This window comes from Desulfocicer niacini (assembly GCF_054657595.1).
The window spans coordinates 1-57,671 of sequence record NZ_BAAHYK010000024.1; the positions used below are offsets into that span (position 1 = coordinate 1).

50 protein-coding genes and 1 riboswitch (1 of these 51 running past the window's edge) are annotated in these 57,671 nt (G+C 47.4%); of the genes, 18 read left to right on the forward strand and 32 right to left on the reverse strand.

What is annotated here, in order from left to right; translation table 11 throughout:
• Positions 1–593: 593 nt before the first annotated feature.
• The 3 genes from ACYQ2M_RS13915 to ACYQ2M_RS13925 all read left to right on the forward strand — a co-directional run bounded on the left by ACYQ2M_RS13915 (position 594) and on the right by ACYQ2M_RS13925 (position 1,807).
• Complete coding sequence (locus ACYQ2M_RS13915) at positions 594–1,133, forward strand: FAD binding domain-containing protein (RefSeq protein WP_459916962.1); 540 nt, start codon at positions 594–596, stop codon at positions 1,131–1,133.
• Between the two features lie 252 nt (positions 1,134–1,385).
• Entirely contained in the window at positions 1,386–1,532 is a 147-nt protein-coding gene (locus ACYQ2M_RS13920) for a molybdopterin cofactor-binding domain-containing protein (protein ID WP_459916963.1), read from the forward strand.
• Positions 1,472–1,807 carry a molybdopterin cofactor-binding domain-containing protein gene (locus ACYQ2M_RS13925; RefSeq protein WP_459916964.1) on the forward strand — a complete coding sequence of 112 codons (336 nt, stop codon included), beginning with the start codon at positions 1,472–1,474 and terminating at the stop codon, positions 1,805–1,807. Before ACYQ2M_RS13920 ends, ACYQ2M_RS13925 begins: the two co-directional genes overlap by 61 nt.
• Before the next feature lie 304 nt (positions 1,808–2,111).
• Here ACYQ2M_RS13925 and ACYQ2M_RS13930 read toward each other — a convergent pair whose 3' ends face one another.
• The 17 genes from ACYQ2M_RS13930 to ACYQ2M_RS14010 form a co-directional block, all read right to left on the reverse strand.
• The gene (locus ACYQ2M_RS13930) at positions 2,112–2,657 is read right to left on the reverse strand and encodes a CBS domain-containing protein (protein WP_459916965.1); all 546 of its coding nucleotides are present in this window, start codon (positions 2,655–2,657) and stop codon (positions 2,112–2,114) included.
• 654 nt (positions 2,658–3,311) lie between these two features.
• Entirely contained in the window at positions 3,312–4,547 is a 1,236-nt protein-coding gene (locus ACYQ2M_RS13935) for a hypothetical protein (protein ID WP_459916966.1), read from the reverse strand.
• 690 nt (positions 4,548–5,237) lie between these two features.
• Positions 5,238–5,444 carry a hypothetical protein gene (locus ACYQ2M_RS13940; protein WP_459916967.1) on the reverse strand — a complete coding sequence of 69 codons (207 nt, stop codon included), beginning with the start codon at positions 5,442–5,444 and terminating at the stop codon, positions 5,238–5,240.
• A gap of 145 nt (positions 5,445–5,589) precedes the next feature.
• Positions 5,590–5,749, forward strand: a riboswitch (FMN riboswitch).
• Between the two features lie 298 nt (positions 5,750–6,047).
• Positions 6,048–6,515, reverse strand: a complete 468-nt coding sequence (locus tag ACYQ2M_RS13945; protein ID WP_459916968.1) for a GNAT family acetyltransferase — start codon at positions 6,513–6,515, stop codon at positions 6,048–6,050.
• Between the two features lie 113 nt (positions 6,516–6,628).
• Complete coding sequence (locus tag ACYQ2M_RS13950) at positions 6,629–7,801, reverse strand: MFS transporter (protein ID WP_459916969.1); 1,173 nt, start codon at positions 7,799–7,801, stop codon at positions 6,629–6,631.
• 440 nt (positions 7,802–8,241) lie between these two features.
• A complete protein-coding gene (locus ACYQ2M_RS13955; RefSeq protein WP_459916970.1) occupies positions 8,242–8,679 on the reverse strand; it encodes a HigA family addiction module antitoxin in 438 nt (145 codons plus the stop codon).
• Positions 8,582–8,875, reverse strand: a complete 294-nt coding sequence (locus ACYQ2M_RS13960) for a type II toxin-antitoxin system RelE/ParE family toxin (protein ID WP_459916971.1) — start codon at positions 8,873–8,875, stop codon at positions 8,582–8,584. The genes ACYQ2M_RS13955 and ACYQ2M_RS13960 overlap by 98 nt, the downstream gene beginning before the upstream one ends.
• A 255-nt stretch (positions 8,876–9,130) precedes the next feature.
• Entirely contained in the window at positions 9,131–9,904 is a 774-nt protein-coding gene (locus ACYQ2M_RS13965; protein ID WP_459916972.1) for a hypothetical protein, read from the reverse strand.
• An 84-nt stretch (positions 9,905–9,988) separates the two neighbouring features.
• Positions 9,989–10,465 (reverse strand): hypothetical protein, encoded by a 477-nt coding sequence (locus tag ACYQ2M_RS13970; RefSeq protein ID WP_459916973.1) that lies wholly within the window; start codon positions 10,463–10,465, stop codon positions 9,989–9,991.
• A gap of 402 nt (positions 10,466–10,867) precedes the next feature.
• Positions 10,868–12,076: an IS91 family transposase gene (locus ACYQ2M_RS13975; RefSeq protein ID WP_459917038.1), complete on the reverse strand. Its 1,209-nt coding sequence runs from the start codon at positions 12,074–12,076 to the stop codon at positions 10,868–10,870.
• Positions 12,077–12,846: 770 nt separating this feature from the next.
• Positions 12,847–13,575 carry an aspartate/glutamate racemase family protein gene (locus tag ACYQ2M_RS13980; RefSeq protein ID WP_459916974.1) on the reverse strand — a complete coding sequence of 243 codons (729 nt, stop codon included), beginning with the start codon at positions 13,573–13,575 and terminating at the stop codon, positions 12,847–12,849.
• Between the two features lie 193 nt (positions 13,576–13,768).
• Positions 13,769–15,235 carry an FAD-dependent oxidoreductase gene (locus tag ACYQ2M_RS13985; RefSeq protein ID WP_459916975.1) on the reverse strand — a complete coding sequence of 489 codons (1,467 nt, stop codon included), beginning with the start codon at positions 15,233–15,235 and terminating at the stop codon, positions 13,769–13,771.
• A complete protein-coding gene (locus ACYQ2M_RS13990) occupies positions 15,235–15,618 on the reverse strand; it encodes a (2Fe-2S)-binding protein (protein ID WP_459916976.1) in 384 nt (127 codons plus the stop codon). Before ACYQ2M_RS13990 ends, ACYQ2M_RS13985 begins: the two co-directional genes overlap by 1 nt.
• Before the next feature lie 4 nt (positions 15,619–15,622).
• The gene (locus ACYQ2M_RS13995) at positions 15,623–16,783 is read right to left on the reverse strand and encodes an NAD(P)/FAD-dependent oxidoreductase (protein WP_459916977.1); all 1,161 of its coding nucleotides are present in this window, start codon (positions 16,781–16,783) and stop codon (positions 15,623–15,625) included.
• 45 nt (positions 16,784–16,828) lie between these two features.
• The gene (locus ACYQ2M_RS14000) at positions 16,829–18,739 is read right to left on the reverse strand and encodes a TRAP transporter permease (RefSeq protein ID WP_459916978.1); all 1,911 of its coding nucleotides are present in this window, start codon (positions 18,737–18,739) and stop codon (positions 16,829–16,831) included.
• Positions 18,740–18,843: 104 nt separating this feature from the next.
• The gene (locus tag ACYQ2M_RS14005; RefSeq protein ID WP_459916979.1) at positions 18,844–19,869 is read right to left on the reverse strand and encodes a TAXI family TRAP transporter solute-binding subunit; all 1,026 of its coding nucleotides are present in this window, start codon (positions 19,867–19,869) and stop codon (positions 18,844–18,846) included.
• 176 nt (positions 19,870–20,045) lie between these two features.
• Positions 20,046–21,743, reverse strand: a complete 1,698-nt coding sequence (locus ACYQ2M_RS14010) for a thiamine pyrophosphate-binding protein (protein ID WP_459916980.1) — start codon at positions 21,741–21,743, stop codon at positions 20,046–20,048.
• 658 nt (positions 21,744–22,401) lie between these two features.
• Here ACYQ2M_RS14010 and ACYQ2M_RS14015 point away from each other — a divergent pair.
• Positions 22,402–23,097: a GntR family transcriptional regulator gene (locus tag ACYQ2M_RS14015; RefSeq protein WP_459916981.1), complete on the forward strand. Its 696-nt coding sequence runs from the start codon at positions 22,402–22,404 to the stop codon at positions 23,095–23,097.
• A gap of 213 nt (positions 23,098–23,310) precedes the next feature.
• On the opposite strand, the gene ACYQ2M_RS14020 is transcribed toward ACYQ2M_RS14015, so the two are convergent.
• Positions 23,311–25,146, reverse strand: a complete 1,836-nt coding sequence (locus ACYQ2M_RS14020) for an aldehyde ferredoxin oxidoreductase family protein (protein WP_459916982.1) — start codon at positions 25,144–25,146, stop codon at positions 23,311–23,313.
• A gap of 496 nt (positions 25,147–25,642) precedes the next feature.
• On the opposite strand from ACYQ2M_RS14020, the gene scpC reads away from it, so the two are divergent.
• From scpC to ACYQ2M_RS14075, 11 genes are all read left to right on the forward strand, one after another.
• Positions 25,643–27,133: a succinyl-CoA:acetate CoA-transferase ScpC gene (scpC, locus tag ACYQ2M_RS14025; protein WP_459916983.1), complete on the forward strand. Its 1,491-nt coding sequence runs from the start codon at positions 25,643–25,645 to the stop codon at positions 27,131–27,133.
• A 651-nt stretch (positions 27,134–27,784) separates the two neighbouring features.
• Complete coding sequence (locus tag ACYQ2M_RS14030; RefSeq protein ID WP_459916984.1) at positions 27,785–28,114, forward strand: hypothetical protein; 330 nt, start codon at positions 27,785–27,787, stop codon at positions 28,112–28,114.
• Positions 28,115–29,018: 904 nt separating this feature from the next.
• A complete protein-coding gene (gene peaA, locus ACYQ2M_RS14035) occupies positions 29,019–30,656 on the forward strand; it encodes a quinohemoprotein amine dehydrogenase subunit alpha (RefSeq protein WP_459916985.1) in 1,638 nt (545 codons plus the stop codon).
• An 8-nt stretch (positions 30,657–30,664) separates the two neighbouring features.
• Positions 30,665–32,119 (forward strand): SPASM domain-containing protein, encoded by a 1,455-nt coding sequence (locus ACYQ2M_RS14040; protein ID WP_459916986.1) that lies wholly within the window; start codon positions 30,665–30,667, stop codon positions 32,117–32,119.
• A gap of 110 nt (positions 32,120–32,229) precedes the next feature.
• Positions 32,230–32,553: a quinohemoprotein amine dehydrogenase subunit gamma gene (gene qhpC, locus ACYQ2M_RS14045; RefSeq protein WP_459916987.1), complete on the forward strand. Its 324-nt coding sequence runs from the start codon at positions 32,230–32,232 to the stop codon at positions 32,551–32,553.
• A gap of 36 nt (positions 32,554–32,589) precedes the next feature.
• Complete coding sequence (locus ACYQ2M_RS14050) at positions 32,590–33,630, forward strand: hypothetical protein (RefSeq protein WP_459916988.1); 1,041 nt, start codon at positions 32,590–32,592, stop codon at positions 33,628–33,630.
• A 249-nt stretch (positions 33,631–33,879) separates the two neighbouring features.
• Positions 33,880–34,434 carry a hypothetical protein gene (locus ACYQ2M_RS14055; RefSeq protein WP_459916989.1) on the forward strand — a complete coding sequence of 185 codons (555 nt, stop codon included), beginning with the start codon at positions 33,880–33,882 and terminating at the stop codon, positions 34,432–34,434.
• Positions 34,431–35,333 carry a hypothetical protein gene (locus ACYQ2M_RS14060; protein ID WP_459916990.1) on the forward strand — a complete coding sequence of 301 codons (903 nt, stop codon included), beginning with the start codon at positions 34,431–34,433 and terminating at the stop codon, positions 35,331–35,333. The genes ACYQ2M_RS14055 and ACYQ2M_RS14060 overlap by 4 nt, the downstream gene beginning before the upstream one ends.
• The gene (locus ACYQ2M_RS14065; RefSeq protein ID WP_459916991.1) at positions 35,330–36,328 is read left to right on the forward strand and encodes a U32 family peptidase; all 999 of its coding nucleotides are present in this window, start codon (positions 35,330–35,332) and stop codon (positions 36,326–36,328) included. Before ACYQ2M_RS14060 ends, ACYQ2M_RS14065 begins: the two co-directional genes overlap by 4 nt.
• The gene (locus tag ACYQ2M_RS14070; RefSeq protein ID WP_459916992.1) at positions 36,294–38,030 is read left to right on the forward strand and encodes an ABC transporter ATP-binding protein; all 1,737 of its coding nucleotides are present in this window, start codon (positions 36,294–36,296) and stop codon (positions 38,028–38,030) included. The genes ACYQ2M_RS14065 and ACYQ2M_RS14070 overlap by 35 nt, the downstream gene beginning before the upstream one ends.
• Entirely contained in the window at positions 38,020–38,709 is a 690-nt protein-coding gene (locus tag ACYQ2M_RS14075; RefSeq protein WP_459916993.1) for a S8 family peptidase, read from the forward strand. Before ACYQ2M_RS14070 ends, ACYQ2M_RS14075 begins: the two co-directional genes overlap by 11 nt.
• On the opposite strand, the gene ACYQ2M_RS14080 is transcribed toward ACYQ2M_RS14075, so the two are convergent.
• The gene (locus ACYQ2M_RS14080) at positions 38,690–39,148 is read right to left on the reverse strand and encodes a pyridoxamine 5'-phosphate oxidase family protein (protein ID WP_459916994.1); all 459 of its coding nucleotides are present in this window, start codon (positions 39,146–39,148) and stop codon (positions 38,690–38,692) included. The two genes, ACYQ2M_RS14075 and ACYQ2M_RS14080, sit on opposite strands and share 20 nt — an antisense overlap.
• A gap of 448 nt (positions 39,149–39,596) precedes the next feature.
• Between ACYQ2M_RS14080 and ACYQ2M_RS14085 the strand changes: the two genes are divergently transcribed.
• Entirely contained in the window at positions 39,597–40,547 is a 951-nt protein-coding gene (locus ACYQ2M_RS14085; protein WP_459916995.1) for a YbgA family protein, read from the forward strand.
• Positions 40,548–40,583: 36 nt separating this feature from the next.
• Here the strand turns inward: ACYQ2M_RS14085 and ACYQ2M_RS14090 are convergent, their stop codons facing one another.
• A complete protein-coding gene (locus ACYQ2M_RS14090; protein ID WP_459916996.1) occupies positions 40,584–41,216 on the reverse strand; it encodes a cobalamin B12-binding domain-containing protein in 633 nt (210 codons plus the stop codon).
• A gap of 519 nt (positions 41,217–41,735) precedes the next feature.
• On the opposite strand from ACYQ2M_RS14090, the gene ACYQ2M_RS14095 reads away from it, so the two are divergent.
• Positions 41,736–42,749, forward strand: coding sequence for a GlxA family transcriptional regulator (locus ACYQ2M_RS14095; protein WP_459916997.1), 1,014 nt, complete (start codon positions 41,736–41,738; stop codon positions 42,747–42,749).
• Between the two features lie 96 nt (positions 42,750–42,845).
• Here ACYQ2M_RS14095 and ACYQ2M_RS14100 read toward each other — a convergent pair whose 3' ends face one another.
• The 12 genes from ACYQ2M_RS14100 to panB all read right to left on the reverse strand — a co-directional run bounded on the left by ACYQ2M_RS14100 (position 42,846) and on the right by panB (position 56,521).
• Complete coding sequence (locus ACYQ2M_RS14100; protein ID WP_459916998.1) at positions 42,846–43,505, reverse strand: dimethylsulfonioproprionate lyase family protein; 660 nt, start codon at positions 43,503–43,505, stop codon at positions 42,846–42,848.
• A gap of 73 nt (positions 43,506–43,578) precedes the next feature.
• A complete protein-coding gene (locus ACYQ2M_RS14105; protein WP_459916999.1) occupies positions 43,579–44,289 on the reverse strand; it encodes an ABC transporter ATP-binding protein in 711 nt (236 codons plus the stop codon).
• Positions 44,290–44,298: 9 nt separating this feature from the next.
• Positions 44,299–45,027 carry an ABC transporter ATP-binding protein gene (locus ACYQ2M_RS14110; RefSeq protein WP_459917000.1) on the reverse strand — a complete coding sequence of 243 codons (729 nt, stop codon included), beginning with the start codon at positions 45,025–45,027 and terminating at the stop codon, positions 44,299–44,301.
• Positions 45,028–45,198: 171 nt separating this feature from the next.
• Entirely contained in the window at positions 45,199–46,491 is a 1,293-nt protein-coding gene (locus ACYQ2M_RS14115) for an ABC transporter substrate-binding protein (protein WP_459917001.1), read from the reverse strand.
• A gap of 202 nt (positions 46,492–46,693) precedes the next feature.
• The gene (locus ACYQ2M_RS14120; RefSeq protein ID WP_459917002.1) at positions 46,694–47,728 is read right to left on the reverse strand and encodes a branched-chain amino acid ABC transporter permease; all 1,035 of its coding nucleotides are present in this window, start codon (positions 47,726–47,728) and stop codon (positions 46,694–46,696) included.
• A gap of 24 nt (positions 47,729–47,752) precedes the next feature.
• Positions 47,753–48,655, reverse strand: a complete 903-nt coding sequence (locus tag ACYQ2M_RS14125) for a branched-chain amino acid ABC transporter permease (protein WP_459917003.1) — start codon at positions 48,653–48,655, stop codon at positions 47,753–47,755.
• 122 nt (positions 48,656–48,777) lie between these two features.
• Positions 48,778–49,563, reverse strand: a complete 786-nt coding sequence (locus tag ACYQ2M_RS14130; RefSeq protein WP_459917004.1) for an aspartate/glutamate racemase family protein — start codon at positions 49,561–49,563, stop codon at positions 48,778–48,780.
• A 188-nt stretch (positions 49,564–49,751) separates the two neighbouring features.
• Positions 49,752–51,026: a trimethylamine methyltransferase family protein gene (locus ACYQ2M_RS14135; protein ID WP_459917005.1), complete on the reverse strand. Its 1,275-nt coding sequence runs from the start codon at positions 51,024–51,026 to the stop codon at positions 49,752–49,754.
• 11 nt (positions 51,027–51,037) lie between these two features.
• The gene (locus ACYQ2M_RS14140) at positions 51,038–52,474 is read right to left on the reverse strand and encodes a trimethylamine methyltransferase family protein (protein WP_459917006.1); all 1,437 of its coding nucleotides are present in this window, start codon (positions 52,472–52,474) and stop codon (positions 51,038–51,040) included.
• Between the two features lie 61 nt (positions 52,475–52,535).
• Positions 52,536–53,759 (reverse strand): NAD/NADP octopine/nopaline dehydrogenase family protein, encoded by a 1,224-nt coding sequence (locus ACYQ2M_RS14145; protein WP_459917007.1) that lies wholly within the window; start codon positions 53,757–53,759, stop codon positions 52,536–52,538.
• Between the two features lie 446 nt (positions 53,760–54,205).
• Positions 54,206–55,630: a trimethylamine methyltransferase family protein gene (locus tag ACYQ2M_RS14150; protein ID WP_459917008.1), complete on the reverse strand. Its 1,425-nt coding sequence runs from the start codon at positions 55,628–55,630 to the stop codon at positions 54,206–54,208.
• Between the two features lie 27 nt (positions 55,631–55,657).
• The gene (gene panB, locus ACYQ2M_RS14155) at positions 55,658–56,521 is read right to left on the reverse strand and encodes a 3-methyl-2-oxobutanoate hydroxymethyltransferase (RefSeq protein ID WP_459917009.1); all 864 of its coding nucleotides are present in this window, start codon (positions 56,519–56,521) and stop codon (positions 55,658–55,660) included.
• Between the two features lie 784 nt (positions 56,522–57,305).
• On the opposite strand from panB, the gene ACYQ2M_RS14160 reads away from it, so the two are divergent.
• Positions 57,306–57,671, forward strand: the 5' portion of a protein-coding gene (locus ACYQ2M_RS14160; RefSeq protein ID WP_459917010.1) for a class I SAM-dependent methyltransferase. 840 nt of this gene lie beyond the right edge of the window; the window shows 366 of its 1,206 coding nt (coding positions 1–366); it begins with the start codon at positions 57,306–57,308; the stop codon falls past the right edge of the window.

Here is a 57,671-nt window from a genome sequence, read left to right on the forward strand (position 1 = left end):
AATCAGAACATATATAGATATGCCCCCCAAGGTAAGGAGTCCGACACTCCATGATATCACTCGCCACCTTGTAATGCTCCGGATTGAATTTTTGTTTTTATTCAATAGCTGAACTGATGTTCAAAACAAGTGATCAATGACCCGTATATTATTAAAAAGGATTAAAAAATCATGTCCAAACCCAAAATTCACACCCAGGTTGTTCAAAAGGGGAATCCACCGTTTTGCCTGACGTCTTATCAACAATGCCGGGGGTGTTTTGGATGGCGTAATATGCTCAATGCGGCTGGGCCTCCCGTTTAAATGTCCGCTAACAGGGTTAACACTGAAAGTTGAAAGTCAGTAACATAGACCAGGACCACTGATAAGTCATTGACACCCAGTCGAGCTGGACAAGAACCTAAACGAAATAATTTCTTAGCCCAAAAACGCAAAAATTATTTTTGATGGTCTCATAAAAAGTCCAGAATCCATTTTTCACCCACAATCAATTGCGGTCAAATAGAGCTTGAGCCCATATATTGTGATGAAAAATTCATTGCCCGACTTTTTACAGGTTCATCATTTTTAAGTTACTAAATGGAGACCCAACTATGCCCCTCCAGTATGAGATAGAAAATTATTACAAACCCAAAGATTTGCAGCAGGCGGTTGATATGCTGTCAAAATTTGGAAACAGTGCCAAAATCATTGCAGGTGGAACAGATATTCTACCTGGACGACAAAATGGCGTGGAACTCAAACCCATTGCCCACTTAATTGACATCTCAAACCTGGGATTAAATTATATCCGTAAGGGTGAAGATGGCATTTGCATCGGCGCAGCCACGGATATTAATTCACTTGCAAGTTTATCTCTGTTTTGTTCCAATCCATATACTGCGCTTAAAGAAGCGGCCAGTGCTCACTCCACATATACAATCAGAAATCGGGCCACAATTGGCGAGAATCTGTGCAACGCATCCCCCTGTGCAGATCTTGCATTGCCTTTGCTGGCACTCTCTGCATTGCTTGTTGTGGCAGGGGCCAATGGAAAACGCACCATTCAATTAAATTCGTTTTTTAAAGGGCCCAATTGTACAGCACTTTTGGAGGATGAACTTTTAGAGAAAGACGGACTCGGTTTTGAATGAACAAATTTTAAGCAACGGGCTGGAAGAGTGCCTTGAAAAAGGTGCCCGGTCCTGTGGGTGGGAGAAAAAAAGAGTGATGCCCCCCGGGAACGGTATCATTAAAAAGGGGATCGGCCTTTCTATTATGATGCATGGCACTGGTGCTGCCCGCGCCCTGCCGGATCCGGCTTCAGCCACCATCATGATGAATTCCGATGGCACCGCAACCTGTATACGGCAGCAGCAGACGAGTGCCAGGGCAATCGGACGGTTTTGGCCCAGGTTGCAGCAGAAGTGCTGGGCATTGACATTAAAGACATCTCAGTGTCAGAAACAGACACCGATATGACTCCGTTTGATTGCGGAACCCATGGGAGCAGATTGTCGGAGGAGGTGTCATGGGCGTTGGATTCGCTTTGACTAAGGGATTACAATGTGAAGAGGGGTATGTTATAAACCCCAATTTCACCGATTATCGACTCTTGAGGTCTTGTGATGTTCCTGAGATTGAACCCATTATCGTGGAGTCCAATGAACCCACCGGTCCTTTTGGGGCCAAAGGAATCGGCGAAGGTTGTATGGTCAACATCGCCTCTGCGATCTCCAATGCGATCTGCCATGTAACCGGGGTTCGCCTGACCGACTTATGCATCACTCCTGAGAAAATCCTTCAAGGTCTTAAATTAGGGGATTGATGATCCAGTGATGTTATTCAGATATGTTTCTAAATTAGAACATATAAAGCAATACCTTCGCCAAATTGTATTCCCAATGATCCTTATTCAAAATATGATTTTAAAAGCTTGATAAAATCAGTAGGTTATATTTTGAGACCCAAGTAATTTTGCAGCATTTTTAAAATTGGCGAAGGTATTGTTTATCCCCAAGCATTTCTGTAACGCTGCTAATCAGCCGCGCGATTTTTTGCGTCGGAGAGGATGTGACTCATTCTCAGTTAAATTGTTTTAAGATCATTGCCGTGCACGGTAGTTGCAGTCATCATTCGGCTAAACGGCATGTCAACATATGATTTTTAACTACTTCAAAGAGATCCTCAAATCGAAGAATACCGGTTACCTGATCGTCATCTCTAACAACCAGCGGCTGATGGCTTCCCATGACATATCTATGCAGTGCAATTTCCAGAGAATCCTTTTCATGGACATATTCGTTCTTAGCGGGAGTGTGCATGATCTCACGAACCGAAACCCCACTGCCTCTTTCACAAAGATCACTAACCGGAGCAAGCCATAATTCATATGAGTTTACAGCATCAAACATTCGTTCTTTTGTCAGAGTACCGGCTGAGGAGAGACTGTCGAGTTGTTTGTATTTTGGCTCAAGAGCTCTGAAAACATCTATCATTGTGATTTTTCCCTTAAAAACACCTGATTCATCCATGACAATTAGATCCCGATGAACGAAACCGTTGGAATTTTTTTCCTCATCAATCAAACGAAAAACATCATATAATGTCTGGTCTTCATTTATAGTAATATATTCATTAATTGGGGTCATCACTTTTTTGATATTTATATTTTTCATGGTGCCTCCGTAATTATAAATATTCTTGTTAGGGACTTCATAAAAATAAAACTACCCACTTTTGAATGCAGCACTCCGGATAGCCAGCGGGGAAATCATTAGTGTTGGATAGATTCTTCCCAATGAATTCACTATATATTCAAAACCTGTTATTTTGAATTTAAAAAAGCTAGGGTTTTTTTAAAAAATAAACACAACCTAATTTTTGTCAAAAGGTAATTTTTTAAAATAGAGTCTTCGTTCCGGCATATTTTTGAAGAATCCAAAATCATACCATCTGCCACTGTTATTTGTTTCATAGATACGGATATTCACACTGAAGAGACTTATAATGAAGGTAATCTGTAGAATTAGTCCGTGCCATAGGCCAACAAGAAAACCCGCATACGAAGCTACATGCTGGTTGTATTTCGAGTTTGGCCCTGCAACTGATAATGGGTTTGCCATGTTACAACACCTATTTGAGTTTATGAAATTTTTACATATCCAACGTGGAGTTGAGGGGCCAGGCTCTTAAACCCCAAAACTTCCGATAAAAATTTGAATTTTCCTGAACCAGGGAGTTCCGAAAGGCCGCGCAGTAAACCTGGTCCCTCTCCAACGTTTTGTTCTTTTCTATTTTATTTTCTGATAAGGTCAAAACATCATTACAATTCAAAGGGTTTCCATCCAAACTTCCCAAATTTCTTTTACATAATTAAATCCGAAGGTCAAATCACTCTCGTATTGGGCTTCTTGACTTCCCATAGACCATGAAAGATAACCATGTTCAGCTTTGTAAAATAAATCGGTAGTGCCAATTGTTTTTAAGTCATGAATGGATGTTGAGATACTATAACCGAAATAACGTAGTAAGTATTCTGAGACTGTATTGTGAGACCAGCCTAAAGCACTGTATGAAAGCGACGATCTTAACCCCTCGCCGTCAGAAGAGTTAAACTCATGACACATTCCCTCTTCGCCCAAATTTGGTAAAGCCTCACAACCGTCGATTATCTCTGCAGTTGCAGTATCATCCGAGACACCGCAGCAGACATATTCATCAAATGTATACTGGGTAAGTCCAGTCGATTCATAAATGCTGTTTAATTCAGACAACGACAATCCTAAATAAGTATAGTCAGTTATGGCATTTTCGATTTCATCTAAGGTTATATCATCTCCTCCTGAGTAGGTGAACAATTCAGCGATTGTTGGTAGACCAGCTGCTGACGCTTGGTCGATAAAAGTATCGGCATCAAAAGTATTAAGAATATTTATGGCCTCAGAAGTTCCAAAAAAAAGAGTCGATGCGATTAATGTTCCCAGGCTTGCTTCTCGAAAATTTGGATTCCACGTTTTTTTAAAATTTCCAAGTCCATCTAAGCCTGTTTCAAAGGTATATGCATCACTCGTAGTCGTTGCACAGGCTACCAGTTCTGCTTTAGCAATCAATTCGATTTTCTCCTGCTGGGTGGCCGTTAATTTTCCCCATAATATCGAGTTCGCTTTGAGCAATGTAAAAGAGGCCATTATAGCAACATGACCTCTTTCATTTAACGAACCTGTTGTTTCTGGCTCGTTGCCAGGAGTAAGAAGTTCCGTGATATGCTCAAAAAGACGAGCTTCAGCTTCGTCGTTGCCATCAAGTGCGTTAATTGTTAGATACAACATAGCATGACTGCGACGTGTAGCACTCCAACTGGTCCCAAGAATTTCAGCATCTGGATCAAAATAGCAAAGTTCTTCTGTAAGAGCAGAATTTAATAAAGAATTATTATTTTGACCATTACTATTGTCATTATCATCGCTGCCGCCATTACATCCGATGTCAAAAAAAATTGAAGCTACAATTAACACTCCCCAAAAGGCACCTTTAAGTTTTGGTTTCACCAGCATGTTACATTTCATTTTTCGTCGTTTCCTTCAAAAAAAGAACAGAGTTAATAAGTGGAAACTTTCCATGCTATTGACTGTAATAGATGCCTATATTTTCCACCTATTTTGATATTAAGTTAAAAAACTGGAAAATATTTCCACTTATGCTTTTCCCAGGTTGCTTTTTCCACTTATTGCAATATTGACATGTGTTTAGAGGAAAATAAAAAAAGGCATTTCGTTGATTTTGCTTTGGCTGAAGGAAATGAAAAACAAACCATCTATTCATTCCCCACTCCAACCCCTGGAAAAGAATTAAATTATTCTGAATCAGAGATAGGGTTGTCTCTTTGTTACTCAATCCACACTACTCTAATTTTTATTTTTTTCAAGCAAAAAAATACAATTGTTTGGCATCCTTCAAAAGTACTTTACATTTTTTTGATCATTCCATATTTGCAAATTTAATTTTGCACCATGCCCCCGCCGAGATGCTGCCGTAATATAAACATGCTGGTTAGTCACTATCCAGCCAGCGGATAAAATTCGCTGAATCACTTTTTGGACTTCAGAGGTAATTCCCATGGGTGAAATAAAGTGGGTTTGAATCACAAATTGGCTGATTCCTATTTGCCTTGCTTTTTTCCTCTTCGGTTAACCCCGGTTCAAAAAAATATTTGGGAGCACTTATTTCCCCTTCATCCATTTTAGTGATGATGATTTTTAATATGCGCCGTTTATTTTTTCTCTGAGCTGAATAATTTGGGGTTCTAACCCGGACGGGTATAGCTCCATCCACTCTTCAATCTCTTCTCTGGAGGGGATTTCCCGTTTTTCTCTGCCGTTGAACTGCCGGAAAAGATGAATCATATCGTCAAAGAAATCAGGCCGAGCTCCTCCGGTGCCTTTGTTTATGGCCAGCCAGAGCAATTTAAAGGGGTCATTTTCTGGTTAAAAAACCCCCATAAGGCAAGCCTGAGTGAGCCTGAGCGCCTCCCCTGTCCTCAAATCATGAAAAATCAGCCCGAAAACACATTTCACCATTGGCATGATTTCTTGTTGAGCTATAGTGCTCCTGAATTCTCAGGGCGGGGTGAAATTCCCCACCGGCGGTGATTTTGCTAGAATCAAATAACCCCGCGAGCGCCTGCAACATACGCAGGGTCAGCAGATCTGGTGAGACTCCAGGGCCGACGGCACCATGGCAAAGTTGCCCCAGATTATTGACTTTGCCGATGAGCATGAGTTCCCTGTGTTGAGCATTGAAGATATTGTTGCCTACCGCTCCAAGTCCCTGGACAAGAGCGCCTGAAGTTCAACTGTATAAGAAATATGTTATAATACCCTTGGCTCTTTGATCCAAGGGTTTCAAATTCATTTAGCATTCACCTTTGATATCTTGTTTTGAAAAATAAATTAGAATTTATACGATGTGCAACCGGCAGAAAAGATTCGTAGCGCAAAGCGGTGCAGCTTTATCAGTTCGAGTGTGCTCACACAATCTAACCTTATTCGTTAGCAGCTAATTTCAGGTCAGTAGAGCTTCTTACCCATGCTCACTCTTTGTTCTACTGAGAATCCATTGGCTGAATAGAACTTCTGCACGGCTTCATTTCCTTCCATGATTTGGAGGTTGACTTTTAGGCATCCTAGATTGATTAGCTTACTTTGAGCAAATGAAAGTAAATTAGAGCCAATACCTTGTTTTTGATGTTTTGGATCTACAGCGATAGAATATATCCAGCCTCTGTGTCCATCATATCCTGCCATTACAGTACCGATGACTCTTTGCTCTATTTCCCCCACAAAGAACAAACCGTCCTTGTTTTTAATTTTCTGGTCTATTGAGACTTCAGGTGAGTTATGTGCTGCTTCATAGCCAAATACAGTCTGCCAGAGATCTACAACTTGACTTCTGTGCTTTGAATTAATGAATTCAATAATTTTTAATTGAGAATTTGACATATCACAAAGGGGTACCGGTGACACATTCTGACTCATCTATTTTTCTCTCCTTTTTTCAATATTTTTGGATAAACGCCAGGCATGAGTGGTTGGGAAATACCCCAACATTCCCCAATTCATCTCAACGCCTGACGTTCGGTGGAATTTTATTACTTTACCACCCTTACGGGGGCTTCTTTCTTGAGTGTTTTAGATGGACTTTTCATTACAATGGAACAGGCTATGATTTCGATCATAAAAAGTCCCGCAAATAATATAAATCCCATTTGGCCGATTTTTTCTAATATAAGTGGTCCAAAAAAATAGCCCGCACCCCATGAAAAATAAAAGGCACCTGAAATAGTTCCTTTTAATGAATTGGGAAAAGATTCGTTTAAGAATGCCAGTGCGGCCACACAAAAAGCACCCAGACCAAAGGCTGCCACGGTTAACAATCCAATAAGTGCAGGGAGTTTGAATGCCGAAAACGATGCAATACCTATAGCTGCCATAGTCAGCCCACAGAGCATTGCTGGTTTTCGTCCTTTTTGGTCTGAAAAAGGACCTGCAATTAGCTGGGACAAACTAAGTGCAATGTAAAAAAGGGCAAAAAACATTCCGATTACTGTTTGATTATATTTTTTTACACTGATCAAAAAAGCAGGAATTGTGCTTATGAAGATACCATATCCAGCACCATATAAAAATACACCTGCAAAAACAGTTTGGTTGGTAAGATTACCTATTAGGGAAATGATCCTTTCGGGATTAATTTTTGAGGTTATTGATTTTTGTTTTTGATTCTCAACAAATAAAGCTATTAACACTCCACCCAAAAAACTCATTCCAGCGAACAGTAAAAAAGCTTCGTTACCTTGCCATGTCCTATAAGTCAAAATTCCCAATAAGCTTCCTGCAGTAAGGCCGCAATGAAGAGAAGCGTTGTATATACCCATAAATTTTCCTTTTTGAGTAGGATACTGAATCGACAGAAAGGCGGGAACAAGTGCCCAAATTGGAACCTCTCCAATACCTTGTAGCATTCGACCCAAAAAAATAAGGTTTGGCAATTTTGAAAAATAATAGAGCAGTCCTGTTACAGAACAAAGAAAATATCCTCCAACAAGAAATGGTTTGAATCCAAATTTGTCAGAGAAGTTGCCTATAGGAATTTGAAACAGTACGAAAGTTAAGGCAAAAGCAGACGCCAGATACCCAACATGCGATACCGAATCAGACAGATTCATAATTCGCTGAGGAAGTAGTGCTACAATCATTCCAACCCCAAGCATCAGCAGAAAAGTTGAGATATTTATAATAATAACAGATTTATATCGTGTCATAGGATCTCTCCATTTTATCAAAGAACAACTTGTCTTTGCACATGAGCGAGTGGAAAAGTGTCTATGCCTGACAATGAAAACACTTATCCCTTTACCCTCAACATTTGTTTTTAGTTAATGGGTTTACTCAATGCTCATGTACCCTATATGATCATCAATAATTATTTGATCACTTGAGGGTAGGAGGGGATAATAATCCTATGGTGTTTAAATGCATAATTTACGAAAAAACCTTTGTTTGTGATCCGTTAAAAACTAAAGCATGATGCTATTTAGAGCATCAAACGTCAAACCTGCATAGTAACGTAATTTTCACCGGCAGCAGGGGCAATGATGATTTGTCAAAATGTTTAAAGGGGTAAAACGCACCCAAAATGCAAAAATGAGGAAAACGCCATTGCCCCTGCTGTCGGGTGCAAAATATTGTTCGGCGCAGGCTTCTAAAGATGAGCTATGTATTCAGCAGATGTGTAGGGCTTTATCATTTGTAATTTTTTTTCTTCTGAACGCTTCGCACGATACAGATCCCAACGAAGTTGTAAATTCATCCAAAAATCTTCTGACATATTGAAAAATTTGGCTAAACGTAAAGCAGTGCTGGGTGTAATGCCCCGCCGTCCATTTACAATTTCATTAATCCGCTGGTAAGGTACATGAATCGCTTTGGACAAGTCACGCTGAGTTATTGACATTGGAATCAGAAATTCTTCCATCAACATTTCTCCAGGATGCGTCGGTTCCCTAAATTTTGGAATTCTAACCATGATATCTCCTATATTATCAATGATAATCGACAATTTCAACATTGTCTGCATTACCCGTATTCCATTCAAAACATATTCGATACTGATCGTTGATCCGAATACTATGCTGTCCATCACGATCTCCGGACAGCGCCTCCAAGCGATTTCCTGGGGGAACTTTTAAATCGTCAAGATCTCTTGCAGAGTCAACCTGCTCCAGTTTTCGGGCTGCAATTTTCCATATATCTCGTGGACATAACTTTCGGGCAGTTTTGCTGTTTTTCCCATCAAAAATATCTTCAGTACCCTGATTTTTAAATGATCGTATCATGCATTCACGGTAACACGGTACTCATGCTATGTCAATTAATAGTTTTTTATCCGCCGAACTCTTAGCTCACCAGCTCGTCTGTGTGCAGCGGCTTGTTGACAGGCTCGTGGGGGTGGGTGGACAATTCACCCTAGCTGACGCTTCAGCGGCAGCATAAAATCAGATAATTGTCCAGTCCGCTCCCGCGGATGTCCATGTCAACGCCAGCTTCAGCCGCGCGAGGTACGAGCGTCGGCTGGAAGCATTGGTTATCTATTATTTATACTTATTAAATTCAACATTTGCCCAATTCCAATTTACAGGCAATGGCGTATGATCCGGCAAATTTGAGTTGATAACATTCTTTAATTCAATATCTAATGTCTCAAGATTCTTTTTTAATTTATCAATGTCAATTGTCGTTAATGTGAATGAAAAAGTGCCATGTGTTAAATTTATTTTTTTTGGGGAACCAATCTTAAAAGTTGCTTTATATTTACCAGGTCGCCACCAAAAGGCCTTTTTTCTTGTTTCTGAAAGATCATGAAACTGTTTACTTTTTAGTATTTCATTTACATAATCATCGTTTGTTTTTTTTAGAAAATCAAAATGATTTGTTACTTCATCAAGATGGGAACGTATTCGATCAAAAAACCTTGGCTCTTGAAATCGAACAAATTTCTCAAGCAATGATTCAGTCCCAATCTTTAAAGCTATTGCTGGCTGATCTTTAGAAATGACCTGCCTATTTCCCATAGAATCAGTAACTTCACTAAAAGTTTCATTCATGCCAGACCATCTTAATATTCTGGAATCACCATCTTCATGAGTCAGCTCAACAACAAACGAATCAATAATAGCGCTTTTTCTATCCGCTGATAGTGCAAGCCTGATGTTGAATATTGGACCATAAGATGTAAAACCGATTTCCAAAAATTTATCAGGACTAATTGTTATTTGTGGAGTTACATATGCTTTATAAATCCAAGAGATTATTTGAGGGAGCCAAGCGGCAGCTCCAATATATGCTGCTATATCTGTAGGTTTCATTGACTCTCCTTATTCAGAAAAGATAACGCGAAGTTCAGGGGCGCGCGGCTTTTGCGCGTCCCTTGGAACGACTGGTTATGAAATTTATTTTGTGGCTGCCTGATCAATTGAAACAAATGCTTCTGTTATGTTTTCTAACTCTCTTTCATACCGAGCCTCTTGCATTTCAATCATCTCGGTGATTAACTTCGCTGATACACTATGCTTTTCCTGTATAGCATCAGAATTCCCTCCATAAACACTCATTTCCAATGCCTTATCTCTCGCAATATACAACGGTTGCAAGGATTTGGACAAACGGTCTCTTGCAATGGATATTTCTGTTTGAACAATAGAGGCTGTAGTCTTTTTTGCTTCACTACTTTGGAGTTCTTTATCGGCCCATAGATAACCAAAAACTCCACCAAGAACTACCAATAGAAGGTAAATTGATATGATTAGAACACTGAACCTTGGAGGATTAGAAGATTTTAAATACGTGTTGACTGATTGGCCACCCATCAAGATTAATAAAGCTAACAGCCCTAAATATCCATATTGTATCAACTCAAATTGATTCATTTTGTTTATTTCTCTTTATTTAAAAAAAAAACACTTAAGTTGAGCGGCACGCTCTCAAACACTTAAGTTGAGCGGCACGCTCTCAGCAGCAATCATGTACCCTTCAGAGTTCAAGAGCGTGTCCGCTCCAACTTACTGTTACATTAGCCGGGTTTTTGCCTCAACCGTCCCGCCCTTGGTGAAAAGTAAAAGACGGCTCCATATCATTCTCAAGTTGATCCTACGATTTATACCGATTATTGTCAGAATGTTCAACCCGTGTCCTCTCCGGTTGTATATTTCAGGTAAAATTTACCCGTAATATGCCTATCCAAGGCAGTTGTTACTCAATTTTTCCGCAATACTCCATCCATATATCCCGATGTCATGATGAACCCTATCAATTTAATTGATCCCTGTTTATCAGGTAGAATCTGCAAAGGCCACAGGTGTCGGGTTTAAATTGCCGGCCAATTTTTCAGCGATGATATTTCCGTATCCGTCGATGATAAGGATGGTTATCATGGTGCCCTTGTTGCATTTGGGACATGTCCTGCCTCTTATATCCTGAACTTCTTCAGGCTGCACCATCTCGTTTGACTCCTCTGCAAGAGCCTTGCGGACGGTTTCAATGGTTGCTTTGGCTTTGCCGTTGGCCAGGATTCCGTAATACCTGATGCGGTGGAACTGTTTCGGCAGCACATGGTACAGGAACCGCTCTATAAATGTTGCAACCGGAAGGGATGTTGTTTCCCACCGGGACTTCTTTTTGGTGTTTTTGAACCAGAATTCGATGTTGCCGTCTTTTTCTGCAATGATGCGGTTATTGCTGATGGCGGCTCGGTGGGTATACCGGCCGATATATTTGACCACTTCCTCGGGTCCTGCAAAGGGTGGTTTGGAAAAGACCACCCTCTCTTTGGGGACTTCGTGGTACAGCCACTGCCTGAAGGTGTGGGGATCTGCAAGCGGCTTTAGTTCTTCCGGGAACGTCAGCATTCCTTTGTCATGGGCCTTAAGGATGCCTTCCAGGAACTTGGCCCTGAATACGTTGGACAATGCCCTGACTGGAAAAAGAAAAGTTGCGGCATTGTCAAGGGATCTCCATTTGCCGGTCGGGTCGATTCCCCCTGCTGTGACGATATAGTGTACATGGGGATGGGGCCATAGTTTACCTCCCCAGGTGTGCAGGATGCCGTAAAACCCAATGGTGGCACCCAGGCGTTTGGGATTGTGTCCAAAATCCAGGAGCGTCCGGGAGGAATATTCAAACAGCAAATCATACATCACCTGTCTGTTATAGCTGCACAGGGTGTTGAACATATGCGGCAGGGTAAAGACACCGTGGTGATAAGGTACCGGCAAGAGCTCACTGATCCGTGCGTCCACCCATTTCTTCCGGGCAATATTATTGCAGCCGGGACAGTGGCGGTTCCTGCAGGAGTTGTATCCTTTCTCCAGGTGGCCGCAGGTGTCGCAGATCTCCCAGTGGGTACCGAACTCGCCGCACCGGCAGTGTTCAATGTCGTACATGACCTTGTGCTGCCTGGGGTGCAGCCCATGTTCGGATCTGAATTGCTCGCCGTGTTTCCTGAAAATGTCACCGACGGTGGGGCTTGCTCCCCCCCTCATCTCCGTCAATTATCTTTTCACCTTTCTGGATAACCTTGTTTTAACAGCGTTTCAAGCTATTTTTTGTCGTCTGCGATGGCCCGTCCGCCGCCAGGCTTAATGTAACAAGTAATTGAGCGGACCCGGCTATCTTTACTTTTTAAAGGGTCGACGGAGTTTATAAAGAATTTATTGGTCACTTCCTAACCGTATACCCAACAATTTTTAATGTTACCCTGAAACCAGATAAATACGACGACTGGCTGTTTTGTGGTGAATAATCCCGACAAATAAATTTTTTAGAACAGAAAGACTTGGATCCATCAAATACCTTCTGGTCTTATAAACGGGATATAAGTAAAAAACAAAACTATTATTCCTTATACCCATGGATAATTTATGTCAATAATGTTTCCTGGTGTCCAGCATTGCAGGTTTATGATGGGAGCTGGCATTGGGGTTTTTGACTGGTAAATAAATAATGCACCAACAATCATTGATTCAATTAAAAGAGAAATAAGAGGAGGTCGGATTTATGGGGAGGCTGGGGATTGTACTCCAATGGGAGTCTTTTTCACACCGGAATTGATTGCCGGGTGTTGATGCAAAAGCAGGGGATGCACTTCTATGCTGCTGGAGGATCCCCATTGCTTATGGCTTCAGATTACATCATCTACTCACCTTGTTGCTGGTTGGGCAACGCATTCATTCCATGGGGTATCAAAAAAAGAGGTCAAAAAAGTGGGGCCTCAAGTTCAAGACCCACTATATCGGCGGGAATCTGTTACCGGTTACCCCACCGTGTTGCTTATCATGGAATACGTCAGAGATGCCCAGGCCGTATTGAGAAGGGTGGTAACATCAAACACTGGTCGGCCTGTAACCTCTCTCACAATGTCTGCATAGGGCGGCATATTGGTGCACTCCAGCACAATGGGTCCAACCTCGGGGTGGGTGGTGATCAATTCCCGGGCAGCGGCCTTCATCTCTTTTCTGCACTGTGATTCATCCAGGGTGGTTTTGCCTTGGATGAACACCTCGGAGAATTCCCGGGCCTGGTCCATGCCCTGGATGGCCAGGGGGATATCTTCAATGCCGATGGCGCTCAAGTGTTTGTTGGTCAGGGCGGATTTTCGGGCCGTGATGATACCCACTTTTTCCCCTGGCTTAAGAAGGGGTCGGGCCAGGTGCACCTGGAGCAGGCTGGATGAAAACACGGGAACATCCAGGGTCTTTGTCAAGGCTTGATGAAACAGGGCCAGGAATCCGCAGGAGGTGCCAAGGGCAATGGCCCCCGCGTTGATCAGGCTGCGGCCCGTGTCGATGAAGGGCTGTATCAGATCCTCGTCGGCCTGAATTACCAGACGTTCCACAGAGGCGTTCTTCACCACTTGAAACCGGACTGGGAAATCAAAGGTGTCAGGATTGCCGATATCTCCCTTGATACGGGGAAAGGTGGTGTCCAGCATGATAATCCCCATGAATGGGGCAGGGGATACTATTTTGTGGGAAGCAGTCATAGGAATCTCTTGTGTAGGATTAGTTTGTATGGAAGTACCGACACCAGAGCCCCCGTCGGCTGCCCTGACCGGAACATTGGGAACCAAAGGGCAAAAATTCCCCCCGACGTTCCCGTTCCGGTCAGGGCAGCCGTCGGGGGCGGCATTATACCATTTCATTTTTTGTTGTGCCGGTGATGGATATCTGTGCCTATCACGAATTTAAAAAAGCACTCACCCCCACATTTTTAACTGGTGCTCTGGTGTGGGAAGCGCCAATGCTTTCCGGTTTTTTCCGGGTCAACGCCGTAATAATATCAAGGATAACAGGCCCACAGATGCGGCCCTGGCATCGTCCCATGCCGCACCGGGTGGCTTTTTTCAGGCCGCCGGTGGTGTTAAAACCCTGTCCCAGGCTTTTTTTGATCTGTCCCATGGTGATCTCTTCGCACCGGCAGATAATAGTCTCATCGGGGATGGCAGCGTAGGCCGAAGAGGGCACCCGGCAAAGATCATTGAGAAAACTCCCATAATCCATCTGGCGACGACGCTGGGTAATCAATCGACGATATTCCCTTTGCAGGCCATCTTTTCCATGAGTCACCCTCGCTTGGTCCATTTTGCCCAGTTTATCCAGGATGGACAGGGCCACCAGTTTACCCTCCACATGGGATTTTTTGGCACCGGCAATGCCTGTGATTTCTCCTGCGGCATACACCGACGGCACAGAGGTTTCAAGATGATCATCCACCTGGATCACCCAGCCCCCCTTGTCTTTGTCGTAGGAGGCATTACACCCAGCCTGCACCGGCAGTTCAATGTTGGGAACAAACCCATATCCCATGGCAAGGGAACGGGTGGGCCAGGTTGTTTCTGTGCCCCGGATCACATCACCTTTAAAGTTTGTTTTTGCAACGACCACGGACTCCAGCCTCTCTCCTCCACAGGCTTCCACAATGCGGACCCCTTGCTCCATGGGGGTGCGGGTCAGGGCCATTTTACCCATGTGAAAACCACCTTCCAGAAGTTTGGGCCAATGATTTTTAATGTGGGGCAGAAAGGCAAGTTTCTTTTTCAGGGTGTTTTCATCCAAAAGTCCGCTCACCTGACCCCCATTGGCCAGAAGTTCCGTGGCCAGAACCATCTGAAGCGGGCTGGTCCCAGCAATAAGGGTTTCCCGGGCGGGCAGCACCCCATGGCTTTTCATAAGAATCTGGGCCCCCCCCAATGATATAACACCGGGCAGATCCCATCCCTTAAAGGGGAGATATCGTTCCCGGGCTCCGGTGGCTAAAATCAGATGATCTGCCTGGACATTCACCATGGTTTCCCCTTTGTCAGGGGAAAATGTCTGGATCAAAAGCCGGTTCTCACTAAAAATACCCAGCACCTGGGCCTGGATCAAACGTTCCATGCCCTGTCCCGAGGGGATATTTGTTTCCCGGCTTAGGCGTTTTACCCGCTGGGCCAGGCTAAATCCCTTTTTCTTCATACCATCGGGCTCCATGCGGGGAAACCATGAAGCTTTCTTGGGTACTTTCCGGATCAACTGACCCCCGGCATGGACGTTTTCATCAATGATCAGAATGTCCAGTCCCTGGCCTGCAAGGGTGTCGGCGGCGGACATCCCTGCCAAGCCGCATCCCACAATAATTACGTGATATTTACATTGCACCGTCATTATTGAATTCCCCCCTGGATTTCTGACCCTTGTTTGCCGGGAGAATGGACCATGCTCGGGTGGGTGTTATGGGAGTCATTCTGGTGGGTTAAAATGTCCATATCCGCCTTTACCTGTGTCATGCAGGCCCGCTGGTCCGGAATGCCATTAATCTCAACCCGGCATTGGTAGCAGATACCCATACCGCATAAAATGCCTCGGTTTTGATGGCTCTTTCGGGTGGTTCCCAATATTTGAATGCCCGATGCCACCAGGGCCGCATGGACGGTTTCTCCCTCATAGGCGGTGACGGGCTTTCCGTCCACCGTCAGGGTTATTTTTTTGCCCCGCTTTACAGATCCGATCCTGAGATCTGCGTCTGCTTTTATGTTCGTGTTACCCATGGGGTCAGGCTCCTTTTGTTTGAAATCGGTCTGGAGAAAAGGCATCAAGGTTAATGGATAAAGGCTGCCCTAAAAGCATGTCGGCCATGAGTTCCCCTGTGATGGGGGACAGGGCGATGCCGTCGCCCTCGTGTCCGGCGGCCATGATAAACCCCTCCAGATCTTTCACCGGTCCCAGAAGGGGCAGGCCATCCGGGGTGAAAGGCCGAAGCCCGGCAAAGGTGCGGATTACCTGAAAAGTTTTCAACACTGGAAGAAGGGCCGCGGTCTGATGGATGATTTTGCGGATGCCCTCCAGGGTGTTTTCCTTGTTAAACCCCACAAACTCCCGGGTGGAACCCAACAGCAGGTTGCCGTTGTCTGTCTGCTCCATGGAGATGCCTTCACCGCCTTTGTCCACCAGGGATGGATCGTATTTGGCGGCAATGTAGGCCGCTGAAATCATGCAATGGCGTAGCACGGGGCGGGCCCCATGGGTCACAACGATCTGGCCGCGACGGGGACGGATGGGAAAAGAGATTCCCACCATGTCCGATATGGAAGCTGCCATGGACCCGGCGGCATTGACCACCATGTCTCCTTTAAAAAATCCCCGGGTGGTATGAACCCCGGTGACACGGTTGTTTTCTGTACCAATGCCCGTAACCTTTGTCTGGGTGACAATGTTTGCATGGTGGCGTTGGGCGGCCCTTGCAAATCCCAGGGCCAGATTGATGGGATTGACCTGGCCGTCCAGGGGGGAGTAAGAAGCCCCCAGAATATCGGGGGACAGAAAGGGTTCTTTTTCATGGGTCTGGGTCCGGTCAAGGAGGCTTACATCCAGGCCGTTTTTTTGCTGCTCTTGGGTGAAGGTCTCCATGGCTCGGTATTGGGCTTCATTTTCAATGATCACCATACCGCCGGTCTGCTTGAACTCAATGTCCACGGGCAGTTCCCGCTGCAGGGTTTGAAAGCGTTTCAGGCTTTCCATGGCAAGGGAAAGGTGAATCCCCGGTTTCTTGGACTGCATGAACACCAGCCCGTCACAGGCACCGGAGCTGCCGGAAGCCAGGTCTTGAGCTTCGATGAGGGTCACCCGGGCATCTTTTTTTGCCAGGTGATGGGCAATGGCGGTGCCGATGACCCCACCGCCAATGATGATGATATGCGGGTTTGTTTGTTGCAAACTATATGGTTCCTTTATCTTCTTTATCAACTTTTTTTATATGAATCAGGCATTGTGCCCTAAATTTATCTCCTTGGAGACCCGGGATTTTAACCACAGGGGCCAGACCACAATGGCTGCCAGGACGGCAATAATGCTTATTCTGGCCAGGGGGGTGTTGATGACATCGGGTCTGGTGCACAAAAAAGTGGTAAGAGCTGCCAGAATCAAAAGAAGGATTTTTGGCATAAATTTTAAAGGTTTGAAAAAGTATCCACTCAGTGCCCCGGCAAAAAAGATGATGCCCAGTATCAACCCCAGCACCACCGTGATGATTTCAAAGGCCGTTCCTCGCATGAGCAATGCCGGGTTGAACACAAATACATAGGGAATGATAAAACCTGCCAGTGACAGCTTAAAGGCTTCGATGCCCGTCTGGAGAGGTTTGGAACCGGCAATGGAGGCGGCACAGAATGCCGGGACGCACACTGGCGGGGTCACTCCGGCAAGGACAGCAAAATAATAGACAAACAGATGGGTGGAGAGCATGTCGGCCCCCATGGCAAGCAGGGCAGGGCCCCCAATGGTAATGGCGATGATATAGGCCGGAGTGCAGGGAAGCCCCATGCCCATGACAAGGGAGGTAAACATGATCAGCAGCATTGCCGGCAGCATATGGCCACCGGACCAGTTGGTGATGACGGTGGCAATGCCAAGGGCAAGGCCGGTGTGGGTGACAATGGCCACCACCATGCCCGCTCCGGCGCAGGCCAGGGCAATCATGATCATGTTACGACCGGCAAGACTCAAGGTCTCCCAGATCCGGGTGGGGGTCATGCGGGTGTCTTTTTTAAAGAAACTTATGAAAAAGGTCACGCCGATGGCGGCATTGGCCGCCAGAAAGGGGGAATACCCGCGAAGCAGCATCACCACCAGAAAAATCATGGGAATGAGCAGATAGGAATCCCTTAAGAGTTGCTTATAAGAAATGATATCCGTTTCCGTTACACCGGACAGGTTCTCTTTTTTGGCCGTGTAATGGACCCGGATCACCATGCTGGCATAAAGCAGCAGAGAGCCGAGCATGGCGGCAATGACGATGTTGACATAGGAGATGCCTGTGATTTCAGCCATGACAAAGGCACCAGCCCCCATCACAGGAGGCATAAGCATCCCGCCGGTGGAGGCGGCGGCTTCCACGGCCCCGGCAAACCGGCGGCGATATCCCAGTTTTTTCATTAACGGAATGGTGAAAACGCCGGTGGAATAGACATTGGCTGCGGCCACGCCGGAGATGGAGCCGAAAAGCCCGGAAGAGATAACGGCGATTTTGGCCGGTCCGCCATTGCTTTTACCCGCCACTCTGCAGGCCAGATCCGTGAAGAATTGCCCGGTTTTTGTCACCTCCATGAAGGCCCCGAAAATAACAAACAAGGCCACAAAGGTGGCCGAAACCCCGGTGATGGAGCCGAAAATACCGGCATCGGTGATGAGATATTGCATTTCAATGAGTTCGGCAAAGGGCAGGGGTTTTGCATAGAACACCCCGGAAAGATAGGGGGCCGCGTAAAGATAGGCAAAGGCACCGGCAATGAGCATTGCCATGGCCGGCACCACGGCCCGGCGCACGGCCTCCAGTAGCAGCAGAATCATCATGGTGCCAAGGATCAGCTCAATGGGCAGAACCTCGTCCACAAACTCCATGCGCTCGGTGAGCCGCTCGTAGAAAACAACAATGTACAGGGGAGGGAAGATGGACAATAAGGCTAAAATCCAGTTGCCAATGCCCACTTTCAACCGTTCCTTGTTAAATGCCGGAAATAAAACAAAGGCGGCGGGTAACAAGAACATGAGATGAATGCCCCGCTGGATGCGGGGTTGGAAAATCCCCACACTGGCCGTATACAGCTGGAAAATGGAAATAATGACAAGCCAGGCGCCAATGGCCTTGTCCTGCCAGGTATTGGTTTTGTTCATGACATGTTCCTTGATTTTTTTTATATAATAAAGATGCCGGGGAGGGGTCAGGCCCTTACATGGCCTGACCCCGAGTTGCCGCACGGCAGACAAAAGCTTAAATATTACTTCATGAAGCCAGCCTCTTTATAGTATTTTTCCGCACCGGGATGGAGGGGAAGGGCCACATTCTTCCATCCGCTTTCAGGCAGGAAATTCTTATTGGCCGGGTTGATGGCGTACAGCTCTTTTGTATTTTCACAGATAATTTTAATGATGGTATAGGCCACATTATCTGGTACATCCTTGTTGATGAGCAGCTCGCCTGCTGATACAACGGTGGGGATGTCCATTTCCTGATCCTTGTATGTGCCTTTGGGAATCATGCTTCGGCCCGAATCCCGTGACAGGGTTCCAAGTTCGGAATTAAGATGATCAATGCAGGCATCGGAAAGAGAAATAAGCTTGGAATCACGGCTGACGGTCATCTCTGTGATGGCTGCACCGGGAAGTCCCAGATGGGTGAAGACAAAATCCACGTGTTTGTCTTTGTAAAGATTGACCATGTCTGAGTAAACGGCGTGGAACACCTTGCCGCCAGCATTTTGAATGTCATCAAGGGAAATGCCGTAAAACCCCAGGATGGTGTTCATCAATGGAAGATCCGAGGTCCCTTTCATGGGGGCAGCCACTTTGATTGATTTGCCAGCCTTTACCATGTCTGCCAGTTGGGTCATGGTGGAGATACCCTTGTCGGCACCTCCCAGCACGTGGATGTGATAGATGCCGAAAATGCCGCCCAGGGACCGTACATCGGGATTGGGGGTTTTATAAACCGGTGCCAGGCCTTTCAGGGCCATTTTATCCACAAAGGTGATACCCCAACCCAGATCATCTTTATGTTTGGACACGCGCACCGGATTGACCACGCCGCCGCCGGGAACCACTTTTAAAATGATGTTGGGTTCTTTTTCTGCGATCATCCGGGCGATGCCGCCTGCCTGGACATACCAGCCGCCTCCAACGCCGCCTGCCACCCAGGTCATGGTGGTTGGTTCTGTGACTTTGAATTCATCGGCCATGCTTGCCGAAGGCAGCGCCAGGAGGACAGCTGCCACAAGGGTTAACATGCAGATCATTACTTTCTTCATTTTTCTTCTCCCTTTGTTGATGAGGGGGGTGTCACACTGGTGGTTACTCGTGTACATACACGGAACAACCAATTTGTGAAGAACCCCGTTAATGGTGCTGACTACTTTAAAATGGGCTTCATCAAATGTAAATCATAATGTCTTTTTCCTGGAGCCAGGTTCAACATCAGATGTTCTTATGTATTTTGCATCCAGGAGTACACCGGCGGAATATCATCGGATTCAGGTTCACTTTTTATATCCAGGAAGATGGGGGCTTTGGATTTGAAGGCAATGTCAAGCCCCTGTTCCAGCTGCTCCACGGTTTCAATGGACAAGGCCTTTAATCCAAATCCCTCTGCCACCTTGGCCGGATCATTGGCATTGAAATCCACGGAAAAATAATTTTCTTTGGAATGAAGTTTCTGCAGGGCCTTGATCCAGCCAAAGGCGCTGTTGTTAAAATGGATGAGAACGGCAGGGATATTGAGCCGGGAAACGGTTTCCAGCTCTCCTGCGGACATGCCAAGGGAGCCATCGCCGAACAATCCCACAAGTTTTGCATCGGGCCTTGCAAAATGGGCACCCACCACGGCGGGAATAGCATAGCCAAGGCCACCGTAAGCCCGGGGAATAATAAATCTGGAATTTTTGGCTGCCAGTCTCAGATACCGGGTGGTGTAGGGGGTGGGGGTACCGGCATCGGAAATAACGATGGCGGTTTCGTCAAGGTGTCGGTTCAGCTCGGCAATGATGCGATGGGGTTTTAAGGGCGTGGTATCCATCTGGAAATTTTTTTCGGCTTCCTGCCAGAAAGCCTGGCGCTGGGCGTTGAGATCATTGAGCCAATCTGATGCCTGTCTGTGGGCGGTTTTCCCCTTTAAAAGGGTGAGCAGGTCTTCCACCACCAGTTTTGCATCCCCGGCCACACTCAGGGTGTTGGGAAAATTATTGCCCAGCATTTCAGGATTGAGATCAATCTGGAGAATTTTGCGGCCCGGTTTGTCCGAGGGCATGGTCCAGTTGATGGTGGACACGGAACCCATTTTGCAGCCGATGTATAAAAGAACATCTGCCTCTTCAATGGCCCGGTGGGCATGGGGGTGGAAACCGTTGTCGCCGATGACGCCCAATGCCAGGGGATGATTGTCCGGCATGATACCCTGGCCGGATATGGTGGAGACCACCGGGGCCGCCATCCATTCTGCCATGGATTGAAGGGCATCACCGGCCTGGGAATGGTTGGCACCACCACCTACAATGAAGGTCAACTTTTTGGCTTCCGCCATGTGAGTCACCATTTTCTCCAGTTCCACCCGGGCACCCCGGGTACGGAATGCCGGGTAATGGGTGCAGTTTTCATCGCCATAAAGGGGGAGATCTGTTTCGGGCAGTTCACCGTACAGCACCTCTTTGGGAACGGCCAGGTGTACCGCACCGGGGCGACCTGTGGTGGCGATTCTGAAGGCCCTTCGCATCACCTCGGGGACTTTTTTAACATCTTTCACCACATAGGCCCATTTGGTGATGGATTCAAAGAGTTTCTGGGTATCAAGTTCGGTGATGGTCTGTTTTCCTTCCCCGGAAAGCGGCACATCGGATGTGATGGCGATGACGGGAATGGACGATGCATTGGCTTCGGCCACACCGGGTACCGTGTATAGGGAACCAGCCCCGGAGGGGCATTCGCAGATGCCGGGTTTGTGGCTCAGGCGGGCATAGGCATCGGCCATGAAGGCCGCTGATCTTTCGTCCTTGGCCATAACATGGGTAAGGTCTTCCATGTTTTCATGGAGTGCTTCATACAGTTTTATACTGGTATCTCCGGGCACGCCAAACAATACCTTGACCTGGTATTGTTTTAACATTTCGACAATGGTTTGAGCGCCATTCATTGCAGACTCCTTGCTACGAAATTAATAATATCACAGGATTTTGATGCTCTCTTAACCCTGCTTCTAAGTAAATGCAGTTGGATTCTCAAGTCAATGTCACCAGGCTATGATGTGTCTTGAAAACCGTGGGTGGATTTCTTACCGCTTCATCAAGTTCAAGTGTTGATAAAATAAATTATTTAATTAATTTTTTAATAAATTATTTTATAAATAAATTGCATAAAAATTAAGCCATGTCAATATGAAAATTAAATTTGTTATTTGTGACATTAATTCAGTGCATTAGTGAATACCTTTTGGGGGTGTTTATTGGTCTTTAATCAGGTTAATGTTTTAGCTGGAACAGGATACTCCTTGCCATTTTTATGGTTCTGGCATATTAATCTCACATAAATTTTTGGTGGGCGCATTCCCATTTTCCCGATTGTGGGTTTCATTTACAATGGGGGCAGGCTTGCATTATTGGCATTATCGGTTATTTTGGCTTTTGCACAGGCCGTGGTCGATAACGCCAATGACACAAACCTGATGATTCCTTTGGGCTTAAAATCAGATCCATAGAATGCTATGATGATGCCGGGAAAATGGGAATGCGCCCGATTTGGATGGATCACGTTATTGCAAATTGTTTTACCATGGTGCGGATAAAAGGACATTTATGCCCCGGAAAAAAATTGAAAAAGAATCTGAGAAAACAGACCTGACCCAGAAGGCTTACATGGCCATTCGTCAGATGCTGTTTTACAATGAAATCCAGGCAGGGCAGAAGATAAAGTACAAAGATCTCTCCTCCCGCATCGGCGTCAGCATGACCCCTGTTATCCAGGCCTTGAAATGGCTGGAGTTCACCAACATTGTCCGGCATGAACCCAACAGAGGCTATTATGTCAATGAGATCAGTGTGGCGGAAGTGGTGGAAGTGTACGATACCCGACTGCTTCTGGAAGTTTCCCTGGTACCCAAAATCATAAAAAATGTAGATAAAGAAGGGATTGAAAGCCTTAAAATTGCCTTTGAAGACTATAAGGAAGCGGTGGCAGAAGATAATTTTTACAAGCGTATCATGACGGACATGAAATTTCACATGACGTTGGCGGGTCTTTCCGGGTGTACCATCCAGGTGAAAATGCTCCAGGAACTCATGGATGTGTTGTTGCTTCGGTACAGCCAGAACCTTGTGTTTTTAAGTGTTACCGACACCTCTTTACCGGAACATGCTAAAATTTTTGAAAGCCTTGAAAACCGTGATGAAGCGGCACTGGAAGCCTGCGTCAGATTTCATGTGGATACGGTGCGCAATCATATTATCAAGGGGATGAAGCGCTTGATTGTGGATAAGAGGGAACTTTTGTAGGAATCGAAGAAAATAGTGATCGTCGTTTTTTGACGTTTTTATATGAAAATTTTTCTATATTTTTGAAATGATTAGAGTTTTGTTTTTAGTTTAGGTTGGTGTTTATAGCCATGTGGGTTATAAAGAAAAGGCTCCTTGGGGAGAATATCGTTCCCCAAGGAGCCTTTAACTATTGATCATGAATTTTGATGGTACACTGATGCTACAGGCTTTTTAAAAACAGCCCAGGCCAAGTTTTTCAAGGGTTTCAACCGTGGGAATGCCATTGTTATCCCAGCCCTGAACCTTATAATAGTCATCCAGCATGGCCTGCAGATCACAGGTTTGTCCCTTGGCAGGACCCCCGGGCAGCGGCTCATCGGTGATGCGTTTGGGCAGTGAATCATCCTTTCTGTCAAACCCTGCTTTCACAAGGAACATGCGCTCTGCATTGGTAATGCGTGCGGCCGCCAGGTTCAACTCTTCAATGGTGTAATCAGCCCCTGTGGCGGTGTTGAGATAGGTCAGCATGCCCGTGGGGGACATGGTATTGTTCTTTTCCGCCAGCATTCTGGCACCGAAAAAGATGCACAGTCCTGCTGCATCCACAATGGCTGACAGATCCTGAATGCACTTTGTGGGTGCAGCCTTTCCCTCTGTGACCAGGGGGTCCATGGAAAAAGTGGTACCAAAGATTTCAAAATAAGCTGGGTCGCCGCGCATGTGGGAGCCGCCTATGGGAGACGTGGCATAGGCAAGGCCCATGGCCTTTGCCCCCCGGGGTTCATATCCCGGAAATTCCTGTTTTTTGGAAACCATGGCAAGTTCCGGATGGCCAAATCCATCGGCCAGGCGATAACTGCCATCGGCAAGCTTGTTTCCAAATCCTTCACGATAGGCGGTCTGACGGGTCAGTTCCACCAATGCTTCGCCATCCCCCCATTTAAGGGATCGCCCCACTTCGTCTTCGCTTACATAACCGCGATCCACAAGTTCCATGGCACAGGCCACGGTGGCACCCATGGTGATGGTGTCAAGGCCCAGCTCATTGCACAGATAATTGGCCTTGGTGATGGCGGCCAGGTTATTGATCATGCAGTTGGAGCCCATGGCATAGACGGTTTCATATTCCGGACCTTCACCTTCTCCTTCAAATCCGGGTTCGGTCACTTTGGTGATTCTGGCGCATTTGATGGGGCAGCCAAAGCAGCCCTGGTTTTTCACCAGATATTTTTCGGTGAGGGTGGTGCCCTGGATATCTTCCCAGCCGTCAAAGGTGCCCTGCTGCCAGTTCTTGGTGGGTAGAATTCCCTTGGACTGGGTGACAGCCACCACACCGGAGGTGCCGTTGATGGTCAATCCCACCGGGGTTATTTTGGCTTCGTCGGTGTATTGTTTTAAAATTTCCTGGTTGAATTCCTTGAACGCGTCGGGGTGGGCCAGCTCAATTTTATTATTGCCCAGTACCACAACCCCCTTGAGGTTTTTGGAACCCATCACGGCACCCACACCGGATCTGCCGGCGGCCCGGTGCTTTTCGTTCATGATGCCGGCAAAAAGCACCTTATTTTCCCCGGCAGGACCGATGCAGGCCACCCGTGCTTTGGGGTCTGTTTCTGAAAGCAGCATGTCCGTGCTTTCCGGCACGTTTTTACCCCAGATGTGTTCAGCACTTTTCAGCTGTGCCTTTCCGTTGTTGATCCATAGAAAAACGGGTTTTTCCGATTTTCCCTTGAAAATAACACCATCGTAACCGGCACGTTTTATCTCCCGGGGCATCATGCCCCCGGAGTTGGAGCAGGTCACAGCCCCTGTCAGGGGCGATTTGGTCATCACCATGTACCGTGCGCCGGTGGGGGCCCCGGTGCCGGTTAAAGGGCCTGTCATCATGACCATGAGGTTTTCAGGGGAGAAGGGATCACAGGTGGGATCCATCTCTTTGTTGAGGTAATAGATGCCTATTCCTCTGCCGCCGATGTAATCTTTGACAACTTTGGGGTCCAGAAGTTCATCTTCCAGGACTCCGGTTGTCAAATCTACACGGAGAATTTTACCGATCCATCCTTTCATACTTTAGTCTCCTTTAGATAATTGGGACTTCTTTACGACATCGGACTGTTTTAAAAAGTTGCATTAAATTCTGTTTGGTTGTGAGGCTGACCCAGTGTTTTCGGTGGGGGTAAAAAAAGGGCATAGCGCTACAATTGCAGAAAATAACCGCTTGTCTTAACTTGCTTTTTATATGTTATAGTATGTGTATCATATAATGGAATAAAAATTAAATCAATATCAAAAAAACAAAAAAACCGAAAAAAATATTTGCTATCCTTCATCCCCGTTTTACACTTTCTGGAGCAATGGCTCCATTTTGAATATGGACTGAAAATTAAAAACAGAGGTATTGGGTTGATTTTTATGTTATCTGAGAAATTGTGGAAAACAGGGGCCTTGATCATGGCATCGGGCAGCTGCCATGGCAAAGCGTGTGTTATATAAGGAACACATTATGTGGTGGCAGATCGAAGAACTTCTGGCTGACAAGTAATAAAAGGGAGAGGAGAAAAAAGTGAAAAATAGAATCCGCTATGCACCACTTCTGGATAAAATCAGTGATCCAGCTCAAGCTGCGGCTCATATTGTTGACGGTACCAACCTGTTTATTTCCGGGTTCACCGCCGGATATCCCAAAATGATTCCCATGGAACTGGCCCGTCGGGTCGAGCAGGGCGAGCAGTTCAAAATTAATATTTATGCCGGTGCCTCCACCGGTGAACTGGTTGATGGGCTCTTATCTAAGACGGGTATCGTCAAATGGCGTCGACCGTACATGAGTGATCCTTTCATGAGAAAAAAGATCAATCAGGAAGAGATTTTTTTTAAGGATGATCATCTTTCCCGGCTGGCTTCCCAGGTTCGATCCGGGGACTGGGGAAGGGTGGATGTTGCTGTGGTGGAGGCCCTGGCTATCACGGAAAAAGGTCATCTGGTGCCCACCATGTCCGTGGGAAATACACCTACCTATGTGAAACATGCCGATAAGATCATCATTGAAATGTCTGAAACAGAGCCCGGAGGCCTTGAGGGCATTCATGATATTTATATCCCCGAGGACCCGCCCTATCGCATGCCCATTCCCATTTATAGAACCTCGGATAGAATCGGCAAGCCATTTATAGAAATGGACCCCAATAAGGTGGTGGCAATTGTCCTCAGTGGTGAAAAGGACAGTTGTCCTGTCTTCCATGAACCCGGGGATATTCCGCTGTTGATCGGAGAGCGGATACTTGATTTTATCCGGCATGAAATGCAAAGGGACCGGCTGCCAAAGGCCCTTCCCTGGCAGGCTGGTGTGGGGGGCATTGCCAATGCAGTTATGAGTAAATTCATGGAGGATGACTTTTTCCATGACCTGGATCTGTACGCCGAAGTAATTCAGGACAGTGTGCTGGATCTCATTGATATGGGCAAGATCCGGGCCGCCTCGGCATCTGCCATGACCCTGTCGGAAAAGGTCAAGGAACGCTTTTTCAAGGAGATTTACCGATACAGAGAGAAGATTGTTTTAAGGCCCGTGGAGATTTCCAATTCCCCTGAGGTGATCCGACGTCTGGGGGTGTTGGCCATCAATACGGCCCTTGAAATTGACATCTATGGCCATGTCAACTCCACCCATGTCATGGGCTCCCAGCTCATGAACGGCATCGGTGGTTCCGGAGATTTTGAGCGTAACGGTTCCGTCTCGTTCATGGTGAGCCCCTCCACAGCCAAAAACGGATGCATCTCCGCCATTGTACCCATGGTGAGCCATGTGGATCACTCGGAGCATTCGGTGGATGTCATTGTCACTGAGTATGGGCTGGTGGATACCAGAAATCTTACCCCCCGCCAGGTGGCCGAGGCAGTTATAAAAAACTGTGCCCATCCCGATTACCGAGATTTGTTGTGGGACTATTACAGCCGGGCCGTACATAAGGTGGGTGGCCATGAACCACATCTTCTGGGAGAGGTATTTGCCTTTCACCAGCGGTTCATGGAAAAGGGTGATATGAAAATTTAGGGATTGATCACAGGGCGGCCACCTGCCCCTTTTCCAACCCGGCCGATCCTGTGATTAAATTCAAAAGGAGATATGGAGTTACCAGCTCTATCTGCCGGACAAGCAGTTGTTGGAATAAAAACTGCGATTGTTCATGGGTTAGGACGGTTGAACCCAGATCCTGAGTTTTTTATCAGGCTCTATGCTTTTGACAACAACTTGTATTTTAAACTTATTTCCAATAAAAACACCAATAACTCAATCCTGCCCCCTCTCCAAAGTACCCCGCCTGATTTTGGAGTTTGCTTTTTCACAAAATTGAGAGTATGTAGTGGCCAATTTCGGCCTGTTTGTCCTTTCTTGAGAATAGTTTTCTGGGCGTGAATATCTATTCGCAGACGGGACACGCATTGCCTGCTATTTTTCTCCTCAATTTGTTTTTTAAATTTTTTGGAGCCACCCTGTAGCACGGAGTCATGTCTGACGCCGTCCCCATTACACAGAAAAAAATTGGAAGATAGGGCATCCCTTTAATTGCCGCTTGACACTTTCTGACGCTTCACCCCCATTCCCGGGGTTTTCTGTATGGAAAAAATGTCAATTGCGTTTGGTGCTGTATGAAGGTTGCCCAATAGGTTTTGTTCATTGATAAAATCCAATGAAATGAGCCGGGTGGGAAAGATACGAAAAATGTTACTTGGCAACCGATTGTTAAATAAAAACGCTTACGATGTAAGCCTTTTTGTGGGTTACAAAGCACCAATGATCTATGAATACCCATCCGGATCAGAACAGGGAATTGACATTGCAGTTTCTGAGGCCAAACACATTTTTGCAGTCAAGGAAATCGGTAGTGTCTCCTTCCAGATTGAAGTAGAAGAAAGGGACAGTTTTTATGAAATTATGGACGGCCACCTGCCAGAGAATAGCATGGATTCTGAAGACCTTTTCAGCATTGCGATAAAGGAACTCCCCGCCACAGGGTTTGCACAATACTTTTAGATAACTGTAAAATAAGTCGTCAGTCATAAGTCCTTCAATTTGCCACTACAACATGTGTTGATTTAAAGTTAAAATCAACACATGTTGTATGAAAAAAGAAAACTTAGGATTCGTGCGAAAATAATATCATTCACTAATAGGCACGCTTCATTTCTGCTTTACACTTTTCAAAGCACTGCCCTCTTCTCTCCTACCATTATAAATGGCTTACCGAATTTTTTAAAGAAAGAGCTTGACTGCCAGCAGATTTATGGGCGTTGTGGGGGGTGCCCCCCCATGCCTGAACCATTTTCTCTTTCCAATCCTTAATTTTCTGCTTCTCTGTATCCGGGGAATATGTTATACGAAGTTGTTTCTTTGTATAAGAACGCATGGACGTGATCGATCTGAATATGCCGGATTGATAAAATATTCAGACCGGTGACCCGCCGTAGCGTCAATTCCCATCCACCATACATTTAGGGTTTGCTCATAATATGGGCCACCCGTCACACTTGATGGGCCAACGGGGTTAGGTTATGTGGTATTGCTTGAGTTTTTTATCAGGCTCTATGATTTTGTCAATTATCTGTGTTTAAAGTTAAATTTAAACAAAAGCACCAATAACGAACGCCTGACCCCACCCCAAGTGGGCCATGTTGGGGTCAAGCCCTACATTTCAATGCGCCTAATGGTGTGTTGCGCTGTACCTGCAACCGGCATCCATTAAGATGATTTATGGTACGAAGTTGATGCAGGGATGGCATGGGGGCGGAAGAGGATTTGATTTTTTTTTACAGGAAAGTCCCTTGAAAGTATGAGGGCTTTCTGGAGATTGGTTGCGGGCAGGCCCGGTTTCCGGGACGGGTAATGTCCATGGCAGTTTGTTGCTTTAAACATTTTTAAGCTTGAGGAGAAAGGATTCATGGGAAAATCAGGTCGATTGAGTATGATTTTAATTTTATTGGTCATCTGGTCGTTTTCAGTTGCCGGGGCATATGGAGAGGTCCTTTTCGGGGATAATTCCATGGTCAGACAGAAGTGCGCGGCCTGTCACAAGCCGGACCCCCAGGGCCGTCTGGAGGTCATTGAAGGCACAAGAAAGAGCACAGAAGAGTGGAAGGTGGTTGTGGATCGAATGATTCGACTTAACAGTGCCCAGCTGGATGATGCGGATTTCTATCCCGTGATCAAGGAGTTGAGCAAAACACTTTGCCTTACACCCGGGGAATCCAAAAAAATATTTTATATCTTTAGTGATGAAAACAGCCAGTACAGGGAAATTCCCAAAAACGATCTGGATGTCCGGATTTATACGGCCTGCGTGAGATGTCATACCTATGGTAAACTTGCATCCCACAGGATGGGTAAAGATCAATGGGATGATATACGTAACCTGCATCTGGGATATTATCCCACGGTGGTTCCCCAGATGCGTGAAATGAACTGGAAAAAAGAATCCAAAGAGTTGAGCGAACATCTGGCAACCCTGTTGGGCTTTGAAACCAATGATTACAGGCAATGGCTGAAAGATAGGAAAGATCAGGACCTGAAAGGTTCATGGATCGTGGCCGGATACCAGCCGGGCATGGGCTACTACAGCGGCACCTATCATATCTCTGCCGATACTGCCCGGGGAGAAGATGAATATTTCATTGAAAAAACCGTGCAGTACCAGAACGGTTTTACCATCTCCAGCACGGGGACAGGAACCCTTTTCAGTGAATATCATCTGCGGTACCAGATGGCGCCAACTCCCCTAACCGGAAGGGTTGAAGGGGTTTTTGATCTTGATGCAGGCACAATGGGCTTCAGCGGAAAATGGTGGACGGTTGTCCAGGATTCCAATGCATATGGCAATGAGTCATTTTATAAAACATCGGCTTCCGGCAGAATTATTGCCGCATTTCCCCAATCTCTGCGGGTGCTTCCCGGCCAGGATCAGACCCTTGCCCTGGTGGGTGTCGGGTTTGGAGAAAACCTGAAAATGGGGGATATTCAATTTTCTGATCCCCGAATTACGGTGAAAAAGGTTTTGAAAACCAGCGCATTCCAGGTTGTCTGCAGTGTTAATGTGGATGAGGGGGCTGCCATCGGGGTGTCGAAGGTTAATGTTCAAGCCCTTAATTTCAATGGTCTTAAAATCTATGACCGGATTGATGCCATCCGTATTTCCCCCAGAATCGGAAGAGCCAGGGTGAGCAGCGGTGCGGCCTATCCCCCCCAGGGCGTTCAATTTGTGGCCAGGGGAATACATTTTGGCGCGGATGGAAAAGAGGGGACACCCGATGATCTTGTTCTTGAGCCGGTGAATGCCACATGGGCACTCGAAGAAGAAAAAACCGGGGAGGATGATGACGACATGGAATATCTCAACACCTCCATCGCCAATGGACTTTATACCCCTGTCACCACCTATGGTCCCATCAAAACCCGAAAACAGAATCGTGAAGGTATCGGCCTCATAGCTGTCAGGGCAGAGCTGAAAGATAGCGGCAATATGTTCAGTGACCGGGTGAAACTTGCCGTTACCGTACCTGACTTTATAACCCATTTAAAATAGGATCACGGATGGAACTCGTTAAAACAGCCGTCCATAAAAGGTTCCAGGCAGATGGGAAATCGTTTATCTTTCTGACCCCCATGGGTACCGTGTTTGAGCTCGATGGCGATATGCAGGCCATCCTTGACCACGACCTTATGAAAGGGAGCTTTACCCAAAAGGAATTTTATTCCCGCCTGAAAGGAACTCGGGAGGAGAAAAACGGGTGGTGGGCAACGCTCACAAAAAATCGTGTTTTTGTCCCGCACAGCGTTGCTGGCAATGGTGCTTTAAACCGGGATATGCATGGGAAGGGACAGGTCCCTTTAAAAACATTGGTTTTGCATGTTACCCAGGCCTGTAATCTTGGTTGCCATTATTGTTATCACAACCCGGAAGACGAGAGGGGGACAACCCCTTTTTCGCCCCTGCCCATGAGCATTGATGCCGGGAAGAGAGCTGTGGATTTTCTGTTTGAGATGTCCGGCCCGCTTGAAGAGGTGGTTGTGGTTTTTTTTGGTGGCGAACCCCTTCTCAATGTGAAGCTTATTTCCCGACTGACGGATTATGCAGAAGACAGGGCAGTGACGCTTGATAAAAAGGTTTCGTTTGCCATCACCACCAATGGAACCCTTTTGAGTCAGAAAAACATAATGTTCCTGAATTCACGCAGGATTGGAACCACCATCAGTCTGGACGGCAATAAAGACGAGCATGACCGTTTCAGGCGGTTTCCCGATGGTTCTCCATCCTATGAGGTGATTGAACCCGGAGTCAGGGCATTTCTTGATTCCAAGCCGCCAAAACCGGTGGTGGCAAGGGTCACCCTTGTACAAGAGATCGGGGATATTGCCAGTACCCTTCACCATCTGCTGGACATGGGGTTTTCCGAGGTGGGATTTGCACCGGTGACCACCGCACTGGATGATTTCAGGCTTGATGCCCGGCAGATGGGTCACCTGCTTGAACAGTTCCAGGTACTTTCTGAAACCTTCGTACAGATGGCCCGAAAAGACCAGTTTCTGGGGTTTACCAACCTGGTGGACTTGATTGTCACCCTCCATGAAGGCGAGGTGAAGCACTATCCGTGTGGTGCAGGCATCGGCATGTTCTCGGTTGATCCCGGGGGAAAGCTTTTTTTGTGCCAGCGATTGACTGGGGATGATGCAGCCATAATGGGAGACGTCTTTTCCGGTTTTGATCAGGAGAAGCTTGAAAGCTTCAGGGCCAGGGCCGCTCTTGATAAAAGGGATGTCTGCAGTGAATGCTGGGCAGCCACAATATGTGCCGGTGGATGTTATCATGAAGCTAAGATCAGGCAGGGCGATCTTATGGCCTCCAATGTTCACTATTGTCAGTGGATTAAAAAATGGATTAGCACCGGGCTTTATACTTACGGTAAGTTGATGAATGATTGTCCGGATTTTCTGGATAAACTTTCCATGCTGAGGGGCCATGAACCGCTGTTTCATCATCCTGTTTAACGACGGTGTAATGTATATGGCCCTTATTATCAGCCACAACTAAAAATTAAATTCTAACAATATTAAGGTGTTGTGTGGAATTTTGTATAAAAATATATGAGGTGATAAAAATGAAAAAGAAAGGTCTCAAGCCTGTTAACAAGAAGGCAAAAAAAATCGAGCATGAGGTCAAAGGGATGGCAGATGATAACATTATGACCGGCATGCCCATTGGATGTACCACAATTTTTGATACGGGATGGGAGACAAATCCGCGTCCTGAGACTCCCATGGGCAATTGTATGTCCAGTGCCCGGGATTTTTCCGCCTGTTCCGGTACCTGCTGGTGGCCGGCCCAGACACCGGACAATGTGACTAATTTCCCAGATTATCAGAATCAGTGCCAGGCCATTGAAAAGGATTGGAGAAATTTGAACTTTGTGATCAAAAGATAGATTGTGATCAAAAGATAAATTAAGGAGAGACAACCCATGAGAATGAATAAAAATAAAATTGCATTGATCGGCATCATAATCTGTCTTTTTATGGTCTTGAGTGCCCCGGCCATGGCCGCCGGAGATTATATTTATGCCGTGGTGAACAATGCCGTTCAGGTGATAGACTGTGATTCGGATACCGTTATAAAAACAATCAAGTATAATGATTTTATCATCAATACCGCATATTCCCCCGACGGTTCCAGATATTATTTAAATGCGGTTCATTCCATTTATGCCATTGATACCACCACAGACACATTGATCGACACCTACTCTTTTTCCTCTGAGCTGAGCAAGGTGTCCATCTTTGGCATGGCGGTGTCCAATGACGGTAAAAAACTCTATATCTGCTGCTCCATTGTAAAGAAAAAACAGAATATTCCAAAACTCAATGTCTTGCCCGATCAGCTGGTGGTGTACGATATCAAGTCCCGGAAAATGATCAAAAATTATCCCATCCCAACCAGTTATGCCCAGCCCGTTGTCATTAAAAACGATGATGATCACCTGATCCTGGTGGGACAGGATATCGACCGGTTTGACCTTAAAACAGGAAAACGGGAGCAGCTGCTGGGATTTTTAAACACCGCAAAACCAGAAGAGATGAGAAACTGCCTTGCCAACTGGCAGCCGGGCAGTCCCGGGGATCATGGTATCTTTGTCAATCCCTATTACGATGCAAAGGGCCTTGGATATTTTATTATCGATAAAAACACCGGGAAGCTCTCTGATTTAAGGGGAAAAGATGTGTGGTTTGCCTATTCCAGCATATTGTCCCCGGACAAGAAATATATCTATGGAGTCATGGATGAACTGATCAAGGTGGACCGCTCCACGGGAGAAACCCTAAAGGCCGTACCCCTTAAAACCGGAACCAACTACACCGTGGCCATCTCATCGGATGGAAAAAAAGTGTATGTGGGACCCGGGGGGCCGGATATGAGTGTGTATGATGCCGAATCTTTGGAATTGTTGACCATTATTCCCCTGATGGCCGACGGCGTGGCAAGCCTCCGGTTGACCAAAAAATAGTGCTGGCATGGGGGGCGGGCCTCTGGTGATCTGCCGTATTGATTATACGTCAACGTAAGGAGCCTGGCCCCTCAACAGAAGATAATGGGGGCTTGATAATAACCGTGGCCGTTTTGAATGAAATTTCGTGCCTGGGGCGGTCTGTTTAATGATCAAGACCGCTGATGATTACAATACTTGTCTGACCCTTCTTTAAGATTCCGGATCATCAACCGGGATGATACCTCCAGATGGAAATGAGATATTTGTATGAAATTCAAACAGTTTTTTAAATCTAATAAGAGAATAGTGCTGCTATTAGCCCTGATCCTGTTTCCGGTGATCGTATTGGCCTCCCATGAACTTTCCGTGGTCTATCTCCAGGATAAAACCTGTGTCATCTGCCATGAAATGAAAGATCCCATTGAAAAATGGAAGGCCTCGGGCACGGCCAAAAACCATGGCAATTGCGCAAAATGCCATTTTGACTCGGGCTTTGACGGCTGGATGCACATGAACAAATCGGCATTAAGGTTTCTGGTGGAACACTTTGATCGGGATCCCCTTGAGCCCATCAAGCCCAAAGAAGAGCCCCTGTTTCTTGAGGAGGGAAACGAGCCCGGATACTGGAGCCATGTCCCCAACAGCCGCTGTTTCAGCTGCAAGAACGTGGAAAATCACCAGCAGAGGGATCAGGTGAGAATTCATAACAAGCTGATTAAAAACATCGCTTCACAGCCGTGTAAGGATTGCCACAATCATGAGATGCGCAACGGTCAGAAATTTTATGAAAAAATAACTTCACAGGAGAGTCAGGCCGGTTGATGGACGCATGCAGGGGAGAGAAAATGGAACTGGCATGGCATATGGTTAAAACCGATACCCATGGGGATCTTGTCCAGGGGTTCAACCAATTTGGGTCGACCTGTGCGGCATTGATGGACGGCCGGGCGGGTGTAAAGCCGCAGTTGCCCCGCCCCCGTCGTCTGTATGTGGGGGATGAATTTTGCCCGGGCCGATTGCCCGGTGTGGATGACCTGCCGGGTTTTTTAAGACTGGCGGATGAAATGGGCCTGGGCCTTACCCTTTTAACGCCTGTTCTAACTGACCAGGGCATTGAGGAATGCAATCCCTTGTTCCAGGATCTGAAAAAATGGAATCCCGGCGCCGAGGTGGTGGTCAATGACCTGGGTGTGCTGTTTTATCTCCAAAGGGAATATCCTGATTTTCAATTGTCCATGGGCAGACTTTTCAATAAAGGGTTCAAGGACCCCCGCCCTGACGTCAACAAGGCTTTAAAGTCCAGTGGCGCCGGATCGTTTCTGTCCCATTGCTCCTTTAACCAGCATAATATGCTGGATTTGGCCCGATCTCTGAATATTAAACGGTTTGAGCAGGATCTCCTGCCCCATGCAGACCCTGGCGATATGGGTACAGGCTTAAAGAGATCCGTTTATTTTCCCTTTGGTTATGTCACAACGGGCAGGGCCTGTTTCATGGCAGGGGTGGTTCATGGACCCGGTGTCCGGTTTAAATACAATAACGGTTGCCCACTGCCCTGCACCAGGCAGGAACTTGAGCTGAATCATCCCCATTGCGCCCGCCCCCTGTTCCAGAAGGGCAACACCATTTTTTATCGATATACCCCTTCCATGGTGGCAGATCTTTTTAAGATCGCCGGTGCCCGTGGCCTGCGCCTGGTATATCAGGGAGGTATGAGATGAAAATCGTGACTCCCATCAGCTCCATATCAGAGTTGGACATGCTGTTGCACAACGGGGCCGACGAGCTCTACTGCGGGCTTGGTATCCCGGAGTGGGACGAAATGTTCGGACAGGACCTGTGGATTAACCGCAGAAGTCCGGATCGGGCTGGTCTACATTCTTTAGAAGAGCTGGAGAGTATCGTGGCTGAGGCCCGAAGCGCCAGGGTAAGGGTAAGCATTACCCTTAATGCATCCTTTTATCCTGAAAACGCCATGGACTGTATCCTGCGCCTGTGTGATAGCCTGGTCAAAACCGGTGTGGACAGCCTGATCGTATCGGATTTGAATTTTCTGATGGCCCTTTCCAGGATAGAACTGCCCGTCAGGATACATCTGAGCAGCCTTGGCAGCTGCTTTAACTCCCATGCCGTTGATTTTTATCGATCCCTTGGGGTCAAAAGAATTATCCTGCCCCGCCAGCTGACCCTGCCGGAGATGGCCTCCATTGTAAAGAGCTGTTCAGACCGGATGGAGTTTGAAGTGTTTACCCTGAACGACGGCTGCTATTTTGAGGAGGGGTTTTGCCAGACCAGTCATGGGCTGGGGCCATTTTGTCTCACTAACTGGGATATCACCCCCCTTTATCCTGCTGGCACATCGGATGAAAACAAGCTGATCCCAAGCATGCTTGATGCCAGAACCGAACATTTCAAATCTTACCTGTGGTTTCAGAACAACTGTGGTTCGAGCTTTCAACAGGATGGGCTTCCCAATGGCCCCTGCAGCCTGTGCAGCTTCTGTGATTTCAGGGAGTGGGGGGTAACGGCGGTTAAAATTGTAGGTCGGGAGGCCTCTTTTCACAGAAAAATGGGAAGTCTGCAGCTGGTGAAAGCTGTGCGGGATAAAACAAGAGCTCTCAAAGACAGGGACAGGATTGAAAAATATGCAAGAGACCTTCGTAGGACCCCCGACTACTGCGATGCCGGATACATGTGCTATTTCAGAAAAAACTGAACGGGAAAAACCTTTTCGGGAACAGGTCCGGTACCTGGCCGCCTATCTTGTTCCCCACCGGCGGGTGTTGATCCTTTCCCTTACCTTGAGCATCCTCAGTACCGGGCTTGGACTGGTACAGCCCTATTTTGCGAAAATTCTCATCGACCGGGTATTTCTGGAACATCAGCCACAATATCTTGTTCCCATACTTTCGGCTCTGATCGTGCTGCTGTTGATCAGTTTCGGCATCCGGGTGGGGAACAATTATATCTATACCCGGTATTCTGCAGATATCCTGTTTACCATGAGAGAAGAGCTGTTTGCCCATCTCCAGAGAATTCCGTTGATTTTCTTTTCCAGCAATAAAACCGGGGATATTTACTCCAGGATCGCCTCGGATATGGCGGATATCCAGGCATTGGTCACTGATATTTTTCCAAGATATCTGTTTGACGGCTTAACCTTTCTTATCACAGGGGCGATCCTGTTATGGTTGAACTGGCAAATGGCCCTGATGAGCCTGGTGTTTCTTCCCGTTGCTCTGTTTATTGTGCACCGGTTGAAACCTCGATTGTACGAACTTTCCAATGATGTGGCCAAAAGCAATGCGGATATTGCCCATTTTTTGTTTGAATCCCTTGCCAATACTGCCATTATCCGGGCGTTTGGTGCGGAAAAAGCCGAATCGGAAAAGTTAAAGAATAAGCACTCCACCGTTTTGGGTTTTCTTCTGAAATCTCAGATTTTGGGAGCGGTTTCAGGTTCTGTAAACACGGTATTTGGCATTGTAAATTCCCTTATTGTATTTGGCTTTGGCGGATGGAAGCTCCTTCAAGGGGACCTGACCATCGGAACCCTGGTGGCTTTTTCCGTATATCAGGGACGGGTGTTCGGCCCGCTGCAGGGTCTTCTTGACGGTGTGCTTGCTCTGCAGAAGTCCAGGGTGGCCATGAAACGGGTCCGGGAGATACTTGATATTCCGCCTGGTTTTGAAGAAAGCGGGGATCAGATCCTCACCGAGGAGGAGGTCAGGCAGGATATCATCATGGATCATGTTTATTTTGCCTATGACAGGGAAAATCCCGTCCTCCGGGATATCTGTCTTACGCTTCCCCATGGGAAAATTATCGCAGTGGCCGGTGAGAGTGGGGTTGGCAAGACAACCCTTTGCCACCTGCTGCTTAAGCTGTTCCGGCCCGACTCCGGGACCATCACCTGGGCTGGCCGGGACATCCAGGCATTTGACCGGCAATGGTTTAGAAAACAGGTGGCCGTGGTTTCCCAGCAGACCTTTCTTTTTCATGCCTCCATATTGGAAAATATTAAATTTTTTAAGGCAGATGCCACCATGGAAGAGGTGAGGGCCGCCGCCGGGGCAGCCCAGCTTGAAGGCTTCATTCAGGGACTTCCCCATGGCTATGACACCGTTATCGGTGACCGGGGGACAAGGCTTTCGGGGGGACAGAAACAGCGCCTTGCCATTGCAAGGGCTATACTGCAGAATCCCAGAATACTCATCCTCGACGAGGCCACCGCGTTTCTGGATGCAGGTGTGGAACATCTGATCAGGCATACACTCCATGAATTGATGAAAGATAAGACCATACTCCTGGTCAGTCACCGGCAGAGCTCCATTGAAAGTGCGGATACACTTATTCTTCTGGGGAAACAGGGGGTTGTCTACCATGGCCCCGTAAAGGCGTTTGCCCATGGAAAATGATATCGCCATTATTGACAGCGGGGTCAACCCCAATCATCCCCATGTACAGGAGGTGTCGGGAGGGCACGGCTATGTTCAGGGGGCAGGGGGGATAGTCATGAAAAACAATGATTTTATGGATGAGATCGGGCATGGTACCGCCATTGCCGGTATTATCCGGAATTCGGTTCCCGATGCTGCACTTTATGCCGTTAAAATATTTAAAAGGGAACTTGGGGCACCGGCTTCCCTTCTGATCGAAGCGTTGAGATGGGCCATAGAGCAACGGTTCAGGATTATTCATTTGAGCCTTGGCCTGGAAAGTGAGCAGCACGTGGAGCCGCTAAGGCAGCTTTGCCGAACCGCCCATGCCAGGAATATTCTGATTCTGGCATCGGCCAGGAGCCCCCACGACAGAATTTATCCAGCCTGTTTTGAAACGGTCATCGGTGTTTGCCGGAGCCTTGACTGTGACTGGGGCCGGGTGGTGTTTTATCCTGGTGCTGCCGTTGAATTCGGAGCCCATGGACAACCCAGACCCATACCCGGGTTACCCCAGGAACAAAATTTTTCAGGTCACAGTTTTGCCGTGGCCCATGTTACGGCCCTGGCTGCGCGGCTTTTACGGGAAAACCCGTCAAAAGATCCGGGCTGGCTTAGGGACTGTCTGGTCCGGTCAGTTACTGCCTGCCCATCCTGATTTCAACCACATCCTGGAAACGGCTGACCATGAAATATCGGTTTACAGTTACCCTGAACATGGCGGTTGCCGGGTCGGTGGCAAAGCCTTTCAGGTGAGGATGTCGTTGAAGATAAAGGGCCAGGTGCTGATTTTTTTCCGGGCCTGAAATTTCAGTGGCAGTGCCGGTGGCGGTGACGGAAACGGCATCCTGAATGTCCGATGGCTGGTTACGGCTGTTGTTGACCAGCAGGGCCACACGGGGGTTTGCCATGAGGTTGGCATATTTACGGGTGGCGGTGGGGGTCAAAAAAAACAGGTGATCAAGGGGGGCATCGGCGGCAAAAGCCAGGAGACTGGCATAGGGCTGCTGGTCTTTTTGTGTGGCGAGAACCGCCAGGGCTTCGCCGTCAAACAGGCTTTTTATTTTATCCAGTGTCCGGGCATCTTGTGTGTTCATGGAGGCTCCCTTTATCTGTTCGATATTTTGGCATCTTTCAAAATTACTTTACACTTTTTTTGATCATTCTCCATTTACAGAAAAATTCTTCCAAAGACTGTAAAGTTCTTTTGAGGCTGTATGAAGGATGCCAACATTTTGATCATAAATTTATCATTTTCTAAAAATCTGTTTCATTTAACAAGAAAATTATATACAGCATAAGGAATCGTTTCTGTCGAGTTTTTTTATGATCATGACAGATATTGGGTTGGGTCACAACATGGGCCGTTTTGGGGTGGGATCAGGCGTTCGTTATTGGCATTATCGTTGGTTTTGGGGTTTGCACAGGCTATGGGCGATAATGCAAATAACACAAGCCTGATCCCATTGGCTCGCCAACTGACGGCTGGCCCATGTTGTGATCAAGCCTAAATTTGATAATTGACTGCTAGAAGAGGAGACGTCCATGCTCAGTCCCATAAAAATAGGCATAAGCTCATGCCTGCTCGGAAAGCAGGTGCGTTATGACGGCGGCCATAGCCACGACCGGTTCCTCACCCAGACCCTTGGTCTTTTTACCAAATATGTGCCCGTTTGTCCCGAGGTGGAGAGCGGTATGCCCATCCCAAGGGAGGCGGTGCGGCTGGTGGGTGATGCCGAAAATCCCCGTCTGTTGACCCAGAAGACCGGTGTCGACATGACCGATCAGATGAAAACCTGGATGGAAAAACGCCTTGATGACCTTGAGTCGGAGAATTTGTGCGGGTTTATTTTCCGGAGTAAATCCCCCAGCAGTGGCCTGTATCGCATCCGGGTATATGGGGATGACGGCATGGTGCGAAAAAACGGCCAGGGGATTTTTGCCAGGGGGTTTACGGAACGATTTCCCCGTATTCCCGTGGAAGAGGCGGGCCGACTCCATGATCCCAAACTGCGGGAAAATTTCATTGAAAACATTTTTACCCTGAAGCGCTGGCGGGATCTCATTGCAACTGACAAAACCCTTGGGGGACTGGTGGCATTTCATACCCGGAACAAGCTGTTGATTCTCTCCCATAACCAGGATCTCTATCGCCAGATGGGAAAACTTGTGGCCGCCGGGAAAAATATGGACCTGGACCAGTTGTTTGATACCTATGAAAAGACATTACTTAAAGCATTGGCACTGATGACCACATTGAAAAAAAATATCAATGTGCTCCAGCACATCATGGGATACTTCAAGAAAGAGTTGAGTTCGGATGAAAAAAGGGAACTGCTTGACCTTTTTGATCAGTACCGGGACGGGTACGTGCCCCTCATTGTACCCATCACGTTGATTCGGCACTATGTGTTAAAGTATGATCAGCCCTGGCTTAAAACCCAGACCTACTTAAATCCCCATCCCTTTGAGCTTAAGTTGAGAAATTATTTTTAACTGGATGTCCAGGTTTTTGTTGATCAGATATGCCTCTTATGCTGCAAATGCCTTTGCCATCTTAGAAGCTGAACCTGCATCTGGAGCAAAACCGTCTGCACCGATCTCATCACAGAAGGCCTGGGTAACCGGGGCACCACCGATCATGATTTTCACCTGATCCCGCAGACCGCTTTCCACAATGGCATCCACGGTTTTCTTCATCATGGGCATGGTGGTGGTCAGAAGGGCGGAAAGGCATACGATCCGGGCATTTTTCTTTTTGATTTCAGCGACGAAATCTTCAGGCGCAATATCCACACCCAGGTTATGAACCGTCATACCGGCACTTTCCATCATCATGCCAACCAGGTTCTTTCCGATGTCATGGAGATCGCCTTTAACGGTACCGATGATCACGCTGGCACCGGCATCGCCCTCACCTTCTCCCAGAAAGGGTTTCAGGGTTGCCACGCAGCTTCCCATGGCCTGGGCTGCCATTAAAACTTCGGGGATGAACATGTCACCGTTTTCCATTTTTTCCCCGACAATATCCATACCGGCGATGAGGCCCTTGTTGAGAATATCCGTGGCGGGAACCTTTTCTGCGATGGCTGCGTTTACCAGCTGGGTCACTTTATCTGTGTCACAGGCTACCAGTGCTTCAATGATTGCATTAAAATCTGCCATTTTTTTCTCCTTACGTTTGTTTTTTTGAGGTGGGTCGACCTCCTTCACCGGTTGCATGGGAAGGGGGGCAGGCCTGCGCTAACTATATATTTTGAATTATGATCTTCAAATAACATGATTGGCTGAAAATTTTATAGAATGGAACGGACATACTTTTGAAAAAAAACGACCCATATGAAATTTGCAGTATCGGAGAAAAATCCACTGAATGAAATGAGTGTATAATCTGATTTGGGTGGATTTTATGAGCTTTTACTGTTATTTTATTCTATACTTATAGACAATATCTTAGCCGGATTGGAAATTGATTTGCGCTGAACGGGCACTGGCCTGTTCAACGAAAGCATCAAGACTTTATGCCTGATCCTTCCGGATAAATCAACACCGAAACTGGCATTGACACTGAAGGCTCTAAAAAATATCGTTGTTGACTCTGGTTGAGTTTGAATGGATTTTCAATTTGATCAAGATCGTGGATATCCAAGGGCGCAACCGCAATGATGATAGGAGTGAGATTGTTTGAACGTTGATAAAAAAAAACATATACAGAAGACGAAACGCCTTTCGGTGGGTTTTATCCTGGTCCCCAATTTTACCCTGATCGCTTTTTCAGGGTTTGTTGCGGTGCTGAGGCATGCCGCGGATGAGGGTGATAATAGTCGCCAGGTGTTGTGTTCCTGGACCCTTATGGCTGAAACGCTTTCACCGATTACATCAAGTTGCGGCGTACAGATTGTTCCCTGGGAGCGGTTTAAGAATCCCGGAGAATTTGATTATGTAGTGGTTGTGGGGGGGCTGCTGCCCAAACAGGGGATGTATGAACAGGCGGTTGTCAATTATCTGCAATCAGCCGAAAAACACGGGTGCCATATTGTGGGACTCTGCACGGGTAGTTTTTATCTGGCAAAGGCAGGGCTCATGAAAAACAGGAAGTGCTGCGTGCACTGGTTTCATTTCCAGGATTTCATAGATCAGTTTCCCCTGTCCATTCCTGTGACCGATGAAATTTTTATTGAAGACAGAGGATATATCACCTGTCCCGGGGGCACTTCCGTCAATGATCTTGCGCTGTTTATCATTGAGCGCCATTTGGGCAAGGAGAGAGCCATTAAATGCCTGAGACACCTGCTGCTTGACTGGGGGCGGACCCACAATCACCCCCAGATGCCCTTTACTGAAAACTATTTGTTGATTTCCGACCCGAGGGTGAGGAAGGCTATCTTTTTCATGGAGCAGAACCTGGATAAATTCCTTACCGTGGCAGAGATTGCAGATCACGTCAGCACCAGTGCAAGACAGATAGAGCGTCTTTTTAAAATTCATTTAAACAAGTCTCCCCTGGCCTATTTCAGAAAGATCCGCCTCTCCTATGGAAAATGGATCATCCAGAATACAGAGCGTTCCATCACAGAGATTGCCTATGAATGTGGTTTTTCAGACGGATCTCATTTTTCAAGATGTTTCAAGGCAGAATTTGGAAAGACACCGGCTGAAGTGAGAAAAATCAAATCTTCTGAGTCAAGGCAAGCTTAAACATCAACATGGTGCCGGACCTTAAGGTTAAATTGGTGCCGGAGATGACCCCCTCATTTTTCAGATGACGTCTTCCACATCCCCCCGGATCCTTCTTTATACTTCTTGGGTATCCAAATTTATGCCGGAATGCTCATGTTGATTTTCATGTCCCAGGCATAGATATATGGCCGCAAGGGGGGTGTCCATGGACCAGAAGGCGTGGAGACATTCAGAGGGGATCAGGATATGTCCACCGGGTGGAATGCTGATGATGGGACCGCTTGCAATGTGCCAGGTACCCCTTCCTGAAAGCAGGTACAGGCATTCGGGTGCCGGATGGGAATGGGGTGGATAGTAAATATTGGGACTGAGCAACATCACGCCCACTGTCACTGTTGAACTGGTGAACAGTCCATCGGGTCCGATCAACTCAAAGCAGGCATAATTATCCACAAATTCTTTGCTGACGTTTTGCCCTCTGTAGCCGGGGTTTACCATCCAGTAAAGATAAGGGGTGAGTGCTTCAAGGCAACGGACAAGATCCCCGGCGCCGAGATTTCTGGCCATCTTAAGTGCTCTCTCCCAGTGCCGGGTGGCCGGTTGCTCCTGGGGTTCAAGACCGGCATAGATATCCAACGCCTTTTTGTGATGCATGAATATCTTTTTGATCTCATTGTATTCCGGTTCTTCAGGGAGGATATCCTCCTCCAGTCGTTGTTTAAGGATTTCAAGAAGTTCCTTTATTTGTCCAAGCACTTTTTCCTTGTTTGTCAAATCCCTTGCTCCTTGTTTATTTTTGAATTTATAAAGAAGGCATACTTTAACCACGACACCGGACCCAATCCGTTTAATCTGATATGCCCAGGTACATCTTGCGGATGTGATCGTTTCCAAGAAGATTGGTGCTGCTGTTTTCCATGGCGATTCTTCCGTGCTCCATTACATAGGCTCTGTCGGCAAAGCGCAATGTGGTATCCACGTTCTGTTCCACGATGAGAACGGTGACATTTTCTTCCCTCAATTTGTCAATGGTCTCGAACACGGCGACCACGTTTTCCGGAGAAAGTCCCATGGATGGCTCGTCCAGGATGATCATGGTGGGATTACACATCAGACCCCTTGCAATGGCAAGCATCTGTCTCTCACCCCCACTCATGGTTCCGGCAAGCTGGGGTCGCCGTTCTTTAAGCCTTGGGAAGAGTTCAAACACATAATCAAGATTCTTTTTGATTCTTATACCATCTTTGATGGAATACGCACCCATTAAAAGATTATCTTCAACCGTCATTGAGAGAAAAAGATTTCTCTCTTCGGGAACAAAGGCAAGTCCCTGTTTAACCAGCAGATGGGATGCCATCGAGGTGATGCCTGTTCCCATGAATTGAACCGATCCGCTTATGGGGGGAAGAATTCCGGTGAGGCATTTCAGAATCGTTGTTTTGCCCGCCCCATTGGGGCCCAGGATTGCAACCATCTCGCCTTTGGAAATTTTTATGGAAAGATCCCAGATGATCTGAAGACGGCCATAGCCTACGTTTAAATTTTTTACTTCAAGCATATTTTCTCCTTAAAGCTTTGCATTGGCGCCAAGGTATGCCTTGGAAACCACAGGATCTTCAGTGATCTCACGGGGAGTTCCATCGGCAATTTTACGCCCGAAATTTAAAACAGCGATCTGGTCGCATACGCTCATGATCAATTTCATCAGATGTTCCACAATGAGAATGGATGTACCGTGATCCCTGATTCGCAGGATTAAATCGGTGATATCCACGAGTTCAGACGGGGTGAGACCTGCGGCTACCTCGTCGAGAAATAAGAGTTTACAGTCCGTTGCAAGGGCACGGGCAAGTTCGAGCATCTTGAGCTGCATTGTGTTGAGATTTTCAGCAATGACATCATGGCCCATGGGAAATTCCACAAAATCCAGCATCTCAACTGCCTTTTTGCGGGCATCAACGCCCCCTTGCTGTTTTCCAAAAATCGATCCCACCATGACGTTTTCAAGCACCGTCATTTGGGGGAAAAACTTTACGATCTGGTAGGTTCTGGCCATGCCGGAATGGCAGCAGCGATTGGCCTTGAAACCTGTGATATCCTTGCCGTCCAGGATGACCCGCCCCTTGGTGGGGGGGAAGGTACCGGCAATACAGTTTTGAAAGGTCGTCTTGCCCGCACCGTTGGGACCTATCAAGCCCAGAATTTCTCCTTTTTTCAAGGAGATCGATACATCTTCAACAGCTTTCAGGCCTCCAAAATATTTACACAAGCCTTGGGTCTCTAAAATTATATTCATCCATGCCCTCTTGTTCGCGTGAATTCATTTTTATCATCCAAAATTTCGGCTGAAACAGAAAGCTTGCTCACGAGCCTGATTCCATTGGTCCGGCAACGGTTACGGCTGGGCCATGTTGTGAGCAAGCCCGAAACAGGGAGCCGTTATATGCCATCGGCTCCCTGAAAAATGCTATTTCATGTTTGCCGGTATGGCCAGATCTGCCTCTTTCCACTCATCGGGCCAGATGATCTTTGCCTTGCCGTCAAAGTACTGGGTAACAGGAAAGATATAATATCCTTTGCCCACAACGGGATCGGGAAAGGTTTCTGGCGTATACTTGTACTCTTCCATGAGAAGGCCGTCGGTGAATGAGAGCTTGCCGGTCATGATCTGCTCTTCAGCACACTTCATCAGGGATTCTGTGGTCAATTCACCATAGGTTTCCAGGGTGGTTTTCAACACCTTGATAAAAAACATGGCCGTGTCGTGGCAGAGTCCAGCGGATGACGCGCCCGGCTCAAACCCGAACCGACTCTGGAAGTCATCCCGGAATTTGCGGGCCTCGGGGGTTGTCCACTGTGGAATCTGGTCCAACACATAATCGGAGGCATTTCCGGTCATGTTGTACCACTCGCCCACCCATCCAAGGCCATCGGAGAGAATGAGGCTCTTTACACCGATTTCACGGCTCTGTTTGATAAATGCAGAAACAGATGGCGGATCAGACATGGAACCCACTGCAACGGAGGCTTTTTGTCGCTTGATTTTGGACAGAAGGGGGTAAAACTCGGTTTCGCCCAACTGGACATACTCTTCGCCGATGACTGTCCATCCGGCATCCTCAAACTGTTTTTTTACGGCTCCACCAAAGGCGCGTCCCCAGTCGTTATCCACACCATATACCAGAACTTTTTTGGATTTGGGTTCCCAGGTACCATTGGCAATGGCCGTTTCCAGGGAATTGATATAGCCGATGCTCAGTTTTTCTGCCAGGGGCCATGTTTTTCCCACCCAGTATTTGTACTTTTCAGGGTTTGAGTGGTATTTGTCGTTCATGATCTTGCCGGCACCAAAGCTGAAGAAATGAGGTATTTTATGTTTGGATGCAACCTCCATGCAGGATGCGGATACCCAGGAGTGCCAGGTGTTGTATCCCACATCAATATTATCCCGGACAATTGCCCTTTCATAGGCCTTGGCCGCTTTTTCCGCATCTGATTCTGAATCCACCCATACAAATTCAATCTTGTAGTCGCCGACTTTCCATCCAATTTCGTCAAAGGCCATGGTGATGGAATTTTTAAATTCCTCACCCACCCTTGACGCCGGTCCGGTAAAGGGACCGATGGAACCCACTTTCAGAACTTTTTCTTCTGCCACAGCCGACGGGGTTGTGCCCGCCATCATCAGGCACAGCGTTACAGCAGCCACAACTGTCCGGGTTAATATCTTCCATACCGGTGCTTTTGATCTGTTTTTCATGTGAAATTTCCTCCATTTTTAGAAACGTTGTTGCTTTAATTTGGTTTGTAAAAAGAACGCCTCTTCAGTGCTGGTTTGTATGAGTCCTCCCTTTTTAGATCTTTGCCATTATTTCTCGTCAGTCTTAAGTTCTCCAACTTTCCACCACGTAAAGTGTGCCGTTAAAATTAAAATCAACACATGTGGTATGAGAAATCAGACCTCATGAGATTGTTTTATTTCCTGTGGCATTGAGCATGCCCTGGGTCTCTTCATTTTTTTTGGAAAATAGATGGGTCAGTTTTCCCCATAAGCCAGCCAGTCCTTTGGGATAGTAAATCATGACAAGGATCATCATCACGCCGTAAAGAATCATACGAAACTCAAGGAGATCTTTCATGAACTCCATTGCCGGAATCATTATCATGGCAGCTGCAAAGGATCCCCATATGGTGCCTCTGCCGCCGATGTAGGCAATAGCCATGATTTCCACTGTGTGGCTGGTGTGCATCAAGGTGGGGGTTAAAATGCCGATAAAATGGGCGTAAAAAGCGCCCAGAAAACCTGCAAGCGCACAGGACACAGTAAAGTTCATCACCTTATAATAGGTTGCGTCCACCCCAGACGAGGCAGCAGCTTCAAGATCTTGCCCGATGGCTCTGAAGGCCAGGCCGATGTGCGAGCGTGTGATGCACACCAGCAGGATGTAGATCACAAATACCATGACCAGAATAATATAGTAGTAAGGCCAGTTGGTTACACTTTCAAATAGCAGGGGGATGGTGATGCCAGCATAGCCCTGGGTAAGATCCACCAGGTTGCCGGTGGTTGACATCATGGCCAGGGCCACAAACCAGGTCATGCAGGAGGCGAAAATGCCACCCAGCCGAAGGGTGAGAAGTCCCAGACCAAAGCCGAGAATCGCGGCCATAAATCCGCCAAGGGGAATGGTCACAAGGGGAGACCAGCCAAGTTTCACCACAAGAAGGCCGGAGGTATAGGCACCCATGCCCATGAAGGCGGCAAAACCGAAGTTGACGATATTAATAAAACCTGCGGTAAAATCAAAGGCCATGGCAAGGCCTGCAAACATAAGGGCCGATATCAAAAGCCTCAGGATAAATTCATCCTTGATAAACATCGGGATCAGGGCAACAATCATCAAAAGGCCCACACCCAAAGGGGATAAGCCAACTTTGTTCAGGCGCTTTGTCCAGGTTTCAGTCGCTTTGTTTATGTTCTTTGTTTCAGTTTCCATGGTTAATCTGTCCTTTTGTAGTTCCTATTCAACCGCACTTTTCACGCCGGTGTTTCCAAAAAGTCCGTTGGGCTTAAACAGCAGAATCATAATGATGATGGTGAGACTGATCACATCCTGCCAGCCACCGGAGAAATAGGAGTAGGTGATGGTCTCAAGAAGGCCCACAAGAAGACCGCCGATGATGCTTCCCCCCACATTGCCCATGCCGCAGAGGATGAGCACAAACCAGGACTTGTACAGGGGCTGGATACCCATGGTGGGGTAGGCTGGATTGATGGAAAGCAGGCAGGCGCCGGCAATGCCGGCAAGCATTGCACTCAAAGCAAAGGTAAGGGTGTGAATAAAGTTTAGATCAATGCCCACAAGACCCGCTCCGATCTCATCCTGGGACACGGCCCGGATGGCGCGGCCCGTTCGGGTTTTGCTCAAAAAAAGGATAAGGGCCGTAATGGCAATAACGGCAATGAGAAAGCCCACCCCCCGGTCCATGGAGATGGACATGCTGGAAATTCCCCGAATCCGACCCCCCCAGTACTGGGTGATTCCGTAATAGGTGCTGCCCCAGAAAAGTTTTGCTGAATTCTGAAGGATAATGGAAATGCCCAGGGTCACAAGAAAGGAGTTCATGAGCCACTGTTTTTTAGCCCGCTGCCTCAAGGGATAAAAAAAGACTTTTTCAAGAATGACCCCCATGATAAAGGTCATAAGGGCGGCGAAAATCATTGCCGGAATGGGGCCTAAATGGAGAACTGTAAATGCGAAATAGGCAAAATAAGCCCCAAGCATATAAAGCTCTCCATAGGCAAAATTGGCGATGTTCATCACTCCGAAGACCAGGGACAGACCCACCGCCATCAGGGCGTATATTCCGCCTCTCAATATGGCGGTGACAAGAAGATCCCACCATTCCACTAACAGTTCCATAGAACACTCCTTTATACAGCAATATGAATAGTATCTTGTTACAAGTGTAGATCAACCATGCTGGGGTCGGCCGGGGTTGTGATCATCAACGTCGCAGATCACAACCATAGCAGTTTCTCTCCTTATACCTGGCCATAGTAGTCCCTGTGAGCCACGGCTGAAAAGGCGTAGTCCAGAAGGGTACCCCAGCTGAAAACGGGAAGGTCCACACGTTGCTGAACGGCCCTTGCAAAGGGCTGCATTCCGGTACACTCAAGCATGATGGCCCCAATGTCCGGATTTTTCTGTACAACCGCCTCGCAGGTGTGAATCATCTGCTCCTGGGCTTTATCGTAATAGATTTCCGGGCATTCAGGACGTTTTTCAGGATCCCAGAGATTGTCAAACTCCGTGCATCCGTATTCATCCTGGGCTCCGGCGATAACAATATTGGAATCCGGATCAATGCCGACGTTTTCAAGGTGGGTAGTGGTGAGAAACCGGCGCTGGGCACAGACAATGCCCACCTTTTTTTTCGGACCGATGGTCTGCTGAATAAACGGAACCTGGAGAAGGCTTGACATGAAGACCGGCACATCCACCGCACCTGCCACATCCTTCTGGAAATAGGCAAAATAACCGCATTCCGCTGCGATGGCTTTGCACCCCATACGTTCGAGTTTTCTGGCTGCATCAAGGATCGGTTGACGGCAGGGAGTCTTGTCCTGTTCCCATACCAGGGCATGATTGTCTACGCCTTCGCAGATTTCGTATTGTATGGGGTACCCAAAGGCACTGGCGTTTCTGACGTCACCTGGAAATCCCGGGTAGGCGTCGTCCAGCACCATGATGCCGATGCCCATGCCGTAGCAGGTATGATTTTTTCTTGTTCTGATATAGTTGATATTCATATCGCGGTTTTGATACATGTTTTTCTCCTTTTATATGGTGACGAATTTAAGCAAGCTGAGCCATCTCGTTCGGGAGCTCCATGAGTTTTGGAGAGATCCCAAGGCTTTGAAGAAAGTGTTTAAGGTCGTTGCTGACATCCCTGTCCATGTGGGGGCGTTTGTAGTTTCCCCGCATGGTTGTATAAATAGAATTAACAGCCAACAGATTATGGGGGATCTTTTCCTGTGTCTTTTCCGGGGCGGTTGTGGCTTAATTGGGAGATAAAAGGCACGTTTCTGCAGTGCTTCATGGTGTGGGGGCTGGTGAGAAACTGGCCCCCGGGACCCACCTGGCTTATGGCTTCCAATCCAAGGGCATCTGCATCCATGGATGGCTCCGCCATCAAATAATCGATTATGTCCATGATCTCAAGATCAACGATAAACTGTTCATAGGACATGGCCCCATAGCTCTCAAGGATGCCTGCAGAGTGAAGAATAAAATCCGTCCGGGAGCGGCGGGCGGACAACATGGACAGCATGCTTTCGTACCCGCTCTGGATCGAAACGCATTTTGCGTCGGTGCTGGTGCCTCCGTTTCGTGAAGGCAACCCGTATCGCCGGGCCAGGGCAGAGCAGTAGCGTGACTGGATGGCAAACCCGGGTGATCCTATGGAAACGCCTCCGGTACGAAGATCGGCCGTTGTTGCCTGAAGACCGTAAATCACGGGGGTTCCTGGTTTGACCATCTGTGCAAAGGTGATGGCGGCCAGGGCTTCGGCATTGCCCTGGGCGATGTTACCGGCAAGGGTCACAGGGCCTGTTGCCCCTGCCATGGGACCGGGAGAAATAATCAGGGCCTGGCCGTAATCGGCAACGACTTTTATGGTATGAATGGCATTGGCATCAATCTGAAGGGGGCTCAGGGTGTTGACCAGGGTGAGTATCCTGGGTTTTTCACCAAAAGATTCCCGGCCATGGAACATAATGGTGCCCATTGCCATGACCTTTTCAATCTCCGCAGCTGTGCCGGGTATCCCCAGAATCACCTTGTCCGAAAGATTTGCCGTGGCCCAGATCATCAAAGGGGTGGCAAAGGCTGACGGAATATCCCCGGGCTGGACAATAATGCCACCGTTGATCTTGAAACGATGGCTCTGGTGCACCAGTTTGAGGAAGGTAAGGTAATCGTTGAATGTTGCGCTTCGTTTTGTTCCATTGGCAGTTATGATTGATGGGCACCCATAGCCGGCCGCATAATGGGTTTCCCCCTTTCCAAGCACCATGTCATGGGCGGGATTTCTGGCAGACAGGGTAAAACACCCGGGTGCTTTTGCAATGGAAGTCATCACCTGTTCCTCGGTGAAAAACGCCGTGCTGCCGGAGACTTTAACACCGTTTTTTTTCAGAAGATCAAGGGCCTGGGGATCCAGGAATCGGATCCCCACCCTGTTGAGAATCTCCATGGAGGTCTGGTGAATCTTGTCAAGGTTTTCTTTCACAAAGGAACTCCCTATAAAGGTTTACGGGCTTCCAGCTCTGCTGCTTTTTGGTCCAGCTGTGCAAGGATTTCAGCGTCAAGCGCTGGTACCTTATGATTGGCCATGATATCTTTTATTTTTGCCTGGATTTTGTTTTTGACTTCAGAGTCGTCCGGATTTTTCATTTTTCTGCCGAACAGAGTGGGGTAGAAAATTTTTCTGAAGTTCTGAATGGTGTGTACCTCATTGAGGTAGGCACCGGCCGGGGCGATCTTTTCTATGACCTCAAGGGCCAGTTCCTTGTCATCAACCTCAACCCCCTGGATGTAGTGCTTGAGGTTTTCGATGATTTCGTTACACAGTACAACCAGCTCGGGATTGACGCTGTTGCAATGATCAGAAACCCCGATATCGTGGATGATATTGGCCCGGGAAAGGAGGGTGGAAAAGATCTCCATGGTTGCCTCGGAAACGGCCTGCTCATCCAGAAATTTCGCATCGGTGCATCCGGCTGTACCAAAAAATGGAAGTCCGTAGGAGTTGACAATTTCAGATGCCGCCGCAACCAGAAGATGAAATTCAACGGCACCATAGCTGCCGATGGTGGTTTTCATGTCCATGATCGAGGGCATGGCGCCATAGATAAATGGCGCACCGGGAGATATCAACTGGTGCAGAACAAGCCCGGAAAGCGCTTCGGCATTACACTGGGCAAGGGTTGCGGCAAAGCTCATGGGGGAGGTGCCCCCCATCATGCAATAGGGCATGTACACCACGGGAATCCGGTTTTGGGCACTGATGATAAGCTTTTCGGTACTCTCCTCGGGATGTGTCAACGGCGGTATGGGTTCGCAGTAGTTGAAGATAAAGGGTTTTTCCTGGAGTTTTTCAAGGCCGCCGGCCACAATGGCGGCAATATCGATCACTTCCTGGAGTGAATCAATGTCATTTGTTGAAAAGTTGATGGTTTTGCTGAAGTGCTTCACCGTTTCAATGAAGGAGATCTGGGTCTGGATATCGGGTCTTACGTCCCTGGACATGCCCACACTCAAGACAAAATGAATATTGTCCAAGGCATCGGCCAGGGTGCACATGTTTTTTGTATCTTTTTTTAAAAAATCTCGGACCTTCCCTGTTTCCGGATCCACGTATTCCAACTGGTCCGAGTGGGTTCCGAAATAAACCTGGTTCTCGTGGTTGATGGTCATAGTGGCTTCGCCAACCCGGTTGTAGAGCACCAGCTCCTTTGGTGCCGTTTCAAGGGCCTTGACCACAAGGGCGCGAGGAATCTTGACAAGGCCGTCCGGACTTACCTCACATCCGGCTTTTGTAAAGGCTTCAAGCCCCCTTTTCCCGCCGACTTTCATGCCAACACGTTCCATGAGAGAAAGGCTTGCCTCATGGATTTTTTCAATTTTCTCAGGGGTGAGAATGTTGAAATTGATATTCCGTTTTGTTGAAATTCCCATATCTTCCTCCACGCGGCAGGTCTGCACTGGTGGCAGAACCTGCCGGCCGTATGTTGGTCTGCTATTTTTCCGTGTAAACGCCTTCGTTGAGATAGGCCAGCATCTCTTCCTTGGTCATATGTCCGATGCCCAGGTAATCAAGGGTATACCCTGATTGGTAGTAATCGGTCTCGATCATGACATTGGCCAGATTGATCAATGAATCCACCACCGGGGTCTTGACGTTGAACTTTTTCCCCAGTTCGTGGTACATGTGGCAGCCCACTGGAATGTCCTCGGTGATGTAGCGGTTATGAACGGTGAAAGGACCTGTTCCGTACTGGATATAGTCATGTTCTTCAAAGGGAATCTCATAGTCGTCGCCCATGTACTCACAGCCGAGGATATTTTCCCGTGAGAAGAACTGTTTCTTTTTAAAATCCTGGATGCCTACGCCCATGGCCTCTGCAATGGCACACTGCTCCTGATAAAGGGCATACTGAACCTTTGATATGGAGGGGCAGTAGGCGTGGGAATAGATGGAGAAATCGTTTTTCTCTTCTCCAAAGATAACGCCCCAGTTTTCCATGACACCCACACCCAGGATGGTACCCGGGCAGTGCAATACGGGATTCACATTGGAAAAGCCCGTATCCATGACGGTATTGCCACCCACGGCACCGTCGCCGGTGGTGATGGCATCCATGGTACCCATGTAATTGGCACTTTTAAGGAAATCATCCAGGTCCGTGGAGGGAAGGGCAGCACCCCTGAGGGTGATGGCCCGGTAGTAAGCGCGGATCTTGGGAAGAATGACTCCGCCCTTGATCATGACCCTGCAGCCATATGGGGCGCTGGACCATCCGCCGATGATGACTTTCTTATCGCATCCGGCTTCCCGCATCATTTTTCTCAACAGGAGTGATCCGTAGTTGTCGGGAATGATGTGGATGACCATACCGTCTTCCAGAAGGGGGATCAGCTGTTCAAAGATCATCTTGTGGGCAATGGATGGGGTGGGAATGATGATAATTCCTGCATCTTTCACAGCGGCTGCCATATCTGTGGTAACCTTGTCGAATCGGGCAACACCGGAACGCTCAAAACCATATAGATTGAGCTGTTCCCCATAGAGTGTCAATCCCTGCTTTTCGATGCCGAAAAGCGTTTTTTCAGCAAATCCCGGGGAATCCCAAAGTCTTACAGTATTACCGGAAAGTGCACAATCTGAGGCACAGGCCTTACCAACAGCCCCGGCTCCCAGAACTGCAATGGGTTTGTCTTTGAGATAGTCCATTTTACTCATCGTAGGTTTCTCCATTGTGATATTTTATGATTGTTTTATTCATTTATTGCTGATTGGGGCATGCTTCAACGCAAGTCTGCCCTCCCCCCAGACAGAAAGCGACGTTATGATCAATCTCTCTTTAAAAACCACTGAACGGCCCTTGAGACGATATAAAGAGTGCCGTTCATTGAACTGTTTTTCATTCCATGATTCCTTTTATCGAAACCAGGCGCATACCGATAGAATGGATTTGCCATGTATCGGTATAAAAACGACCTTCATGTTAATATTTCAATTTTCGGACTTCATTTCAAAGCCGGCGTTTTTATACAATTCATGTACCGACGGGGTCAGGCTTGTGTTATTGATGTTATCGACCAAGGCCTTTGCAAACGAAAAACGCCTCGATAATGTCAATAACGCAAGCCTGACCTCACCACGAAAGGCGAACACCGAAAGTTGAGTTAATATCTACTCAATGGCTCAAGTATTTTGGGGTCAACCTCTCCCGGACCTGTCAGGTAGGAAAAAAGCGCTTTGGCAATGGCAGGGTCAAGGGCAGGCTGCTCATAGGTATTGAGAAGGCCCTTCAAGGCCTTGTCCATAGAATCAAACAAAAGGGATGTTTCGTGTTGCCCGTTTCTGTTTCCACGAAGACCGATTCGGGGCATATACGAATGGGAGCGGCATTTTTTCAATGTGTCCGGGGCCGTTAAAAATTCACCCCCTGCTCCCACGGATTTGATCACCTCAAACGAGAGATCTTCATCGTCTTTAAGGCTGATTTTGTCCATGTAGAGGCGGACGCGGTCCAGAATTTCAAGATCCACCATGAATTTTTCGTAGGAAATGGCAGAGAAATTATTTAAAATTCCGCTACTGTGGACCGCCAGGCTGATCCCGTTCTGAACAGCAGTGAGCATGGACATCATGCTCTCATATCCGGCCTGCACAGTGACGGCGGCGGCATCGTTCACCGATCCCCCTCCCCGGCTGGGAAGGCCATATTTTTTTGCAAGCAGAGCACAATATCCCGCCTGAGTGGCATATGCCGGAGATCCGATGGAGATGTTGCCGGTTCTTAAATCTGCACCATAGCACTGGAGCCCGAAGATAACCGGAACACCGGGGCGTATCATCTGGGTAAAGGTGATGGCGGCAAGGGCCTCGGCCGTGGCAAGGGCCAGATTGCCTCCCAGACCGATGGGGCCGGTGGTGCCTGCAGCCGGTGCTGGTGAAATGATCATGGGTTGATTCATACCGGCGGCCACCATCATGGATTCAAGCCCCATGCTGTCAATGGAAAGGGGGCTTATGGTGGAGATCATTGTCAGTATCCTGTGATGTTTCAGGAGATCTTCCCTGCCGAACAGTATTTCCATCATGGACATGATGGATTTTATGTGCTGCTGGTTGCCTGGTATACCCATAAGGCATTTGTCCGAAGAAAGGATGGCGGCATAGAGCATCACAAGATGACTGGTTTTTGCATTCACATCACAGGGCTGGGCCAGAATACCACCATTGATTTTAAAATGGTCGCTCTGGTGGACAAGTTTTGCAAGGGTGACATAATCATTCAGCAGGGCGTTTCTTACACAACCGTTTCTGTTGATGATGGAGGCACAGCCGTATCCCGGTGCGCAAAAGGTTTCCGGAGCACCGATTTCCATGTCATGGGTTTTATTCCGGGCACTGAGTGTGAACTGAGCCGGTGCCGTGGAAAGGGCATTCATGATCTGTTCCGGGGTGAAAAAAGCTTTGTCTCCGTCGAGACGAATTCCGTTTTCACTGAGGATAGCCAATGCCTCTGGATGGATGAACCTTACCCCGATTTCCTGGAGAATACGAAGGGCGGTGTCGTGTATTCGTTCAATGGTTTTTTCCAAAACAGCTCTCCTGTACGGGATGAATGATTAGCTTTTCAACAGCTCCTTCAGCATATCAAGCTGTCCATCTACCATGGCATAGGTATGTTCTTTTGCCGGGAATTTTGCCTGTTTGACTTCGTCTGCGTACAGTTCAAATACCCGTCTGATTTCGGTGCCAAGCTCTGCATAACGTTTGACGAATTTGGGAGTAAAGGCCTGGAAAACACCCAGAACATCACTTGAAATCATCAGTTGCCCATCGGCATCAACCCCGGCTCCGATGCTGTAGACAGGGATGGTCAATTCATCCCGGATAATCTTGCACACCTCCGGGGGCACCGCCTCCACCAGCAGGGCAAAGGCACCTGCCTTTTCAATGGCCCGGGCGTCCTTGATCAGCTCCATGGCTGTTTCCGCCGTTCGTCCCTGGGCCTTGAATCCGCCCAGCTGTCCTGAACTCTGGGGGGTCAGACCGATGTGGCCCATGACCAGCATGCCGCCATCGGTGATGGCCTTGATCTGTTCGCAAACCCGGATACCCCCTTCAAGTTTGATGGCATCAACCCCGGCCTCCTTATGGAATCTGCCCGCATTGAGAACGGCGGCCTCACGACTCACCTGATAGGATAAAAAGGGCATGTCACCAATTATAAAGGTGTTGGGTGCTCCCCTGCGAACGGCCTCGCAATGGACAATGCATTGGTCCATTGTAACAGGAACGGTGCCCTCATAACCGTAAACGCACATGCCAAGGGAATCTCCCACCAGCAGCATGTCCATACCGGCCTGTTCTGCAAACTGGGCCGTTGGATAATCATAGGCGGTAATCCATACGGCTTTTTCGCCAGACTGTTTCATCTTATGAAAATCAAATCGTGTTTTTTTTCTTTTTGTATTTGTATCTGTCATCGATTTCTCCTTTGATTGGGTAGGGTTAACACGCCTGATAGGCGGTTATGAAAGTCTTTTTTTATGGACGTTACATTACCAGTGGGCCTGGAAGAAGAATAGAATGTAAATGACAGGTTTTGGAATGAAAGCGACCTGCTTCAGGTGATCTTTGTTTGTAGATAAGGGAAATGTTTTGACGTCGAATGGCCAGGTCGGCTATGGTGAATAATACCCAAGGTATGGAGAAAATTGAAATTGGCAGAACCTACTACAGCGCGGTGTAAGCCCTTCAGGTTTACCTCAGCAGAGCCCCCCCCCCGATGAGCAATAGGAACCGGCCAATTGGGCCGTCTACGGTTCCGGGCCGGGCCCATTGCCCGTCGGGAGGGGCGGCATAATGCCATTTGGCTTCGCGTCTACGACCCATTATTCGTTGTGTCATTTGAAGAGAGAACGAGGGTATCCATGGAATCCTTATTGCGTCGATGATACAATCTTTTTCTGCTGTAAGCCATCCCCTGTTTGTCCACCTCCTGTTTCAGGTCAATGGCACCACTGGGCGGGGGGACTGCTGACCTTATTGCCACATCCATCAGGGATGGGAGATATTTCGATCAAGTACAACAATAAACGTATTATCGTGTTTTGCATGAAACATAAGCAGGCTTCAGGGGAAGATAAAGTCTTGAAAAAATATTTATCCGTACTATTTTTCTCATCAGCATTCCCCATGATCTGTTGATGAAAAGACAGATGACATTATACAGAAACCTCAAATATCCTGGACCGGTAGGAGTTTCTGATGACAAGCGTATTTCGTAATTCACGGATTGATCTTTCCATTGACATCGCCTGGCAGAAAGAAGATATCCGCCACAAGGAGCATTATTTCGCAAATAATCTCAATTGTTGGCGGGATATTTTTCCGGGCAGTACCCTGGAAAAACTTTTTAATACCCTCTCAGGAGATCCCATTACGGTACCCATTCATGCCGGAGAACTCATTTCGGATCATTGTGCCCAAGACGTGCATGTGCTGCCCCTGCGAAATGTCAAGGGCCAGGGTCTCACGTACTACGGATTTCAGCGGGGGCGATATTATCCCAAGGGGATTATTTCCGGTTTGCCGGGTATCTTTAAAGAAAATAAAACCCCGTTTCGCTGTATT

Bases quoted from the DNA above. Each gene is read 5' to 3' on its own strand.
- ACYQ2M_RS14015 (WP_459916981.1), top strand. From the start codon at position 22,402: ATGCCCCGGAAAAAAATTGAAAAAGAATCTGAGAAAACAGACCTGACC.
- ACYQ2M_RS14145 (WP_459917007.1), bottom strand. From the start codon at position 53,759: ATGAGTAAAATGGACTATCTCAAAGACAAACCCATTGCAGTTCTGGGA.
- ACYQ2M_RS13975 (WP_459917038.1), bottom strand. From the start codon at position 12,076: ATGAGGGGGGGAGCAAGCCCCACCGTCGGTGACATTTTCAGGAAACAC.
- ACYQ2M_RS13985 (WP_459916975.1), bottom strand. From the start codon at position 15,235: ATGACGGTGCAATGTAAATATCACGTAATTATTGTGGGATGCGGCTTG.
- ACYQ2M_RS13945 (WP_459916968.1), bottom strand. From the start codon at position 6,515: ATGAGTCAGAATGTGTCACCGGTACCCCTTTGTGATATGTCAAATTCT.
- ACYQ2M_RS14085 (WP_459916995.1), top strand. From the start codon at position 39,597: ATGCTCAGTCCCATAAAAATAGGCATAAGCTCATGCCTGCTCGGAAAG.
- ACYQ2M_RS14090 (WP_459916996.1), bottom strand. From the start codon at position 41,216: ATGGCAGATTTTAATGCAATCATTGAAGCACTGGTAGCCTGTGACACA.
- ACYQ2M_RS14050 (WP_459916988.1), top strand. From the start codon at position 32,590: ATGAGAATGAATAAAAATAAAATTGCATTGATCGGCATCATAATCTGT.
- ACYQ2M_RS14105 (WP_459916999.1), bottom strand. From the start codon at position 44,289: ATGCTTGAAGTAAAAAATTTAAACGTAGGCTATGGCCGTCTTCAGATC.
- ACYQ2M_RS14010 (WP_459916980.1), bottom strand. From the start codon at position 21,743: ATGAATGGCGCTCAAACCATTGTCGAAATGTTAAAACAATACCAGGTC.
- ACYQ2M_RS13960 (WP_459916971.1), bottom strand. From the start codon at position 8,875: ATGATACGATCATTTAAAAATCAGGGTACTGAAGATATTTTTGATGGG.
- ACYQ2M_RS13990 (WP_459916976.1), bottom strand. From the start codon at position 15,618: ATGGGTAACACGAACATAAAAGCAGACGCAGATCTCAGGATCGGATCT.
- ACYQ2M_RS13930 (WP_459916965.1), bottom strand. From the start codon at position 2,657: ATGAAAAATATAAATATCAAAAAAGTGATGACCCCAATTAATGAATAT.
- ACYQ2M_RS13980 (WP_459916974.1), bottom strand. From the start codon at position 13,575: ATGACTGCTTCCCACAAAATAGTATCCCCTGCCCCATTCATGGGGATT.
- ACYQ2M_RS13955 (WP_459916970.1), bottom strand. From the start codon at position 8,679: ATGGACAGCATAGTATTCGGATCAACGATCAGTATCGAATATGTTTTG.
- ACYQ2M_RS14000 (WP_459916978.1), bottom strand. From the start codon at position 18,739: ATGAACAAAACCAATACCTGGCAGGACAAGGCCATTGGCGCCTGGCTT.
- ACYQ2M_RS14075 (WP_459916993.1), top strand. From the start codon at position 38,020: ATGGAAAATGATATCGCCATTATTGACAGCGGGGTCAACCCCAATCAT.
- ACYQ2M_RS14115 (WP_459917001.1), bottom strand. From the start codon at position 46,491: ATGAAAAACAGATCAAAAGCACCGGTATGGAAGATATTAACCCGGACA.
- ACYQ2M_RS13915 (WP_459916962.1), top strand. From the start codon at position 594: ATGCCCCTCCAGTATGAGATAGAAAATTATTACAAACCCAAAGATTTG.
- ACYQ2M_RS14080 (WP_459916994.1), bottom strand. From the start codon at position 39,148: ATGAACACACAAGATGCCCGGACACTGGATAAAATAAAAAGCCTGTTT.
- ACYQ2M_RS14055 (WP_459916989.1), top strand. From the start codon at position 33,880: ATGAAATTCAAACAGTTTTTTAAATCTAATAAGAGAATAGTGCTGCTA.
- ACYQ2M_RS13965 (WP_459916972.1), bottom strand. From the start codon at position 9,904: ATGAAACCTACAGATATAGCAGCATATATTGGAGCTGCCGCTTGGCTC.
- qhpC (WP_459916987.1), top strand. From the start codon at position 32,230: ATGAAAAAGAAAGGTCTCAAGCCTGTTAACAAGAAGGCAAAAAAAATC.
- ACYQ2M_RS14125 (WP_459917003.1), bottom strand. From the start codon at position 48,655: ATGGAACTGTTAGTGGAATGGTGGGATCTTCTTGTCACCGCCATATTG.
- ACYQ2M_RS13970 (WP_459916973.1), bottom strand. From the start codon at position 10,465: ATGAATCAATTTGAGTTGATACAATATGGATATTTAGGGCTGTTAGCT.
- ACYQ2M_RS14005 (WP_459916979.1), bottom strand. From the start codon at position 19,869: ATGAAGAAAGTAATGATCTGCATGTTAACCCTTGTGGCAGCTGTCCTC.
- ACYQ2M_RS14140 (WP_459917006.1), bottom strand. From the start codon at position 52,474: ATGGGAATTTCAACAAAACGGAATATCAATTTCAACATTCTCACCCCT.
- ACYQ2M_RS14020 (WP_459916982.1), bottom strand. From the start codon at position 25,146: ATGAAAGGATGGATCGGTAAAATTCTCCGTGTAGATTTGACAACCGGA.
- ACYQ2M_RS14040 (WP_459916986.1), top strand. From the start codon at position 30,665: ATGGAACTCGTTAAAACAGCCGTCCATAAAAGGTTCCAGGCAGATGGG.
- panB (WP_459917009.1), bottom strand. From the start codon at position 56,521: ATGACAGATACAAATACAAAAAGAAAAAAAACACGATTTGATTTTCAT.
- ACYQ2M_RS14110 (WP_459917000.1), bottom strand. From the start codon at position 45,027: ATGAATATAATTTTAGAGACCCAAGGCTTGTGTAAATATTTTGGAGGC.
- ACYQ2M_RS14065 (WP_459916991.1), top strand. From the start codon at position 35,330: ATGAAAATCGTGACTCCCATCAGCTCCATATCAGAGTTGGACATGCTG.
- ACYQ2M_RS13950 (WP_459916969.1), bottom strand. From the start codon at position 7,801: ATGACACGATATAAATCTGTTATTATTATAAATATCTCAACTTTTCTG.
- ACYQ2M_RS13935 (WP_459916966.1), bottom strand. From the start codon at position 4,547: ATGAAATGTAACATGCTGGTGAAACCAAAACTTAAAGGTGCCTTTTGG.
- ACYQ2M_RS14120 (WP_459917002.1), bottom strand. From the start codon at position 47,728: ATGGAAACTGAAACAAAGAACATAAACAAAGCGACTGAAACCTGGACA.
- ACYQ2M_RS14070 (WP_459916992.1), top strand. From the start codon at position 36,294: ATGCCGGATACATGTGCTATTTCAGAAAAAACTGAACGGGAAAAACCT.
- peaA (WP_459916985.1), top strand. From the start codon at position 29,019: ATGGGAAAATCAGGTCGATTGAGTATGATTTTAATTTTATTGGTCATC.
- ACYQ2M_RS14130 (WP_459917004.1), bottom strand. From the start codon at position 49,563: ATGTATCAAAACCGCGATATGAATATCAACTATATCAGAACAAGAAAA.